Consider the following 56,764-nt stretch of genomic DNA (forward strand, 5'->3'; position numbering starts at 1 on the left):
GAGGCGACCTTCCCCACCAACGATCCTCCAACCAGCCCACCTACACGGTCAAGCCAGCCGGCATCTTGACAACCGATCCCCGATAGGGAATCAGTTGACCGCGCCGATCGAGACCGAGCCGCGGCCGACGACCGCGCCCTCGGTGGTGGTCACGGCCAGGTCGCCGTAGAGCGCGCGACCGGCGGCCGGGGCGGACTGGGCGGTCACCGTGCCGGTGAGGGCGGCGGTGGCGCCGTTGGCCAGGGCGAGCGGGGTGGCCGGGGCGGTCAGCGTGCCCAGCGACGCCGCTGAGAACGAGTCCCGGTAGTCGTATGCGGTGCTGGTGCCCGGCCCGTCGACGGCGTACCCGTCGACCAGGACGCGGTAGGTGCCGGCCGGCGGGTTGGTCAGCGTCACCGCCTCCTCCGAGTCGCCGTCGGCCGAGCGGCCGACCTCGGTGGCGCCCCGGAAGACGAACAGGTCCAGGTCGGCGCCCAGGTCGGCGGTGTTGCCGATGCGGGCCGTGAAGCTGGCCGCGCCGGCCGGCACCTCGACCAGGTACTCCTGCTGCGCGCCCTCGGCGATCGTCGGCCGCTCGGCGTGCACGCTGGCCAGCGGGCCACCCTGGCCGGTCACGGAGACCGGGCCGAAGGTGTTGGCCAGGCTCCAGGTGACCTCGGTCGGGGCGCCGGCGGTGACCGAGGGCAGCTCGACCACGGCCGGCGAGACGGTGACGCCCTGGACCCGCACCTGGAGCTGGTACGGGTTGTCCAGCGCGGGCGAGGTGCGCCGCGACTCCACCTCGAACTCCCAGACCCCGGCGATCGGCTTCTGGTAGTCCCGCTCCTGCGGCTTGCAGGCGGCGGCGTTGGAGAAGTTGGTGTAGCAGGCGGTGCTGGCGGTGCTGTCCACCGGCACGCCGTACGGGTTGATCGCGATGAACCGGGTCTGCGAGCCGGTGGCGATGCCGGACAGGTTGACCTGGATCGCGCCCGCGCCCGGCGGCACCGTCACGAAGTACGAGGTGGAGCTGTTCCGCTCGACCGAGCCCTCGGCCGAGAAGGAGTACGCCGGCTTCGCCACGTCGGCGGCGGTCACCACGACGGTGGAGACCTCGAAGTCGACCACCGAGGTGGCCGGGTCGTCGATCACCAGGAGCGCGCCGTGCGCCCCGGGCGTCGTCGGCTTGGCCTTCACGGGGATGGTCATGGTCTGGTTCAGCGGCAGCCGCACCTGCTTCTGCGCGCTGAAGGTGCCGTCGTTGCCGCGCAGCGTCACGGTGTGCAGCAGGCTCTTGTCGGGGCCGCTGGTGCGGGTGACCTTCACCTCGTACGTCTTGGTCTTCTTCAGCGGCTGCCCGCCCTGCGCGAGGGCACAGCGGTTGTAGACGCCGGCGCCCCGGTGCGGGTTCGGCACGAACGTCCCGGTGGCCTTGTCGTAGCGGGTCAGGTTCGCCGACAGCTCGGTGCACACGGGCGCGTCGGAGACGTACGACCGGGTCTGCACGCCCTTGTCCAGCAGCGCCCACGCGCCCGGCACGTCGAACATGCCGTAACCCTGGGCGTACGTCTCGACGCCCGCGATGGGCTTGGCCGAGGTGTAGACGGCCCGGCGCAGCGCGGCCGGGGTGACCCCCTTGTCGGTCGCCTTGGCGGCCGACAGCAGCAGCGCGGCGGCGCCGGCGGCCTGCGGGGCGGCCATCGAGGTGCCGTTGAGCATCTGGTAGCCCGGCGGCAGCGGGTAGCCGGCCTCGGGGACGGGGTTGCCGGCCTGCCAGGTCGGCGCGGTGGAGATCGCCGAGCCGGGTGCCGCGATGTTCGGCTTGAAGCCGCCGTCCTCACGCGGGCCGCGCGAGGAGAAGTTGAACAGGGCGTTGTCCTTGCGCACGACCGAGCCGTAGTTGGCCAGCCAGGTGTCCTTGCTGATGCTCGCCGCGACGCTGACCACGTTGTCGGCCACCGACGGGTCGCCGACGGTGTTCAGCCCCGGGCCGGAGTTGCCGGCCGAGATGAACAGCTGCACGCCGTACGTGTTGATCAGCTCGTTGTAGAGCTGCGAGCGGGCGTTCGAGCCGTCGTTGAGCGCCGGCAGGCCGCCGATCGACATGTTGACCACGTCGACCCGGCGGTTGATCACCAGGTCGGCCATGCCGGTGGTGAGCGCCGCGGCGGTGCAGCCGCCGCCCCAGGAGCAGGCCCGGGCCGAGACCAGCTTCGCGCCTGGGGCCGCGCCGTCGAACGCGCTGTTGCCCAGCATGTCGTTGGCGGCGGTGATGCCGGCGACGTGCGTGCCGTGGGTCGACTCGACGATGCCGATGTTGACGTAGTCGACCAGGCCGGGGCCGCCGACCGGGGTCGTGTCGACGTCCTCGCGGTATTCGACGACGAACGGGATCTGCTCGCGGACCGGGGTGGCCGGGTTGTCCGTGCCGAAGCGCCCGACCTGGAACTTCTCCTTGTACGGGCGCATCACCGGGTCGTCGGTGAAGTCCCGGTTCTGGTTGGCGTCGACCCGGATGTCGTGGGTCGTGGCGTCGTAGAGGATGCCGAAGGTGTCGGTGGTGTCGCCGTCGCGGTTGACGTCACCGGCCGGGTCGCTGGCGGCCGTGATCGACTCGCGGAACGTGTTGAACCGGTAGCTGCCGGCCGGGGCCGTCCACGTCGCGCCGCCCGCGGTGAAGCTCGGACCGGAGACCTCGGTGATCATCGCGCGCCAGGTGGCGTCCTCCAGCGGGTCCGTGGCGGTCACCCAGTCCACGATCTTGCGCTCGCCGGTGGTGGTGGTCTGGAGCGCCGGGTGGTCGAGGTCCACACCGGAGTCCATGATGCCGATGGTGACGCCGCGGCCGTCCCACGCCGGGTGCGCGGCCTTGAAGGTCTCCGCCCCGGTCTCGTTGGTCGGCATGTACGGGTTCACCGCGCCGGTGTCGACGCCCGGCCCGGCCAGGGTCTCGCCCTGCGCGGCGACCTTCGCGCCGGCCGGCGCGGCCTCCGGGGCCGGGTCGGGGAGCTGGATGGTCTCGTCGAGGTCGACCGCGGCGACGCCCGGGAGCGTGGCGGCCTTGAGCACCATCGCGGTGGGGACCTTGGCCAGGACGTAGCCGATGGAGTCGAAGCGCCGGCTCACCGTGCCGCCGAGCTGCCTCACCGCGTCCGCGACGTCCTTCGCCTCGCCCTTGTCGGTGGCGACGATCAGGGTGACGGTCTTGGCGTGCTTCGCCTCGGCCTCGCTCAGCAGCTTGGCGTCGTGTGCGCCCAGCGTCTCCACGGCGGTGGCCTGCGGAGCCTCGGTGTCGGTGGCGGGGGCGGCGTTCGCGGTCGCGGCGCCACCGACGCCGGTCATGGCACCGGCGGCCACGACCGACGCGAAAAGCCCGGCGGAGGTGCGCCGGCTCAGGTTTCGAGGTCTGCTCACGTTCTCTTCTTCCTCCAGAGAACAGGGCCCTGAGGTCACAGGGCGCGCGTGAGCGAATCCTTTGTGCTGGCTGTGTGTGGTGTCACTACCGGCCGGTACGTTGTGACCACTTCGTGACATGCATAGGCGCGCATTGTCACATGTGTGCGGCTATCCGGATCGGGTCGAGGGGTCCACCGCGGACGGTCGGGCCTGGCGGTCGAGCCCCTGGTCAGGCCCGTCGGCCCCGCCGAGCAGCTCGGGGGCCTGCGGCTGCCGAGGTGCCACCTCCACCTGCGGCGGCGCGGCCAGCTCCCGGTCCGACACGCCCAGCTCGGCGAGCTTGCGGGCACTGACCAGCACCCGCGCCTCCAGCGAGCCGACCGCCCTGTTGTACGCGGTCACCGCCCCGCCCAGCGACGCCCCCAGCCTGCCGACGTGGTCGCCCAGCGTGGACAGCCGCCCGTGCAGCTCGCGGGCCAGCGAATGCACCGCCACCGCGTTGCGGGCCAGCGCCTCCTGCCGCCACGAGTACGCCACCGTGCGCAGCAGCGCCACCAGGGTCGCCGGGGTGGCCAGCACCACGTTGCGGGCGAACGCGTGCTCCAGCAGCGTCGGGTCGCGCTGCAACGCCACGTCGAGGAACGGGTCGGCCGGCACGAACAGCACCACGAACTCCGGGGTCTGGTCGAACGCCGCCCAGTACGTCTTCGCCGCCAGCGCGTCAACGTGCGCCCGCAGGTGCCGCGCGTGCGCGTCGAGGTGGGTGTCCCGGCCCCGCTCGTCGCGGGCCTCCATCGCCGTCAGGTACGCGTCGAAGGGCGCCTTCGCGTCCACCACCACCGAGCGACCGCCGTGCAGCCGGACCACCAGGTCGGGGCGTACCCCCTGGTGGTCCGTCGCGGCGGTGACCTGCTCGTCGAAGTCGCAGTGCTCCAGCAGGCCGGCGGCCTCGACGATGCGGCGCAGCTGGTGCTCGCCCCAGCGCCCCCGCACCTGGGGCGCGCGCAGCGCCGCCACGAGCTGCTTGGTCTCGGTGCGCAGCTCGCCGGAGACCGCGCCCATCGCCCGGACCTGCTCGCGCAGCTCGGCGTACGCGTCGACGCGGGCGTGCTCCAGCTCGGCCACCCGGGACTCGTAGCGGCGCAGCGTCTCGTGCAGCGGCGCCACCGCCCGGGCCACCGCCTCCTGTGACTGCGCGGTCGCCTCGTAGCTGAGCGCGCGCATCGACTGCTCCAGCCGCCCCTCGCCCTCCCGGGTCGCGGCCAGGGTCGCCTCCAGCCGGGCGATCTGCGTCGCCGACCGGGAGCGGGCCGCGAACCAGCCCAGCGCGCCGCCCGCGCCGAGGCAGAGCACCACCACGGCCAGCGTCGAGAAGCTCATCACCAGAGCTTGCCAAACGCGTACGACGGGCGCGCCCCGGGTACTTTTCAGGGTATGGAATTTCTGCTCGCGGTCATCCTCGTGGCGCTGCTCGTCGGCGGTCTCGTCTGGTGGCGTCGGGAGAGCGCGGCCCGCGAGGCGCGCAGCCTGGCCGACGTGCGCGCCGACGCCCAGCGCTGGTACGAGCGCCTCGGTGGCCAGGTGATGAACCTGCACGGCGACTCCCCGGCCGTGCGGCAGGCCCTCGTCGACGCCGGTGAGCGGTACAACGCGGCGGGCAGCCAGCTTGAGCAGGCCCGCACCGTCCACCAGTACCGGCTGGCCCGGGAGACCGCCCTGGAGGGGCTGGCGTACGCCCGCGCGGCCCGCGTCGCGCTGGGCATCGACCCCGGCCCGGAGCTGCCGCCGCTGGCCTCCGCGCAGGGCACCGGCCAGCTCACCCGGGAACGCGAGGTCAACGTGCAGGGGCAGACGTTCCGGGCCGGCCCGCAGCCCGGCCAGGGCACGCCCTACTACTACCCCGGTGGCCGCTACCAGGGCCGCCCCGTGCCGGCCGGCTGGTACTCGACCCCGTGGTGGAAGACGGCGCTCGGCGCGGGCGCTGGCGTGCTCGGCGGCATGCTGATCGCCGACGCGCTGTTCTCCCCGGCGTTCGCCGACCCCGGCTACGAGGCCGGCTACCAGGAGGGCTTCGGTGACGGCGCGGACTTCGGGGGCGACTTCGGTGGCGGCGACTACGCCACCGCGGGCGACTTCGGCGGCGGCGACTACGGCACCGCCGGCGACTTCTCGGGCGGCGGTGACTTCGGCGGCGGCGATTTCGGTGGCGGTGACTTCGGCGGCGGCGACTTCTGACGCCGCTCCCGACTGCCCGCTCCCGACTGCCCGCTCCCGACTGCTCGCTCCCGAGGGCCCGGCCCCGCCTGCCGGGCGGGCGAGCGGGCGGGCGGGCGGGCGTTAAAAGGGGCCCCCTGCTATGCAGAATGCGTTAACAGGGGGCCCCTCCTTGCAGCTCAGCCGGTGTTGCGCATGCCGGCGGCGATGCCGTTGACCGTGGTGAGCAGCGCCCGCTCCAGCGCCGTCCCGTCGCTCGGGGCCCGCCGCCCACCCGGCGCCGTGGCCACCGCGCGGCCCGCCGCGCCGGAGTCGCGGTACTGCCGCAGCAGCGCCACCTGGAGGTGGTGCAGCGGCTCCAGGTAGGTGTCGCGCACCGCCAGGGTGCGCTGGAGCACCGGCGAGTTCTCCAGCAGGGCCGGCGAGGCGGTGACCGCCAGCACCTCCCGCTTGGTCAGCTCGTACTCCTGCTCGATCTTTTCGAAGATCGGGTGCAGCTTCTTCGGCACGAGGGTCTCCACGTACCGGCGGGCGATGCTGAGGTCGGTCTTGGTCAGCATCATCTCGACGTTCGACAGGAACGTGCGGAAGAAGTGCCAGTTGCGGTGCATCTCGGCCAGCACGTCCCCCAGCCCGGCCTCGCGCGCCGCCGCCAGCCCCGAGCCGACCCCGAACCAGCCGGGGACGATCTGCCGGGTCTGCGTCCAGCCGAACACCCACGGGATGGCCCGCAGGCCGGACAGGCCGGCCCCGGTGTTGGGCCGCTTCGCCGGGCGGGAGCCGATGTTCAGCGCGCCGAGCAGCTCGGTGGGGGTGGACGCCCAGAAGTACGCCGGCAGGTCCGGGTCCTCCACCAGCGACCGGTACGACCGGAACGCCGCGTCGGAGATCACGTCCATCGACGCGTCCCAGCGCTCCAGCTGTTCGGCCGGCTGCCGGGGCGCGGTGTGCAGCAGGGTCGCCTGGAGCACGGCGGCCATGGTCAGCTCCAGGTTCTCCCGGGCCAGCGCCGGCAGCGTGTACTTGTCGGAGATGACCTCGCCCTGCTCGGTGACCTTGATCGCGCCGTCGAGGGTGCCGTACGGCTGGGCCAGGATCGCCTCGTGGGTGGGGCCGCCGCCGCGCCCGACGGTGCCGCCCCGGCCGTGGAACAGCCGCAGGTGCACGCCGTGCCGGGCGGCCACGTCCCGCAGCGCCCGCTGGGCCCGGTGGATCGACCACTGGCTGGTGGTGATGCCCGCCTCCTTGTTGGAGTCGGAGTAGCCCAGCATCACCTCCTGCACGTCGCCCCGGGCCGCCACCAGCGACCGGTAGGCCGGCAGCGACAGCAGCTCGTCGAGCAACTCGCCGCCGGCGTTCAGCTCGGCGGGGGTCTCCAGCAGCGGCACGAAGCCGATCCGGGCCCGGCCGCTGTGCACGTCGACCAGCCCGGCCTCGCGGGCCAGCACCACCGCCGCGAGCACGTCGTCGACGCCGAGGGTCATTGAGATGATGTACGACTCGATGACCTCGGAGCCGAACCGGTCCTGCGCCTCGCGGATGGTGGAGAAAACGTCGAACGTCTTGCGCGCGCTCTCGGTCAGCGGCGTGTCCAGCGTCGACAGCGGCCGGCGGCCGGTCAGCTCGTCGGCGAGCAGCTTGGTGCGCTCCAGGCGGGTCAGCGACGGGTAGTCGGACACCTCGCCGACGGCCGCGTAGAGCTGGGTGAGCACCTCGTGGTGCTTCTCGGCGTGCTCCCGCACGTCCATCGTCGCCAGGTGCAGGCCGAACGCCGACACCGTACGGATGGTGGAGGCGAGCCGGCCCACGGCGGTGAGCTGGCCGGCGTTGCGGGCCAGCGAGGCGCGCAGCAGCTCCAGGTCGGCGATCAGCTCCGCCGCGCCCTGGTAGTCGCGCCCCGGCACGTGCGGGGTGCCGCGGCGCAGCCGCTCCCGGGTGTTGGCCAGCTTCGCCTTCACGCACCGGGCCTTGAGCCGGTAGGGCTCCTCGGCGTTGACCCGGCGGAACCGGGGGGCCACCTCGGGCAGCGCGTCCAGGTCGGCGGCGAGGCTGGCCGACAGGTCCAGCGACACCCCGCGCAGCCGGCGGGACACGGACACCTCGTTGATCAGGTGCTCCATCGCCGCCTCGGTGGCCGCGATGCCGTGCTCGTGCTGGATGCGCAGCACCTCGCCGGTGACCTGCGGGGTGACGAACGGGTTGCCGTCCCGGTCGCCGCCGATCCAGGTGCCGAACGTCAGCGGGCGGGCCGTCGGGGACGTCTCCACGCCGAGGGTGCGCAGCGTGTCGGCGAAGTCGTCGAGCACCTGCGGGGCGGCCTCGGCGTACAGGTCGCGCAGGTAGTAGATGGCGTTGCGGGCCTCGTCGGTCGGGTCCGGCCGGTCGAGCCGCAGCTCGTCGGTCTGCCACATCAGGTCCAGCAGCTCGGCCAGGCGGCGGTTGGCCGGCCCCTCGTCGCTGGCCCCGTAGAGGATCGCGTTGGCGGTCTCGGCGTCCAGCTCGTCGGCGACGGCGCGCAGCTTCGACAGGATCGACCGGCGGGCCGCCTCGGTCGGGTGGGCGGTGAAGACCGGCCGTACGGCGAGCCGCCGGGCCGCCGCCGCGATCTCCTCGGCGGCCACCCCCCGCTCGGCGATCATCTTGGCCGCCTGGTCCAGCCAGCCGCCCTGGATCGCCCGGCGGCGGCGCAGGTCGCGGGCCCGGTGCACCTGCTCGGTGATGTTGGCCAGGTGGAAGTAGGTGGAGAAGGCACGGGCGAGCTTCGTGCCGGTGGTCACATCCAGCCCGCCGAGGCGCTGCGCGGCGGCCGGCGCGTCGGAGCGGACCTGCGCCCGGATCTCCTCGACCAGGTCGAGCAGCGGGCGGCCCTCCTGCCGGGCGAGGGTCTGCCCGAGCAGCGTGCCGAGGCGGCGGATGTCGGCCCGCAGTGCGGCGTCCGGGCCGTCGTGGTCGTGCTGGTCGGTCACGGGTGCGCTCCTTACGCCGGGGACGAAGGACAGCGCTGTCCGACTCCCTGGATCGTATCCGCGCCGCCCCCTTCGGAAGGAAGGGCCCCTTGTTATCGCATTCTGTTGTACAGGGGGCCCCTGCAAACACCCCTCACCCGGCGGGGCGCGCATCGCCGCTGGTGGGAGGCGTGTCGGCCGCGTGACGGGCGGCGGCGCGCCGGCCCCGGACCAGGGTGGCCGTGAGCAATCCCACGACGCCGAGCACCACCCACACGGCGAGCCCGGCCAGCGGCCAGCCCATCGACCGGCGGTCGAAGTACACCGCCGACTTGATCAGGTCGGTGGTGAGCCCGGGCACGTTCCACCGGTGCATCCCGCGCAGCCAGGTGGGCAGGAACTCCGGCGCGTAGATGCCGCCGGAGCCCGGGTTGCCGAGCACCACGAGCAGCAGGATGACGAGCCCGGTGCCGAGCAGCCCGAGCCAGCCCTGCACGGCGGCGGCGATCATGGCGGCGGCGAAGACGGCCAGCGCGCCGACCGCCGCCACGGCCGGCACGTCGTGGTGCCAGACGTCCAAGCCCGGGCCGACGACGAGCGCGCCCGCCACGCCGAGCACCACCGCGTACGCCGCGAGCGCGGCGATCCGCAGCCCGGCGCGGGCGAGGCTGCGGGGTGCGGTGCCGGTGCGCAGGCCCAGCGCGGTGGCCGCGAGGTAGCCGCCGAGGACGTACCCGACCGCGAGGTAGAACGGGACGAGGCCGCGGGGGTCGCTCTGCTGCACCGGCACCTCGTCGGTGGCCGTCAGCGGCAGGTTCCCCCGCCGGGCGGCCTCGGCGAACACCTGGTCGACGACCTCGGTGGCGGCCGGCGCGCCGGCGCTGGCGGTGGTGAGGCGCAGCCCGCCCTCGGGCGTGGAGGTGAGCACGCCGTACACCTCGCGGCCGGTGAGCCCGTCGGTTGCGGCGGCCGGGTCGTCGTACTCGATGGGTGCGATCTTGTCGGTCTCGCGGCGCACGGCGGCCATGACCGCCTGGGCGCGCTGGTCGCCGAGGACCACCCCGACCGGCAGGTCGCGCGGGGTCGGGTGGTGCAGCGCGCCCACGTAGGCGGCGATGAACCCCGTGGCCAGGGCCAGGGTGCCGAGCAGCAGCGCGGCGGTGCGGGGCAGCCACGCGCGCACCGGGATGTCCGGCTCCTCGGTCACACGGCCAGCCTAGGGGCAATATGCGCGGATTGCGGTGGTTCGCCGCCTCAGCCGTCGCGGGGGCGAAAAGCGGTGGTGGCGGCCGGTAGCGTCCGATCATGGAGTCGCTGCGCTACCCGCCGAAGCCCCGGCCCGGCGACCGGGTCGCGGTCGTGTCACCCTCCGCCGGGCTGCCGGCGATCTTCCCCCACGTGTACGAACTGGGCCTGCGCCGGCTGCGCGAGGAGTTCGGCCTGGAACCGGTCGAGTACCCGACCACCCGCCTCCCGGACGCGGACCCGCGCGACCGCGCACGGGACGTCACCGCCGCCTTCGCCGACCCGACGGTCACCGCCGTGCTCGCCACGGTCGGCGGGGACGACCTGATCACGGTCACCCCGCACCTGGACGACGCCGTGCTGCGGGCCAACCCGAAGCCCTACTTCGGCTACTCGGACAACACCAACCTGCTCAACCACCTCTACCGGCTCGGGATCGTCGCGTACCACGGCGGGTCCGTGCTGGTGCACCTCGGCCGCCCCGGCGCGCTGCACCCGGTGACCGCCGACTCGCTGCGCGCCGCCCTGTTCACCTCCGACTGGTACGACCTCGCGCCGGCCCCCGAGTGGGGCGACCAGCCGAACGACTGGCGCGACCCGGCCACCCTCGCCGCCGAGCCGCCCATGCTTCCCGGCGGCGGATGGCACTGGCAGGGGCCGGCGCGGGTGGTGCGGGGCCGGACCTGGGGCGGCAACCTGGAGATCCTGCACTGGCTGCTGGCCGCCGACCGGGTCGGCGGGGTCGCCGACCACGCGGGCGAGGTGCTGATCGTCGAGACCTCGGAGGAGTTGCCGTCGGCCACCGAGGTGTACCGGATGCTGCGCAACCTGGGGGAGCGGGGGCTGCTCGCCGGCTTCCCGGCGGTGCTCGTCGGCCGGGCCAAGGCGTGGGACTTCGCCCGCCCGCACACGCCTGAGCAGCGCCGGGCGTACGCCGACGCGCAGCGGGCGGCGGTGACCCGGGCGCTCGCGGAGTACGCCCCGGACGCGGTGGCCGTCTTCGACGTCGACCTCGGCCACACCGACCCGCAGCAGATCGTCCCGTACGGGGGCGAGGTCGTTGTCGACGCCGTCGGGCGGCGGATCAGCGTGCGCTACTGACCGTCCGCTGGCGGGCGGCAGGGCGCGGGGTTGGGCGGACCTTGGACAGTTCCGGTTCTCACGGAGCAGCAAGTGTCCAAGGTCTCCCGTTGTCGACGCGGTGCTGCCCGGCGGCGACGGCGGGGTGGCGGCGGGGGTGGGAGAGGCGGGGTGGGTCCTCCGGTGGGGGCGACAGCTCCACGACCCCACCGGAGGACACCACGGTCAGACCGTGTCGTCGTCGAGCACCGTCAGCCAGGCGAAGCCGTCACCGATCACCGCGCCGACCGGCGCCGAGATGGTGATCTTGTAGCGCAGCGAGGCGGTGTTGGCGACCGTGTTGCCGGCCAGCGGAACCTCGATCGTCGCGCTGGTCGCGCCCTTCGGGATGGTGACCGGGAACGCCTGCGCCGGCACCTGCCCGGCCGACGCCGAGCCGCTCGCCGCCGTCTGCACCTGGACCGTCGCCGCCTGCTTGAGCTTGCCGTTCAGCGTCAGCCGCATGGTCGCGACGCCCGGCCCGTCGCCCTCCGCCGCCGTGGCGTCGGCGAGGTCGACCGCCACCGCCGACGTGGCGACGCCGCCGCCGACCCCGGGGCTGTCCAGCGCGAGGTCCGACAGGTAGACCCCGCCGGTCGCGGTCGCCGGCCGCACCGAGACGGTACGGACGCTGTGCAGGTCCACCCCCGTCAGCGTGGCCAGCGGCAGCCGGACGGTACGCAGCCAGGTCTTGCCGAGCCGGCTGATCCCGTTCGTGGTGTTGGCCGACGACGGGAACGGGGTGAGCGCCGGGCTGACGTCGCCGACCCGTACCGTCGCGGTCGCGCCCCTGCGGTCGACAACGGTGACGTCGAGGTCGACGTCGCCGGCCGCGGTCTCGTCGCGTGCCGCCCGGAAGGTGAGCGCGTCGTACTTGGTCACGTTCCCCTCGCCCGGCCCGAGGTCCACCCGCACCTCGGGCGAGACCGAGGCGGCGCTCCACTGTAGGCGCAGCACCGGGCTGATCGGCACCGACGGGGCGAAGGTGGCCGGGGTCCAGTGCGGCACCTTCGACGTGGCCGTGGTCGCCGAGCACGGGGTGTCGCCGGGGCGGACCCGGGCGGCCAGGCTGTAGCAGTACGCGCCGAGGTCGAAGCCGGTGACCGAGACGCCGTCGGCCGGGCCCTCCAGCGGGGCGAGGTCGAGCCGGCGCGAGCCCGGCTGCTGGGCCTGCGCGTACACGACGGCGCGACCGGCCGACGGCACCGTGCCGTTGGTCCCGTCGAACAGGGGCAGGAACGCCGTCTCGCCGCCCTGGGCCAGCCGGAAGAACCCGGCCATGTACGCGGTGCCGACCGCGCGCTGCTCGGCGGCGGTCAGCCGGGACGGGCTGGCGCTGCCGCACACCTCGTCGGTGGCCGGCGACCAGTCGTCGTTCGACGGGGCGATCGAGACGCCCGGGGTCCACTCGGTGTTGAAGAAGTTGTGGTTCGCGCCCATGATCATCAGCGAGGAGCGGAGCACGTTGTCCGGCACCGAGTAGCGGGTGTCGTCGTAGAAGTGCTGGCCCTGCTGGTTGGAGACGTCGCCGTCGCAGTACGGCAGCAGCACCGTCATCGGCACCTCGGGCAGCGTCGGCCGGCCGAAGTCGACCGGGGCCAGCGGCAGGACCGCGCGGATGCCGTACGGGTGCTTGTTCCCGCTGTTGAGCAGGGCGGCCTCGACCACGCCCTCGCCGCCCCGGGAGTGCCCCATCAGGCCGACGTTGGACAGGTCCAGCCGGCCGGCGAGGGGATGCCCGGCCGTGGTGTTCCACTTCTTCAGCAGGTCCAGGTGGTTCATGACCAGTTGGCCCCGGGCCAGGGCCCCGTTGTCGTCGGTGAAGCTGGCGTCCTTGGCGTTGATGCCGTTGGCGCTGACCGACACCACGACGTAGCCGTGGGTGGCCAGGGCCTCGGCGGTCTCCGTGTAGCCGAGGTAGCTGTCGATCGGGACGAACCCGGCCGCGCACGGCCAGTTGGTGTTGTTGGTCGACCGGGTCGTGGGGTTGTAGCAGGCCGAGTGGCGGCCGTGCAGGAAGATCACCACGGGCCGGGCGCCCTTGGCGGCGGCCGGGGCGTAGACCGCGGAGCGGAGCTCGACGGGCAGGTCGCTGAGGCCGGAGAGCGTGGTGGCCGTGTCGCCGAGGTCGTAGTCGAGCCGCTGCACCCCGTACGGGCCGGGCTGCGAGGGGTCGGTGTAGAGCTGCTTGCGCCGCAGGCCCTTCGGGGTGACCGGCGCGGCGGCCGACTTCGGTGGGGTGGCCGCCGCGCCCGGCACCTGGCCGTTCCAGGCGACGTCGACGCGGTCGGCCCCGGTGACGCTGGTGTCGCTGGTCTCCACGCTGAGACTCAGCCCATCGGGGGACTCCTTCGCCGGCCCGACGACGCGGCCGTCGACGGCGATCTCCGGCGCGGCGTCACGGACCGGCAGCGGCTCGGCGAGCCGCAGGGTCACCCGCGCGCCACCGTCGGGAAGCGTCTCGACGGTGAATTCTTCTGCGTTCATCGATTGGCCGGTGGGTTCGGCGGCGGAGGCGGAGACGGGGGCGAGGCCGGCGGCGACGGTGCAGCCGGTCAGCGCGGCGACCGACAGCGCGGCCGTCAGTCGGGCTCGACCCCGAAAGGGTGCGGTACGGAGCATGCGTGACTCTCCTTCGTGCGCCGAGGGCTTCGGCGCACGCGGAAGTTACGAAGAACGTGTTCCAGCAGGTCACCGGCATGAAAGCGGGCAGGTTACGAGCTGGCACGAAACGGTTTCCGAACATCGCGTCGGTCATGGAAAACGAGAATGTCCGGCTGTTCGGACTTGGGGTCGATCTTGGCAGATTCCGCCCCCGGAGAGGCCCGTTCGGCACCGGGATCTCCCGGTTCGTGCCCGATGCGGCGGGGCCGGTCGACGGCCCTTCGCGTCGAGGACGGCGGTCGGCGGCCCTTCGCGCCGGGGACGGCGGTCGGCGGCCTTCGCGCCGGGGACAACGGTCGGCGGCACTACGCGCCGAGGGTGGCGGTCGGCGGCCCTACGCGCCGAGGACGGCGAAGGCGCGGACCGGGAAGGTGCCCATGCCCGCGACCATCGGCGGGGCGGCGGTGAACCGGAAACCGGTCGGGGGCAGCGCGTCCAGGCCGGTCAGGTGCTCCACGATCGGGATGCCGGCCGCCAGCAGGCCGCTGTGCGCCGGGCGCTCGCCCCGGGCGGCGGGGCTCATGTCGTCGATGTTGATCGAGTCGATGCCGACGAGGGCCGCCCCGGCCTCGACCAGCCAGGCCGCGCCGTCCCCGGTCAGGTACGGCGCGTCCGGGGCGGCGTACCGGTCGGTGCCGAAGTGCGTGGACCAGCCGGTGTGCAGCAGCACCGCCCGCCCCGTCACCTCGTGCCCGGCGAGCAGCGGGCGATCCACCGCGCGGGTGCCGGCGGGCACCCGGACCACGAGCCCCGGCAGGTCGGCGAGGCGGTCCAGCCCCACGCCGGTGAGATCGGCCCCGTCGGCCCACCGGTGCGCGGGCGTGTCCAGGTACGTGCCGGTGTTGGCGATCATCTCGATCCGCCCGACCTGGAACTCCGTGCCCGGTGCGTAGTTCGCCCGGGACGCCTCCCGGGTCAGCCACTCGGTGACCCGGGGCGTCGGCCAGCCGGGCAGCGTGGTCATGCCGTCGCTGATCACGTGGCTCAACTCGACCAGCCGCCGTTGCGTCACGCACCGACTCGACCACGTGCCCGGGCCGCCGGTCAAGCGGAGATAGGCTGGGGTGCTGTCGACCCCCCGTCCCCGCCGGGCGCGGGGGCTCCGTCGTGTGCCGTGACCGTGCCACTGGGAAGTGATCAGATGCTCACCGGACTCTTCGCCGCCGCCCTGGCCGACCCCGGGCTGGCCCGGGCGCGTGACCTGGCCCGCTCCGGTGCCGCGCAGGTCGACGGGCTGGACCTGACCGCCCCGGCGGCGCTGCGCCCGTTCGCCGTCGCCGCCGTCGCCGCCGACCCGGGAGCCGCCGACCCCGGAGCCGCCGACGAGGCCGCCGGGGGCGCGGGGCGGCCGGTGCTGGCGGTGACCGCCACCAGCCGGGAGGCCGACGACCTGGCCGCGGCGCTGGGCAGCCTGCTCCCGGCGGAGCAGGTCGCCGTCTTCCCGTCCTGGGAGACGCTGCCGCACGAGCGGCTCTCGCCCCGCTCCGACACCGTCGGCCGGCGGCTGGCCGTGCTGCGCCGGCTCGCCCACCCCGACGCCGCCGACGCGCACGGGCGCACCGGGCCGCTGCGGGTGGTCGTCGCGCCGGTGCGGTCGCTGCTCCAACCGCAGCTCAAGGGCCTCGGCGACCTGGAGCCGGTGCGGCTGGCCGCCGGCGACGAGGCCGACCTGGAAGAGGTCGCGCGCCGGCTCACCGACATGGCGTACGCCCGGGTCGACCTGGTCACCAAGCGCGGCGAGTTCGCCGTGCGCGGCGGCATCCTGGACGTCTTCCCGCCCACCGACGAGCACCCGTCCCGGGTCGAGTTCTGGGGCGACGAGGTGGAGGAGATCCGCACCTTCGCCGTGGCCGACCAGCGCACCATCGAGGCCGCCGGGCTGCTGTGGGCCCCGCCCTGCCGGGAGCTGCTGCTCACCCCGGCCGTGCGGCGGCGGGCCGCCGCCCTGGCGGCCGAGCACCCCGAGCTGGCCGAGATCCTCGACAAGCTGGCCGAGGGCATCCCCGTGGAGGGGATGGAGTCGCTGACCCCGGCGCTGCTCGGCGGCGAGAGCCTGGAGCTGCTGCTCGACTGCATGCCGGCCGGCACCCACGTGCTGCTCTGCGACCCGGAGCGCATCCGCACCCGGGCGCACGACCTGGTGCGTACCTCCGAGGAGTTCCTCCAGGCGAGCTGGGCCGCGGCGGCCGTCGGGGGCCAGGCCCCGGTCGACCTCGGGGCCGCCGCCTTCCGGACCCTGGCCGACGTACGCGCGCACGCCCGCGCCCTGCGCCGGCCCTGGTGGACCCTCGCCCCGTTCGGGCTGGCCGAGGCCGCCGCAACGGCTCCGGCCCGGCAACCGTGGGAGGACGATCCGGCCGAGGTCGACGTCACGCCCGACGACGCGATCGCGGTGACCCTGGCCGCCCAGCCCGCCCCGCTCTACCACGGCGAGACCGCCCGGGTGGCCGAGGACCTCAAGCGCTGGGCCGGCGAGGGCTGGGTGACCGCGCTGGTCTTCGAGGGGCACGGCCCCGCCCAGCGGGCCGTCGAGGTGATCCGCGACGCCGGCCTCGGCGCCCGGTTCGTCGAGGAGGTGCCGGCCGCGCCCGCCCCCGGCGAGGTGCTGGTCACCTGCGGCGGCCTCACCGGCGGCTTCGTCGCCGAGGCGGCGAGGTTCGTGCTGCTCACCGGCAACGACGTCACCGGCGGCCGGGGCACCTCGACGCGGGACATGCGCAGGATGCCCAGCCGGCGGCGCAACACCATCGACCCGCTGGAGCTGAAGGCCGGCGACCACGTGGTGCACGAGCAGCACGGCATCGGCCGGTACGTCGAGCTGGTGCAGCGCACCGTCAACGGCGCGAGCCGGGAATACCTGGTCATCGAGTACGCCCCGAGCAAGCGCGGCCAGCCCGGCGACCGGCTGTTCGTCCCCACCGACCAGCTCGACCAGCTCTCCCGGTACGTCGGCGGCGAGCAGCCCACCCTGCACAAGATGGGCGGCGCGGACTGGCAGAAGTCCAAGGCGCGGGCCCGCAAGGCGGTGCGGGAGATCGCCGCCCAGCTCATCCAGCTCTACGCCGCCCGCAAGGCGTCCAAGGGGCACGCGTTCGCCCCGGACTCCCCGTGGCAGCGGGAGCTGGAGGACGCCTTCCCCTGGCAGGAGACCCCGGACCAGCTGGCCGCCATCGAGGAGGTCAAGCGGGACATGGAGCAGACCGTCCCGATGGACCGGCTGATCTGCGGCGACGTCGGGTACGGCAAGACCGAGATCGCGGTGCGGGCGGCGTTCAAGGCGGTGCAGGACGGCAAGCAGGTGGCGGTGCTCGTGCCCACCACCCTGCTCGTGCAGCAGCACTACAACACGTTCGCCGAGCGGATGAGCCAGTTCCCCGTGCAGATCCGGCAGCTCTCCCGCTTCCAGACCCCGAAGGAGTCCGAGCGGACGCTGGAGATGGTCGCCGACGGCACCGTCGACATCGTCATCGGCACCCACCGGCTGCTCCAGACGGCGACCCGGTTCAAGGCCCTCGGCCTGGTCATCGTCGATGAGGAGCAGCGCTTCGGCGTCGAGCACAAGGAACACCTGAAGACGCTGCGTGCCTCGGTGGACGTGCTGAGCATGTCGGCCACCCCGATCCCGCGCACGCTGGAGATGGCGATCACCGGCATCCGGGAGATGTCGACGATCGCCACCCCGCCGGAGGAGCGGCACCCGGTGCTCACCTTCGTCGGCGCGCACGACGAGCGGCAGGTGGCCGCGTCCATCCACCGCGAGCTGCTCCGCGACGGGCAGGTGTTCTACCTGCACAACCGGGTCGAGTCGATCGAGAAGGCGGCGCGCAGGATCCGGGAGCTGGTGCCGGAGGCCCGGGTCGCGGTGGCGCACGGCCAGATGGGCGAGGAGGCCCTGGAAAAGGTCATGGTCGGCTTCTGGGAGAAGGAGTTCGACGTCCTGGTCTGCACCACGATCGTGGAGTCGGGCATCGACATCCCCAACGCCAACACCCTGATCGTGGAGCGGGCCGATCTGCTCGGCCTGGCCCAGCTGCACCAGATTCGGGGCCGGGTGGGCCGGGGCCGCGAGCGGGCGTACGCGTACTTCCTCTATCCGCCGGAGAAGCCGCTCACCGAGCACGCCCACGAGCGGCTGGCCACCATCGCCCAGCACACCGAGCTGGGCGCGGGCATGTACGTGGCGATGAAGGACCTGGAGATCCGGGGCGCGGGCAACCTGCTCGGCGGCGAGCAGTCCGGCCACATCGAGGGCGTCGGCTTCGACCTGTACGTCCGGATGGTCGGCGAGGCGGTGCAGGCGTTCAAGGGCGAGCGCCCCGAGGAGGAGACCGACGTCAAGATCGACCTCCCGGTGGACGCGCACCTGCCGCACGACTACGTCGGCGTGGAGCGGCTGCGCCTGGAGATGTACCGCAAGCTCGCCGAGGCCCGCGACGCCGACCGGCTGCGCGAGGTCGTCGCCGAGATGACCGACCGCTACGGCGAGCCGCCCGCCCCGGTGCAGAACCTGGTGGCGGTGGCGCGGTTCCGGCTGCTGGCCCGCCGCTACGGCCTCACCGACGTGAGCATGCAGGGCAAGCACCTGCGGTTCGGCCCGCTGCCGCTGCCCGACTCCAAGCAGCTCCGGCTCAAGCGCTACCACCCCGACTCGGCCTACAAGTCGGCGCTCGACCAGGTCAGCGTGCCCCGGCCGAGCACCCGCCGGGTCGGCGGCGAGCCGCTGCGCGACCAGGCGCTGCTGGACTGGTGCGCCCAGCTCCTGAAGGACGTGCTGGGCGACCCGGCCCCGGCGGCCCAGCCGGCCGGGGCGGGCGCCCGGTGAGCGGTGGCGTGGGCAGGAGCGGGCGGCGGGGCCGGGGCGGCACCGCGTGGTGGGCGGCGTCACGGCCGGTGGGGGCGCATGAGAGAGTGACGGTCATGCGTGCTCGCCGTCTCCTCGCCGCCGCCACCGTCGCGGCCCTCGGTGTCCTCTCCCTCGCCGCGTGCGGGAAGGCCGCGCCGGACGTCGCCGCGTACGTCGGCGACGCGAAATACTCCGTCGACCGGGTGGACGACATCTACGACGAAGCCCAGGCCAAGTACGCCGACGCGATCCGGGCGCAGGCCGGGCAGGGCGGGGCCACCCCGTCGCCGGAGCAGCTGCGCTCCACGGTCACCCGGCAGGACGTGCTCAACCTGCTGGTCAGCATCGAGCTGGGCAAGCGGGTGGTGGCCGAGAAGCGCGTCACGGTGGCCGACGAGGTCAAGCCGGAGCAGCTGGAGCAGCAGCTCCAGATGCCGGCCTCCACCGAGTACGTCCAGCTCTGGGGCGAGTGGGTGGACATCTCCGGCGCGCTCGGCGCGCAGCTGCCCACGGCCGAGGTGAGCGACGAGGCGGTCATGGCGGTCTACCACGCCATCGCCAAGACCGGGGCGATCCAGCCCGGGCTGACCGTGGCGCAGGTGCGGCAGGCGTTCGGGGAGAGCGGCGGCCCCGGCAGCCAGGGCGGCTTCGTGCGGGCCGCCACCGCGCTCAGCAACGCCCTCCAGCAGGAGGCCGAGAAGGCCGGCGCGTCGATCAACCCGCGGTTCCGGCCGGTCGGCGTGCCGTCGGTGGTCAGCACCGGCCAGTCGCTGGTCTTCTACTCGCTGCCGTACATCGACCAGAACGGCCCGGTGACCGACATCTCCACCCCGCAGGCCCCGGCGGCGGAGCCGAGCGCACCGGCCGCGCCCGGGGCATGACCGCCCGGGTCGTCCTGCTGGTCACCTCGCCCCGGCTCCCGGTCGGGCTGCTGACGGCGGCGGCCTGGGACGTCGTACGCGGCAACCCGGTGCTGGCCGGCGCGGAGAGCGAGCTGACGGCGGCCGTGCGCGCGGCGGGCGCGGAGGTGACCGTGCCCGACGGACCGCCGGTGCCGGCGCTGCTGCACGCGGCGGCGGCGCACGGCGCGGTCGTCTGGCTGGCCGGGCCCGCCGGCGACGAGGCGCTGGCCCGGGAGCTGGGCCTGCGGCTGGCCCGCGAGCCGGGCCTGGCCGAGCTGGAGCTGATGTACGGCTCGTGGGACCCGCCGGGCGCGCGGCTGCTCGACGCCGTCGAGGTGATGGACCGGCTGGCCTCGCCGGGCGGCGACCCGTGGAAGCGGGCGCAGACGCACCGCAGCCTCGCCGGCTACCTGATCGAGGAGTGCTACGAGGCGTACGACGCGATCGGCGCGGACGACACCGACGCGCTGCGCGAGGAGCTGGGTGACGTGCTGCTCCAGGTGCTGCTGCACGCGCGGATGGCCGAGGAGCTGCCCGACGGCGCGCGGTGGACCGTCGACGACGTGGCCGGCGGCCTGGTGGACAAGATGATCCGGCGCAACCCGCACGTCTTCGCCGACGACCGGGCCACGACGGTCGACGAGATCACCGCCAACTGGGAGCGGATCAAGCGGGCGGAGAAGGCCCGCGACTCCGTGCTCGACGGCATCGCGCCGAGCCTGCCCGCCCTCGCCCTGGCCGCCAAGATCCTCGACCGCGCCGGCCGGGCCGGCCTGACGGTCCCGCTGCCGGCCGCCGAAGCGCAGCCCGAGCCGTCGACAGACGCGCAGGTCGCCCCGTCGGCCGGCGCGCAAGTCGACCCGTCGGCCGGCGCGCAGGTCGCTCCGTCCACGAATGCGCGAGTCGCCCCGTCAGCCGGCGCGCAGGTCGACCCGGAGGACCGGCTCGGCACGGAGCTGCTGGCCGCGGTGGCGGCGGCCCGCGCCGCCGGCCTGGACCCGGAGGCGGCGCTGCGCCGCGCCGCCCTGGCCTACGCCGAGGCCGTCCGCGCCGCCGAGCGCACCGCCCCGCGCCCCTGACCCGCCGCCGCCGTTCCCACCGCCCGGCCCGCCCGGCCCGCTTCGCGGACCCGCCCGGCCTGCCCGCCCCGCGTGCCGAGATCTTGGCACGAAAGTGCCCCTGGAGGGGCCGTTCCGTACCAAGATCTCACCGGGGAGCGGGTGTCGGGGGCGGTCGGTAGGGTTCGGGCCATGGAAGCGTTCGTGCCGCTCGCCGAGCGGATTGTGGAGGCGTTGCTGGAGAGCCGGCCCGGGCTGGCCGGCTCCGCCGGGGACCACCGCTGCGACGACCGCCTGCCCGACCTCTCCGCCGAGGCGGTCGCCGCCGACCAGGCGATGCTGAGGGACGCGGCCGACGCGCTCTCCGAGATCGACCCCGACTCCCTCGACACGGACGAGGGCGTCGACCACGCGCTGCTCACCGCCCTGGTCGACCGGGAGCTGTTCGAGTCCGACGAGATCCGCAGCCACGAGTGGGACCCGCTGCGGCACAACCCGGGCCCGCTCCTGCACGCCCTGCTCGCCCGGCCGTTCGCCCCGGCCGACGTGCGGCTGACCAGCCTGGCCGGGCGGCTCGCCGCCGTACCGGACGCGCTGGCGACCGCGCGCGCGACGCTGCGGGACGTGCCCCGGGTGCACGCCGAGACGGCGGTGGGGCAGTTCACCGGCGCGGCGGCGCTGATCCGCGACGAGGTGCCCCGGCTGCTCGCCGAGGAGCCGGGGCTGCACGACCGGGTGGAGCCCGCCGCCACGGCCGCGATCGCCGCGCTGGAGGAGTTCGTGGCGTGGCTGCGCGTCGGGCTGGCCGCCGACGCCGGCCCGGGGCGGGACCCGAGGCTGGGCCGGCGGCGCTGGGAGGCCCGGCTGTGGCACACCCTCGACACCGAGCTGGGGGCCGCCGAGGTGCAGCGCCGGGCCTGGGCCAACCTCGACCGGGTCACCGCCGAGCTGCGCGAGGCGGCCGTCGAGCTGGTCGGCGGCCCGGCCGACGACGAGACCGTGCGCCGGGCGCTCGACCTGCTGGCCGCCGAGCACCCCGACGACGGCACGATCGTCGGCCTCGCCTCGGTCACCCTCGACGAGGCGACGGACTTCGTCCGGGCGCACGACCTGGTGACGCTGGTCGACGACCCGTGCGTGATCCAGGAGATGCCGGAGTTCGCCCGGGGCGTGGCGGTGGCCTACTGCGACTCGCCCGGCCCGCTGGAGATCGCGCCCGTGCCGACGTTCTACTGCATCGCGCCGACCCCGGCCGACTGGCCGGCGGCCCGGGTCGAGTCGTTCTACCGGGAATACAACGACCACATGATCCGCAACCTGACGGTGCACGAGGCGATGCCGGGGCACTTCCTCCAGCTCGCCCACGCCCGCCGGCACGTCGGCCCCACCCGGGTCCGGGCGCTCGCCAGGTCCGGCCCGTTCGTCGAGGGTTGGGCGGTCTACACCGAGGAGCTGATGGCCGGTCTCGGCTACGGCGGGCTGCCGGTGCGGTTGCAGCAGCTCAAGATGCAGCTTCGGATGACGATCAACGCACTGCTCGACCAGCTCGTGCACTGCGACGACCTGCCCGAGGCCGAGGCGATGGCGCTGATGACGGGCCGGGGCTTCCAGGAGGAGGGCGAGGCGGCCGGCAAGTGGCGACGGGCGCTGCTCACCTCGACGCAGCTCTCCACCTACTTCGTGGGCTACAGCGAGATCGCCGAGATCGCCGCCCTGCGCCCGGCCGGGGTGTCGGTGCGCGAGTGGCACGACGCGATGCTCGCCCACGACTGCCCACCCCCACGCCACCTCCGCACCCTGCTCGGCGGGGGGTGAGGCGGTCAGCCCGCCGGGCGGGCGGCGACGTGGTCGACCAGCCAGCGGGAGATCGAGTACGCCGGCGGCAGCTCCGCCGGCAGCCGGTCGAGCGGGAACCAGCGGGCCTCGGTCAGCTCCCGACCGTCGACGGCCGGCTCGGCGGTGGTGTCGGCGACGGCCGCGGTGAACCCGGCCAGCAGCACGCCGGGCCCGGACAGCGCCCACGGCTGGCTGCCGAAGTAGGTGAGCCGCCCGAGGGTCAGCCCCACCTCCTCGCCCACCTCCCGGCGCGCGGCGTCCTCCAGCGACTCGCCGGCCTCCACGAACCCGGCGACCAGCGCCCACAGCGCCGCCGGCCCGGACGCGTGCCGGACCAGCAGCAGCTCGTCGGGGCCGCCGGCCGGCCCGGGGCGGGTGATGGCGACCAGGACGGCGGCGGAGAGCCGGATCGGCACGTACAGGTCGCAGCCGGGGCAGCGGCGGGACTGCTCGCCCGGCACGTCGGCCAGCTCGGCCCGGCACGCCCCGCACCAGCGGTGGGTGCGTCGGAAGGTGAGCACGGCCAGCGCCCGGCCGGCCAGGTCGGCCAGCGGGGCGGGCAGCGCGGCGGCGAGCGACCGCCAACTGCGCCACCCGCCCTCCGGCGGCTGGTCGTCGGTGGCGTCCGCGCCCCAGGCGGGCACGCCGTCGAGCGTGCCGAGCGGCACCCAGCCGGTGTCGGCGCTCAGCTCGCCGACGCGGGGGAAGCGGCCGTCGGGGCCGGTGAGCAGCTTCCGCCCGGCGACCACGAGGGCGAGGTCACCGGGCTGCGGCGGGCCGCCGCGCTGCGCCCCCGCCACGAACGCGCCCGCGGGTTGCTCCGTCACGAGCTGGCGGTGCGGCGGTCCACGACGCCCGCGCCGGCCGGCAGCTCGAAGCTCGCCCCGTCGACCGTGTCGGTGTAGCGGTCGAGCGCCAGCTCCATCGGCGTGCCGTCCACCTCGCCGGTGAAGCTGCCGAGCACGCCCTCGGTGGTCATGCAGGCGGTGAAGTCGCCGGCCGAGCGCTCGACCTGCACGCAGGCGGCGTGGTGCCCGGCGAGGGTGGTGTCGGTCTCCTTGATCACGGCCTGCGGGTCGAGCGCGGCCTCGGTGAGCAGCCCGACCACCACCGGCGGGGTGACCAGGCCCCGCCGCTTCGCCTCGGCGAACAGCTCGACCGACGGCCGCGCGTTCGGCGGGGGCGGGGCGAGCAGCGTGCAGACGGCCTTCCCCGCGCCGGTCTCGCAGCGGACGGTGGCGTCGGCGGTGACGGTCAGCTTCCCGCCCGGCCAGGTGTACGCCGACCGGGCCGGGTCCTGCGCCTGGGCGATGGTGGCGGTCCGGCCGCCGGGGAGCTGGTATTCGGCCGAGTAGGTGAGTTCGAGCGCCCGGTCGAGCCGGGCGGCGAAGTCGTTGACCAGGTCCGACCGGCCGACCGCCTGACCGGCGTCGTCGAGGGCCTGACAGCCGGTGACCGAGAGTGACGCGATGACCGACAGAGCGAGCGCGCGGAACGTGGTCGAGGCGGCGGGCATGGCTACCAGCCTTGTCGATCGGGTCCACGTCGCGCAAACCCGTTGCCGGTTGAGGGCCGAGAATCCGGGAATGTCCGACCCGCACCGTCCCGCCGGAAGCGCCGGGCGACGCGGTGCGCCGCGCCGTCGCCCGATACGCTGCGTTCAACACCTGCCTCAGCCGCACCGTCGCGGCCCATACCGGACCGGAACCACACAAACGAGGAGCGACTCAGTGGCAACCATCGAGGGAATCGTCGCCCGGGAGATTCTCGACTCGCGGGGCAACCCCACGGTCGAGGTCGAGGTCGGGCTCGACGACGGCACGATCGCCCGCGCCGCGGTGCCGTCCGGCGCCTCCACCGGCGCGTTCGAGGCGGTCGAGCTGCGCGACGGTGACAAGGACCGCTACCTGGGCAAGGGTGTCGAGAAGGCTGTCGCCAACATCGAGGACAAGATCGTCGACCAGCTCATCGGCTACGAGGCCAGCGAGCAGCGGCTGATCGACCAAAAGATGATCGACATCGACGGCTCGGACAACAAGGGCGAGCTGGGCGCGAACGCCATCCTCGGCGTGTCCCTGGCCGTGGCCAAGGCCGCCGCCGGCAGCGCCGAGCTGAGCCTGTTCCGCTACCTGGGCGGCCCCAACGCGCACCTGCTCCCGGTGCCGATGATGAACATCCTCAACGGTGGGGCGCACGCCGACTCCAACGTCGACGTCCAGGAGTTCATGATCGCGCCGATCGGCGCGCCCACCTTCCGCGACGCGCTGCGCTCCGGCGCGGAGGTCTACCACGCGCTCAAGTCGGTGCTGAAGAAGAAGGGCCTCTCCACCGGCCTCGGCGACGAGGGCGGCTTCGCCCCCAACCTGCCCACCAACGCCGCCGCGCTGGACCTGATCGCCGAGGCGGTCGACAAGGCCGGCTACCGGCTCGGCACCGACATCGTCTTCGCCCTGGACGTGGCCGCCACCGAGTTCTTCGACAACGGCACCTACACGTTCGAGGGCGCGGCGAAGTCCGCCGAGGAGATGAGCAACTACTACACCAAGCTCGCGGGCGACTACCCGATCGTGTCCATCGAGGACCCGCTGGCCGAGGACGACTGGAGCGGCTGGGCCACCCTGACGGCGGCGATCGGCGACCGGGTGCAGATCGTCGGCGACGACCTGTTCGTCACCAACCCGCAGCGCATCGCCCGGGGCATCGCCGAGAAGGCCGCCAACGCCGTGCTGGTGAAGGTCAACCAGATCGGCTCGCTGACCGAGACCCTCGACGCGGTCGAGCTGGCCCACCGGGCCGGCTTCAGGTGCATGATGAGCCACCGCTCGGGCGAGACGGAGGACACCACCATCGCCGACCTGGCGGTGGCCACCGGCTGCGGCCAGATCAAGACCGGCGCCCCGGCCCGCTCGGACCGGGTGGCCAAGTACAACCAGCTCCTGCGCATCGAGGAGGAGCTGGCCGACGCGGCGCGGTACGCCGGTGCGGGCGCGTTCCCGCGTTACCGTTCGGCCTGAGACACCCAGTGGGCCTCGGGGGAGGGGTGTGACGATGCAGCAGCGCCGCACACCGGGTGGCCAGCGTCCCGTCCGCCGGCCGGGTCAGTCCGGCCGGCCGGGCGGGGCCCGCGCCCGGGCGTCGGTCCGCGACGGCGTCCGCGCGGAGGCACGCGCCGCCGGCCGGTCACCCGGCGCGGCACGCGCCACCGAGCCGGTACGGTCGGCGAACCGTCCCGCCGCCGCCCGGCGTACCGCCGCCGGTGGCACGGTCAAGCGGCTCTCCGCACCCCACCCCCGACGCTTCACCGGCCGGGCCACCGTGCTGTTCGCGGTGCTGATCGCGCTCGCCCTCGCGTACACCTATCCGGTCCGGGTCTACCTGGACCAGCAGGCGGACATCGAGCGGATGGAGGCGGCCCAGGCCGCCCAGCGGCAGCTCATCGCCGAGCGTGCCGCCGAGGCGGCCAAGTGGCGCGACGACGAGTACATCCGCATCCAGGCCCGGGAGCGGTTCTACATGGTCTACCCGGGCGAGGTCCCGGTGATCGTGCTCAACGACCCGGCGGGCGCGGCCCGGGACGCGGGCGGCGGCAAGCCCCCCGCCCGGCCGGAGACCCCCGACCCCTGGTACGACACCCTGTGGTCGAGCGTGCGGGCCGCGAACGCCGACCGCCCCGGCCAGTGAGCGCGCGACCCGCGACCCGCAGACTCCAGCGCACCGACGAAAGATGGGCACCGTGACTGTCGTAGCCCCGCCCGACCCGGCGGCGGACTCCGTACCCCCGCCGAAGCGGGAGCCGGCCACCGAGGCCGACCTGGCGGCGGTGGCCGCCCAGCTCGGCCGCACGCCGCGCGGCACCCGGGCGGTGGCCCACCGCTGCCCCTGCGGCCTGCCCGACGTGGTGGAGACGACGCCGCGCCTGGCCGACGGCACGCCCTTCCCGACGTTGTTCTACCTGACCTGCCCCCGGGCGACGGCCGCGTGCAGCCGGCTGGAGTCGGCCGGGCTGATGAAGGAGATGGCCGAGCGGCTGGCCGCCGACCCGGAGCTGGCCGCCCGCTACCGGGCGGCGCACGAGGACTACCTGGCCCGCCGGGAGGCCATCGGGCACGTGCCGGAAATCGACGGCGTGTCGGCCGGCGGCATGCCCGGCCGGGTCAAGTGCCTGCACGTCCACCTCGGCCACGCGCTCGGCGCGGGCCCGGGGGTCAACCCGTTCGGCGACGAGACCCTCGCGCTGGTGGAGAAGTGGTGGGCGGCCGGGCCGTGCGTGGACGTCCCGGCGGCGGGGTGAGATGACCACCGACACGATCCTCGTGCGCCGCGCCCGCACCTCCGACGTGCGGGGCATCCGGCGGCTGGTGGACACCTACACCGACGACCGGCGGCTGCTCAGCAAGGCCACCGTCACCCTCTACGAGGACGTGCAGGAGTTCCGGGTCGCGGCCGACGCCGACACCGTCGTCGGCTGCGGCGCGCTGCACGTGATGTGGGAGGACCTGGCCGAGATCCGCACGGTGGCCGTCGACCCGGCATACCGGGGGCGGCGGATCGGGCACCGCATCGTCGGCGAGCTGATCGACGCGGCCCGGGAGATCGGGGTGGCCCGCATCTTCGTGCTGACCTTCGAGACCCGGTTCTTCGGCTCGTTCGGCTTCCGCGAGATCGACGGCGCGCCGGTGCCGCAGCCCGTGTACGAGCAGCTCCTGCGCTCGTACGACGAGGGCGTCGCCGAGTTCCTGGACCTGGAACGGGTCAAGCCCAACACCCTCGGCAACACCCGCATGCTGCTGCGCCTCTGACTCTTTGTTGATCACGTCGGGTTGGCCGGCGGTCTTGATCACGTCGGGCACGCTGGCGGGATGGGGACCCTCCGCCGCGTCTGCGCGGTGCTGCTGACCGCCGCCGCCCTCCTCGGGGTCGTGCGCCTCGTGGCCCCGGCCACCGCCGGCCCGGACGGCGAGCCGCCCGGGGTGGCCCGGCAGCTCGCCTTCCTGCGCGCCGCCCTCGACGACGGCGCGGGCGAGGACGCCCAGGCGCTGTTCCCGGAGGGCTACTTCTTCGCCCACGCCCTGTACGGGCTGGCCCGCGTCGAGCTGGGCCTGCGGAAGCCGGCCGGGCGGCGGGCCGGCGAGCTGCGGGAGGCGCGCTGGGCGCTGGCCCGGCTGGAGTCGCCGGCCGGCACCGCGCCGTTCGACCCCGGCCTCACCCCCGCGTACGGGATCTTCTGGCAGGGCTGGACGAACTGGCTGCGCGGCGGCATTCTCGCCCTGCAACCGGCCGACCGGCGGGACCCGGCGGAGGCGGCCCGGTTCACCGAGGCGTCCGCCGCGATCGGGGCGGCGTTCGACGCGTCCGGCACGCCGTACCTGGCCGCGTACCCGGGGCAGGCGTGGCCCGTCGACTCGACCGTGGCGGTGGCCTCGCTGCGGCTGCACGACGCGCTGCTGCCCGCCGCCCTGCCGCCCGCCGCGCCGTCCACCGAGGTCCCGCCTGGCGCGCCGTCCACCGAGGTCCCGCCTGGCGCGCCGTCCACCGAGGTCCCGCCCGGCGCGCCGCCGCCGCGGTTCGCCGGCACCGTGGCCCGCTGGCTGGACGGCGTGCGGCAGCGCCTCGACCCGCGCACCGGCCTGCTGCCGCACCGCGTCGATGCGGCCACCGGGGCGCCGGCCGAGGTCGCCCGCGCCACCTCGCAGAGCGTCATCCAGCGGTTCCTGGTGGACGTCGACCCCGCGTTCGCCCGCGCGCAGTACCTCACCTTCCGGGACCGGTTCGTCGCGTCCCCGCTTGGGCTCGGCCCGGCCGTGCGGGAATACCCGGACGGCATGGCCGGGCCGGGCGACGTGGACTCCGGGCCGCTGCTGCTCGGGGTGAGCCTGTCGGCGACGGTGGTCACCCTCGGCGCGGCCCAGTCCCAGGGCGACGCCGCGCTGGCCGGCGCGCTGGCCAACTACGGCGACCTCGCCGGCCTGCCCGTCGACACCCCGGCCACCCGCCGGTACGCGTTCGGCGTCCTGCCGGTCGGCGACGCGTTCCTCGCCTGGTCGAAGACCGCCCGCCCGTGGGTGGCCGACCAGCCGGACCCGCCCCCGGCCACCGTGCGCTGGTGGTGGCGGCTGCCCCTGCTGGCGGCGTTGCTGCTGGTCGGCGCGCTCGGCTGGCTGCCCGAGCTGATCCGCCGTCCCCGACGCGGCTCCGCCCCGGTGCGGCCCGCCGAGCCCGCCGGCGCGGGCGACCCGCGTGGCCCCGTCGCCGCCGGTGGGGCGGGGCCGCTGCCGTAGGGTTGCTGCCGTGACGACGCGTGTGGCCGCCATCGACTGCGGGACGAACTCGATCCGACTGCTGGTCGCCGACCTGCCCGACCCGGCCGCCGGGCCGGACGCGCCGCTGGTCGACCTGAGCCGCCGGATGGAGATCGTCCGCCTCGGCCAGGGCGTCGACAAGACGGGCCGGCTCGCCCCCGAGGCGATCGAGCGGACCCGGGTGGCCCTCGCCTCGTACGCCGCCGAGATCGACACGCTCGGCGTCGACCGGGTGCGGATGTGCGCCACCTCGGCGTCCCGGGACGCCTCCAACGCCGGGGACTTCCGGGCGATGGTGGAGCGCACCCTCGGCGTCGCGCCCGAGGTGGTCACCGGCGACGAGGAGGCCCGGCTCTCCTTCACCGGCGCGGTGCGCGGCCTGCCCGCCGACGCCCTGGAGCCGTACCTGGTCATCGACATCGGCGGCGGGTCCACCGAGTTCGTGGTCGGCACCCGGGCCGGCGGCGTCGAGGCCGCGATCTCGATGGACGTCGGCTGCGTCCGGATGACCGAGCGGCACCTGCTCGGCGACCCGCCCGGCCTCGACCAGATCGCCGCCGCGCAGGCCGACATCACCGTCGCGGTGGACCGCGCGCTGGAGGCCGTGCCGGGCCGGCAGGCCGCCACGCTGGTCGGGCTCGCCGGGTCGGTCACCACCGTCGTGGCCATCGCCGAGGGCCTCACGGAGTACGAGCCGGAGCGCATCCACCACGCCCGGGTGTCGTACGGCGCGGTGGCGGAGGTGACCGCCGGCCTGCTGGCGAAGACCCGCGAGCAGCGGCTGGCGATCCCGGTGATGCACCCGGGCCGGGCCGACGTGATCGGCGCGGGCGCCCTGGTGCTCCGCACGATCATGGAGCGGGCCGGCATGTCGACGGTGGTGGCGAGCGAGCACGACATCCTCGACGGCATCGCCTGGTCCCTCGCCTGACCAACGTCCGCCCGGAGGCGCTGCTGGCTTCCGTCCGGGGTGCTGCTGGCTTCCGCCCGGAGGCGCCGCTGGCTTCCGCCCGGAGGTGCTGCTGGCGTGCTAGACCGTGACGACGATCTTCCTTCCGGCGTGACGCCCCTCTTCGAGGTGGCGGTGCGCCGCGACGACGTCGTCGAGGGCGAACGTCCTGTCGATGGCGGGGCGCAGCGCGCCGAGGCGTACGCCGGCGTTCAGGAAGGCCGCCATGCGCTTCACCACGACGGTGTCGAGGGTGTGCTCGAAGCTGCGGTAGCTGAAGATCGTGAGCGGCGTGTTTCTCGGGAAGGGCGTGGGCTGGGGACTGAGGAAGCCTGCGGCGACCAGTGTTCCGCCGGGGCGGGCCGCCTGCGCGAGGTCCTGCTGGCCGGGGCCCATGACAAGGTCGAGGACGATGTCGACGCCAGTTCCGCCGGTGTGGTGGCGCACGGCTTCGGCGATGTCCTGATGGTCGGTCGCGATGACCGCGGCGGCACCGGCGGCGAGCAGGTCGTCCCGCTTCGCAGCGTGCCGGGTGACAGCGATGGGCACGGCGCCGATCTGATTGGCGATCTGCACCGCCGCCCGGCCGACGCCGCCGGACGCGGCAGTGATCAGAACGTGGTCGCCGGGCCGCATCCGGGCCTTCTCGACGAGCGCGCCGTAGGCAGTGGAGTACGCGACCCAGAACGCCGCCGCCTCCGCGACCGTGAGCCCGGCAGGCCGGGCGACGACCCGGCTCGCGGGGACCGTGGTGTATTCGGCGTAGCTGCCCCTGACGCTCGCGTCCGGAACGGCGGTGAGGATGACCGGATCGCCGATCTCCAAGCCGGTGACCTCGGAGCCCAGCGCGTCGACCACGCCGGTTCCCTCGACGCCGATGCGGGCGTGTGGCAGGGGGACGGCTGCGGGAAACGCGCCGGAACGCATCATCTGGTCGAGCGGGTTGACGGCGAACGCCTCGATCCTGATCCGTACCTCGCCGGCTGCGGGCTCGACGACCGGTTCCTCGACGACGTGCATGACGTCCGGCCCACCGAACTCGTCGAAGACTACGACTCGTGGCATGGTGACTCCTCTGCATCCGGTGCCGGCGTCTGATCTGGCGCTGGCGGCGTTGCTCACGAAAGACCGTACGGAGCCGTGGGTTACCTCCTGGTACCTTCGGGTTTCATGCAGAACGCGGCTGGACCTGCCTTCCTCGCCGACTGTCCGACGCGCCTGGCGGTCGAGATCATCTCCGACAAGTGGGCCGTACTCGTGATCTTCGGGCTCAGCCAGCAGCCTCGCAGGCACGGTGAGCTCGTGGGCCTCATCGGCGGCGTCTCGCGCAAGGTCCTCACCCAGACGCTGCGCCGGCTCCAGCAGTACGGCTTGGTCGAACGTCACGCCGCGGCACCACGGCGGGTCGAGTATGGTCTCACCGACCTCGGCCGGACCCTCGTCGAGCCCATCGAGGTCCTGACGAGGTGGGCGAGGGACTACGGCGGGGCCATCGCCGACTTCCAGGAGATGGCGGAAGCCGCCGTCGTGCCGGACACCTCGCCGTGAAGTGCCGCGCGATCGACAGGTAGGAAGAGGCTCAAGATCGTGCTCGATCCGGGATCGAGTGGTCACGTGCACGCCCGGATGCCACTCGATCCGTGTTCGAGCGTGAGCTTGGGTGCGGCGGACGTCGCCGCGCCGGGGATCGTTCAGTCCGACGCGAGGTCGGGCCGGTGCTGCTTGATCCCGACCGTGACGCCGGGCGGAGCAGAGGGCTACGCGATGGCGGCGATGTCGCCGTCGTCGAAATAGATCGCCTGGTGCAGCCTTCCGCCGAGGGCGGCGGCGTAGCGCGCGACGACGTCTTGGCCGGAGATCTTGCCTTGTTCGATCTGGGAAACGCGGCCCTTGGTGACGCCCATGCGGTCGGCAACCTGCTGCTGGGTGAGGTTGCGGGCCCGACGCACCTCGGCGAGGCGGTGCCCAACCACGCTGGCGAGCAGCTCCTGTTTGCCGGCCTCGACCGCCTGTTCGCCGCCGGCCCGTTCGACGTGGGCAGCGCGGATGTCCTTCCATCGGACGTAGTTGCTGCTCATGACTGGCGGCCCTCCTCTTCGGCGCGTTCCTTCAGATAGATCTCGTAGCGGTGCTCGGCCAGGGGGATGGCTTCGGCGTACCACTGATTCCATCGCCCGGCTTTGTCTCCGGCGACCAGGAGGATGCTGGAGCGCCACGGGTCGAAGGCGAACAGGATCCGTACGCTGCCAGGTCGTAGCTCCTTGAGGTTGGCGATCGTCGAACCGTGGATCGTGTCGACCAGTGGTCGGCCCAGCCCTGGCCCGCTCTCGGCGAGCAGGTCGATGGCCTGCACGACGCGAGCGTAGGTGGCCGGATCGAGGCTGTCGATCCAGTCGTGTACCTCGTCGACGAGGTAGAACTGCCACTCCACCACCACCCGGTGAGTATAGCGATTGGTAAACATGTTCGGACAAGTTCGAGACTGTCGAGGCCCAGGGTGTCGTTTGACGGTACTTCGCACTGCGCAGTAGTGTGCGATGCGTGGATACCACGCAGCTCCTGAAGGGCGTACTGGATCTCGCGGTCCTCGCCGTGCTCCGGGAGGAGGACGGCTACGGCTACGACATCCTGCGCCGCCTCCGCGAAGCCGGCCTGGACGAGGTCGGCGACGCCTCCGTCTACGGCACGCTGCGGCGACTCTTCGCCGCCGGCCTGCTGACCACGTACGTCGTGCCGAGCGAGTCCGGCCCGCACCGCAAGTACTACTCGCTCAACGCCGCCGGCCGGGACCAGTTGACCCGCTCCGGCAAGCTCTGGCGCTCGTTCGCCACCACCATGGACACTCTGCTCGACGATCGGGGGATGGCAGCGTGACTGTCATGGAGCAGGAGATCGCGGACTACGTGACCCGGGTCCGGGCCGCCCTGGCGGACCTGCCGCCCCACGTTCGCGACGAGTTGACCGAGGACCTGCCGGAGCACCTCGCCGAGGTCGCCGCCGAGGCCGACGGCTCGCTGGTCGACCGGCTGGGCGCTCCCGAGGCGTACGCCGCGGAGCTGCGCGCGGCGGCCGGCGCGGGGGGTCCGGCCGCCGCCCGCAACCTGGACCAGCGGGCCGCCGCCGCCCTGGCCGGGGTCCGCGCCCGGCTGCGCGCGGCCGACGTCCGGGTCGGCCCGATCCTCGGGTACGCCTCGGCGAGCGAGTACCTGCGCCTGCTCCGCCCCGCCTGGTGGGTGCTGCGCGGCTACCTGGCGGCCATGCTGATCACCGTCGTCACCACGGGTGTGCCGTTCGGGCTGCTGCCGAGGCTGGGCGGGAGCCTGCTCGCGGCGCTGCTGCTGCTCGGCGTCTGCGTGGTCGCCTCGGTGTGGCTGGGCAGGCGCACCGCCGCGCTGACCCGCTGGCCCCGCATCGCGCTGCGGGCCGGCACGGCGATCCTCGCCGTCTTCGCGTTCGTCGGCTTCGTCGACGCGGACGACCGGCTCGGCTGGAACGAGTCCGGCTACGAGTCCACCTCGGTGGAGTCGCCGTACGTCGGCGACATCTTCGTCTACGACAGCGAGGGCCGCCTCGTCGAGGATGCCCGGCTGTTCGACCAGAACGGCAACCCGATCCGGATCGGCTACCCGATGTGCGAGCGCGCCGAGCTGCCCGAGCCGGGGAGGGCACCCGTCTACCCGTACTGCCCGGAGAACGCGCCGTTCCAGGCCGGACCGGTCGGGGCGCGCCCGGCCCCCGCAGTGCCGCCGGGCACCCCGCCGCTGACCGACAGCGCGACGCCGACGCCGTCCGATGGCGCGGTGCCGGGGCCGCCCGCTCCGACGCCGACCGATGGCACGCCCCCCGTGCCGCCTGCCCCGACGCCGACCGGCGAGCCGGCGTCCGGTCGGGCACCGGCCCCGGCACCGCCCGGCGAGCCGGCGTCCGGTCCGGCACCGGCACCGGCACCGCCCGGCGAGCCGGCGTCCGGTCCGGCACCGGCACCGGCCCCGCCCGGCGAGGCCACGCTCGGGCCGCTGCCGACCGGCACGCCCACCCGCTGACCGCCTGCCGCTGGGCCCACCCCCGGGGCTGCCCGTCGTCGACAGCTCCGATTCTTGGACACTTTCCGTTCACGACGAACGCCAACCGTCCAAGATTCGCTGGTTCCCCCCGCGCAGCGGGCGCGGGGGGAACCAGCGCGCCCGCGCGTGTGCGTGTGCGGGCCTGCGGTGGGTGCTGCGCGGCGAGCGGGGCGTTAGGAAGGGGCCCTTCCTATACAGAATGCGTTAACAGGGTGCCCTTCCTTACAAATGGCTGAACGGACGAGTCGTGCGGGACCACGTTCCCCGATCTTGGTCGCTACGGTGTCGTCTGCTCGTCCATCCCCTCGGAAGGAACTCCCGTGCCAGAGCCGGTCGCCCCGCACCCCGCCGCGCCGCCCGAGGACGCGCCACGCTCCGAGGATGCGCCACGCTCTGAGGACGCGCCACGGCCCGAGGACGCGCGACGGCCCGCTGACCCGCCCGCGGCCCGGCAGCCCGAGCAGCCGGAGCCCGGACAGCCCGAGCCCGAGCAGCCCGAGCCCGAGCAGTCCGAGCCCGAGCAGCCGGAGTCCGGACAGGAGGGCAAGCCCGGACAGGGGAGCGAGCCCGGACGGGAGGGCGAGCCCGGGCGGGAGGGCGAGCCGGAGGGCAAGCAGGTCGCGGGCGAGGACCGGGAGGCGGAGCCGAGGCGGTCCGTGGCCCGCAAGGTGGTCGGCGTGGTCGCCGCGCTGCTCGCCGTCGGGGTGGTGGCGGCGCTGAAGTTCGGCCTCGGCAGCGCGGTGGCCGCCGCCCTGGACGAGGACGCGACCGCGAAGGCGAAGGCCGGCGACTGCCTCGCCGAGCTGCCGGACGTGGCCGAGGGCGAGCGCAAGGACGCCCGTGGCGCGGAGGTGGTGGCCTGCACCTCGACGGAGGCCGTGTACACGGTGGTCGGTCGCCTCGACGGGCAGACCGAGGCGCAGGCGCGCACGGGCGAGGCGTGCGAGCCGTTCCTCCAGCCCGGGCAGGCGGGCTACTTCTTCTACAACATCAAGCCGGGCAGCACCGGCTACCTGCTCTGCCTCACCCGCAAGGCGGCCTGACCGGGCCGGTACGACGTGCCGCCGGTGGACGAACATCGGCACACCAGGAGTCACCGGCAGCGAAACAGGAGGTGAACGCCACTGCTCGGGCGTCTTCCGGCGGCGGTCGTGGCGTGGCAGGCTCACGGCACGTAGGAACACCCTGCGACCAGCCAACGATGACTGACCGCGAGGAGGACGGGCCGATGGGCGAGATGGTGAGCTTCGCCAGCAACGGCGGGACGAGCGAGGGGTATCTCGCGATACCCTCCGGCGGTGCGGCCAACCCGGCGGTCATCGTCATCCAGGAGTGGTGGGGCCTCGTGCCGCACATCCGGTCGGTGGTGGACCGCTTCGCCGAGGCCGGGTTCGTGGCGCTCGCCCCGGACTTCTACCACGGCGAGTCGACCGGCGAGCCGGACGAGGCCCGGCGGCTGCTGATGGGCCTTCAGATGGACGAGGCGGCGAAGGACATCGCCGGCGCGGCGGAATACCTGGCGGCGCGGCCCGAGGTGGCGGGCAAGGTCGGCTGCGTCGGCTTCTGCGCGGGCGGCAGCCTGGCCCTGTGGTCGGCGACGCTGTCGGAGCGGATCGTCGCCACGGCCGGCTTCTACCCGATGCTGCCGTGGGAGAAGATGCGCCCCGAGTGGGCCGACTACGCGGGCAAGTCGGCGATCATCCACTGCTCGGAGGAGGATGGCACCTCGGCCGCGCCGGGCGTGCAGACGGCCCGTGCCGCGATCGAGGCGGCCGGTGGCGCCTGCACCCTCTACGACTACCCGGGCAGCCGGCACGCGTTCTTCAACGACGACCGGCCGGAGGCGTTCGACCAGCGTGCCTCGGCCAGCGCCTGGGCCCGCACCCTCGAACTGTTCCGGGCGAAGCTTGGCTGAGGCGCGTATCCCCGGCGCGGAGGCCCGTGCCCCCGACGCGGAGGCGCGCATCCCCGGCGCTGAGGCCCGTACCCCCGACGAGGTGGTCGCCCGCGCCGCGCGGGCGACCGACCTGGTCGACCTCGACGGCGCGGTCAGCGACTGCTTCGCCTGCCCGCGCCTCGTCGCCTGGCGGGAGGAGGTCGCCCGCACGCGGCGGGCGGCCTTCCGCGACCAGACCTACTGGGGGCGGCCGGTGCCCGGCTTCGGCGTCGCCGACGCGCGGATCGGCATCCTCGGCCTGGCCCCCGCAGCGCACGGCGGCAACCGCACCGGGCGCATCTTCACCGGCGACCGCTCCGGCGACGTGCTCTTCGCCGCCCTGCACCGCGCCGGCCTGGCCAACCAGCCGACGAGCGTCGCCGCCGACGACGGCCTCGCGCTGCGCGACACCCGGATCTTCGCCGCCGTGCGCTGCGCGCCGCCGGACAACAAGCCCACCCCGGCAGAGCGGGACACCTGCGCGCCGTGGCTGCGCCGGGAGGTCGCGCTGATCCGGCCCACCCTGCGCGTCGTGGTCGCGCTGGGCGCGTTCGCGTGGGCCGCGTGGTGGCCGGCGCTGCGCGAGGTGTACGGCGTGCGCCCGCCCAGCCCGCGACCGGTGTTCGGCCATGGGGCACACTGGTCCGGCACGGCCGCACCGGCGCTGCTGGGGTGTTACCACGTCAGCCAGCAGAACACGTTCACCGGGCGGCTGACACCGGGGATGCTGGACGACGTGTTCGCCCGGGCGAAGCAACTGGCCGGAGTGGACTGACGGGCGTGGGGCGGTGCCGATGGACCTCAGCGTGCTGCGCAGGTGGTGGCCGATCGTCGCGGTGACGGCCCTGCTCGCCGCCGCCGCGGTGGCCGCCGGCCACTCGTCGCTCGGCGCGAGCCGCATCCCGCCCGCCGCCGACAACATCCCGTACGTGCCGGAGTACCCGACGGCGCAGCCGCCGCCCTCGATCCCGGTGGAGCCGCGCGACGCCGGGGAGGCCACCCGCGCGCACATCCCCGAGTGGCTGGGCACCGTCGCGGTGGCGCTGCTCGGCCTGGCGGTCGCCGTAGCCCTCGGCTACGTGGGCTGGACGCTGCTGCGCGGGGTGGCCCGCCGCACCACCCGGGCGCTGCCGGCCGACCGGGCACGGCGCACCGCCGAGGGCACCGCCCGCGAGGTGGTGGCCGCGCTCGACGCCGGCCTGGTCGAGCTGGACGACGCCGACGTCGACCCGCGCACCGCCGTGATCGCCTGCTGGGTGCGCCTGGAGGAGGCCGCCGAGGCGGCCGGGGTGGCCCAGCACACCGGCGACACCCCCACCGACCTGGTGACCCGCCTGCTGCGCGGCGACCCCGACGCGGGGGTGCCGGCGATCGTCAGCGCCGACGTGCTGGCCGAGTTCGCCCACGTCTACCGGGAGGCCCGGTACGCTACCCGGCCGGTCGGCGAGCGCACCCGCGACCAGGCGCGCGCCGCGCTGCGCCGGCTGCGCGGCGAGCTGACCGCCGTGGCGGCCGGAGCTGCCGGTGCGGCCGGAGCAGCTGCTGCGGCCGGGGGTCCGGCGTGAGCACCAGCATCGACGACCTGCTCGGCTCCGCCGAGGAGGAGCATCCCGCGCAGGAAGCCGCCCGGGGCGGCCGGGTCGGCGGCGCGCTGAAGGCCCTCGCGGTGGCCGGGGCGCTGACCGCCGTCGTGGTGGCCGGGCTGCGGGCCGTCGGGTTGCAGCTCTCGCTGTGGGTGGTCGTCGCCGGGGTCCTCGCCCTGCTCGCCGTGCGCCGGGTCACCGCCGCGCTCGCCCCGCCGCCCCCGCCCCGGTCGGGGTCCCGCATCCCGGCGGGCGAGGAGGACGGCCACTACCACTGGGCCTCGCGGGACGCGCTGCGCGCCGCGATCAACGGCTGGGAACGCCCGCTGGACTGGTCGTCGGACAACCCGCAGCGGTTCGCCGAACGGATCCTGCCCCGCCTCGGTGAGCTGGCCGACGAGCGGCTGCGCCAGCGGCACGGCGTGACCCGCGAGTCCGACCCGGCCCGCGCCCGCGCCCTGCTGGGCGACCGGCTCTCGACGTTCCTGGACACCCCGCCCCGCCGCACCCCGTCGCCGCGCGACCTCGTGGCGATCGTCGCCGAACTGGAGAAGATCTGATGAAGGACGTGGACCGGACCGTGCCCGCCGCCGAGGTCGGCCGCCTGGCCCGGGCGGTGCTGGACGCGGTCGGCTCGGTCGTCGTCGGCAAGCGGGACGCCCTGGAACTCGTCCTCGCCGGCATCCTGGCCGGCGGCCACGTGCTGCTGGAGGACCTGCCCGGCCTGGGCAAGACGCTGACCGCCCGCTCCTTCGCCCAGGCCCTCGGGCTGGACTTCCGCCGGCTCCAGTTCACCCCCGACCTGCTGCCCGCCGACGTCACCGGCTCCTTCCTCTACGACCAGCGCAGCGGCGACTTCGCGTTCCGCGCCGGCCCGGTCTTCACCAACCTGCTGCTCGCCGACGAGATCAACCGGACGCCGCCGAAGACCCAGTCGGCGCTGCTGGAGGCGATGCAGGAGAAGCAGGTCTCGGTGGAGGGCGTGACGTACCGGCTCGACGAGCCGTTCCACGTCCTGGCCACCGCGAACCCGATCGAGTACGAGGGGACGTACCCGCTGCCGGAGGCGCAGCTCGACCGGTTCCTGCTGCGGGTGTCGTTCGGCTACCCGGACGGCGAGGAGGAGTGGGAGGTGCTGCGTCGGCGGATGGGCCGCCGCCGCGAGGAGGCCGAGATCACCCCGGTCGTCGACGCCGCCACCCTGCGGGCCATGCAGGTCGCGCTGGAGGACGTGGTGGTGGAGGACTCCATCGGCCGCTACATCGTGGCGCTCACCGCGGCCACCCGGGAGCACCCGTCGGTGCTGGTCGGGGCGTCGCCGCGCGGTTCGCTGGCGCTGCTGCTGCTGGCCCGCGCCCGGGCGGTCTTCGCCGGCCGGGACTACGTGGTGCCCGAGGACGTCAAGGAGGTGGCCGCGCCGGCCCTGGCGCACCGGATCACGCTGCGGCCGGAGATGTGGCTGCGCCGCGTCGACCCGTCCTTCGTGGTCGGGGAGGTGCTCGACCAGACCCCGGCTCCGGCCAGCGGGGCGCTGCCGAGCTACGCCGCCGGCCGGCCGGGGCGCTGACGGCCGTGTCCACCCCCGAGGGGCCGCAGGCGGCGGGCTGGGCGCCCACCCGGGCGCTGGGCCGGGCGGTGCTGCTGGCGGGCCTGCTGCTGATCGCCGGGGTGCTGCTCGGCCGGGTCGACCTGGTCGCGCTGGCCGCGCCGTTCGCGCTCGGCACCGCGTACGCGCTGCGCCGCCGGCCCACGGCGGGCCCGCAGTTGTGGATCACCGCCGACGACGGGCATCTCGTCGAGGGCGGCGAGTTCACCGGCACGGTCAGCGTCGGCAATCCGGACACGGTCGGCTACGACGTGGCGGTGGTGCGCACCCGCGTCTCGCCGTGGCTGCTGGTGGAGCGGGCCGGCGTCGGCGGGGCCCGGGTGGACCTGTCCCGCAGCGGCGTGGACCGGCCCTTCGTGACCGTCGTCGACACGGGCACGGCCGTCGACCTGGAGCTGGCCGGGAAGGCCCGGCGCTGGGGCCGGCACCCGATCGGCCCGGCCGGGGCGCGGGTCGCCGCCGCCGGGGGGATGCTGGTCTCCCGGGCGGCGATCACCGAGCCGGTGCGGTTCCGGGTGTACCCGAAGACGGAGCCGTTCGACGCGGTGGAGGCGATGCCCCGCGCCGCCGGCCTGGTCGGCGCGCACCATTCCCGCCGCCCGGGCGAGGGCGGCGAGCTGGCCGGGGTGCGGGTCTTCGGCCCCGGCGACCGGCTGCGCCGCGTCGACTGGCGGGTGTCGCTGCGGGCCCGGCAGCTGCACGTGGCCGCCACCCTGTCGGACCGGGACGCCGAGGTGGTCGTCCTGCTCGACGTGCTCGCCGAGGCGGGCCGCTCCGGCGGCGTCGGCGGGGCGGCGTCGGTGCTGGACACCACCGTGCGGGCCGCCGCCGCGATCGGCGAGCACTACCTGCACCGGGGCGACCGGGTGGCGCTGCTGGAGTACGGCCCGGCGGCCCGCCGGCTGCGCCCCGCCACCGGCCGCCGGCAATACCTCACGCTGCTGGAGTGGCTGCTCGACGTGCGGGCCGAGGCGTCGCCGCACGAGCCGTACGACCAGGTCTTCGGGCCGCAGATCCTCTCCTCGGACGCGCTGGTGGTGGTGCTCACCCCGCTGCTGGACGAGCGGTCCGCCCAGATGTTGGCCCGGATGGCCCGCTCCGGGCGGTTCGTGGTGGCGGTGGACACGCTCCCGGACGACCTGCCGCCGCCGGGCCGGCAGGGCTGGTCCGAGGTGGCGTTCCGGCTGTGGCGGCTCGACCGGGACACCATGATCGGCCAGCTCCGCGAGCACGGCGTGCCGGTGGTCCGCTGGGCGGGCGCGGGCAGCCTCGACCAGGTGCTGCGCGACGTGGCCCGGCTCGCCACCGCCCCGAGGGTGGGCGGCCGGTGAGCGCGGCGGCGTCGCCGACGGGTGACGGAGGGCGGTGCCGGTGAACCCGGTCGAGGCGGTGACCGAACGCGCCCGGGCGGCACGCTCGGCGGTCAACCGGGTCAGCGCGGCCCCGCTGCTGGTGCGCGCCGGGATCTTCGGCGCGACGCTGGCGGGGCTGCTGCTGGCGTACCCGGCGCAGGTCCTCACCGGCCGCCCGCTGGCGGCCCTCGCGCTGGTGGCGCTGCTGCCGGCGATCGGGCCGCGCCGGATCTGGCCGACGTTCGCCGCCCTCGTCGTGGTCGGCGGCTGGCTGCTGGCCACCGAGGGATACGACCGCCCGGTCGCGTTGTGGCGGCTGCTCGCCGTGGCGGCGGCCCTCTACCTGGCCCACTCGCTGGCGGCGCTGGCGGCGCTGCTGCCGTACGACGCGGTGGTGGACCCGGAGCTGGTGGTGCGCTGGCTCACCCGGGCCGGCGGGGTGCTGCTCGGCTCGGCGGTGCTGGGGGTGCTCCTCGTCCGGGTCGCCGACGCCGGGCCCGACCGGGGCCACCTCGGCGTGACGGTCGCCGGGCTGCTGGTGGCGGTGGCGGTGAGCGCGTTGCTGGGGTGGCTGCTGCGTCGCAAATGACGGAACGGCAATGCACGTCGTGCAGCTCACAGGTGTTGTGCTCCGTCACAAAGGGGGGTCTCGAAAGGGGTTAGCGGAGCCGGCAGGGGAAAGATGGTAGGCGTGAATCCGAAGCGGATCCTTGTCGTCGGTGCCGGGCACGTCGGTCTCTACGCCGCCCTTCGCCTGTCGAAGAAGCTCTCCTCGCGTGAGGCGGAGGTCGTCGTCGTCGACCCGCAGCCGCACATGACGTACCAGCCGTTCCTTCCGGAGGCGGCGGCCGGCAACATCTCCCCCCGGCACTCCGTGGTGCCGCTGCGGCGGGAGTTGCGGCGGTGCAAGGTGGTGGCCGGCACGGTCACCCGGATCGAGCACGACCGCAAGGTCGCCACCGTACAGCCGATCAGCGGCCCGACCCGGGAGATCCCCTACGACCACGTCGTGGTGGCCCCCGGCTCGGTGTCCCGCACGCTGCCGATCCCCGGCCTGCACGAGCACGGCATCGGGTTCAAGACCATCGGCGAGGCCATCTACCTGCGCAACCACGTGCTGGACCGGCTCGACGTGGCGGCGGCCACCCAGGACGCGCAGGTGCGCCGCAGCGCCCTGACGTTCACTTTCGTCGGCGGCGGGTACGCGGGCATCGAGGCGCTGGCCGAGATGGAGGACATGGCCCGCGACGCGCTGCGCTACTACCCGGAGCTGGAGCCGGAGGACATGCGCTGGGTGCTCGTCGAGGCGACCCAGCGGGTGCTGCCCGAGGTCGACCGGGACATGGGCGCGTACACGGTGCAGCAGCTGCTGAAGCGGAACATGGACATCCGGCTGGACACCCGCCTGGAGTCCTGCGTCGACGGGGTGGTGAAGCTCTCCGACGGCGACAGCTTCCGCTCCGACACGATCGTCTGGACGGCCGGCGTCAAGCCGTCGCCGATGCTGGACGCCACCGACTTCCCGCGCGACGAGCGCCGCCGGGTCACCTGTCTGCCGACGCTCCAGGTCGTCGACGGCGACCGGGTGGTCGAGGGCGCGTGGAGCGCCGGCGACTGTGCGGCGGTGCCGGACCTGACCAAGGAGCCGGGCAACTTCTGCTCGCCCAGCGCCCAGCACGCGGTGCGTCAGGCCGCCCGGATGGCCGACAACATCGCCAACGTGATCCGGGGCCGTCAGCCGGTGGACTACCGGCACAAGCACGCGGGCAGCGTGGCCAGCCTCGGCCTGCACAAGGGCGTGGCCCAGGTCTACGGCATCAAGATGACGGGCTGGCCGGCGTGGTTCATGCACCGGACGTACCACATGTCGCGGATCCCGTCGTTCAACCGCAAGGTCCGGGTCGTGGTCGACTGGTCGCTGGCGTTCTTCCTCAAGCGCGAGGTGGTCGCGCTCGGCCAGCTGCACGACCCGCGCGAGGAGTTCGCCGAGGCATCCCAGCCCCGGTAAGGAAGGGCCCCCTGTTAACGCATTCGGTATAGCAGGGGCCCCTTCTTAACACCGGGGGGCGGCGTCAGGTGCGCCAGATCCAGGCGTCGGCGACCCGCTCGGCCGGGCCGTAGAGCTGGTCCAGGGTGGCGCGCAGGTCGTCGGCGTGGCGGGTGCCGTCGGCCACCGCGAAGCAGGACGCGCCCCAGCGTTCGGCGTCCTGGGCCGCCTGCCGTCGCTCCCGGTCGCCGATCACCGGCCGGCCGCCCCGCTGCGCCACCTCGCTGAGCAGGTACGACGTGGGGCGCTTCCAGGTGCCCATGGCGGCCGTGCCGCCCTTGCCGTACGGGGCGATGAAGAAGCCCTCGGGCATGCCGAACGCGGCGTCGGCGGCCGTCGCCCAGCGCATCGGCCACGGCTCCTTCGGTGTGGGCAGCGGCACCGGCACCAGCACCCCGCCGGGGCGGACGCACTCCCGCCAGTGGCCGGCGGAGATGAACTCCGGCAGCGCCGGCCGCTCGGCGGTGGGCAGCGGCGCAGGCAGGACCGGCAGCAGCGCGAGCCCGACCGCCGCCGGGACCAGCCGGCGGGCCCGCCCGGTGCCGCGCAGCGCCCGGTCCACGGCCAGCACCAGCAGCGTGGCGACCAGCGGCAGCACCGCTAGGGCGAACCGCATCGGCAGCGCCCCGTCGATCACGGGCAGGTCCTCGAGCAGGGCGTACGGGCCGGGGACGCTGGTCCGGTCGCCGCCGACGATCACCCTCGGGCCGAGCGACAGGGCGCCCATGACCAGCGCACCGGCCGCGCAGGCGAGCACCAGCGGGCGGCGGCCCAGCCAGAGGGCGCAGCCGAGGGCGACCACGAGCAGGGGCCAGCCGAGAAAGGTGTTGTATTCGGCCGGGCCGGTGGTGAGCCGGGCCGCGTCGTCGCTGCCGGCCGCCGACAGCGGGGAGAGCGTCCACCAGCTGGTCAGGTCGGCCGAGAAGTAGTGCGGGCTGAACATGCCGTCGGCGACGCCCTGCGGGCCGGCGAACTGGAACCACAGCGGGTAGCCCAGCACGAGCAGGGCCAGCCCGGCGGCGACCAGCATCCCCCCGGCGAAGCCGGGCAACGCCCGACGCACCAGCGCTCGGTCGGCCAGCGCGTACGCGACGGCCATCACCAGCAGCGTCAGCGCGCTGAGGAAGAGCACCTCCTCGCCGACGAAGACCTGGACGCTGATCACGGCGGCGAGGCCGACGGCCGAGGTGAGCATGCGGCGGCGGTCCGGCCCGTTCAGCGGGTCGGCCGCGCGCAGCAGCCGGACCACCAGCCAGACGATCACCGGCACCAGCCACTGGGCGGTCATGTGCAGGTGGCTGTTGGTCTGCGAGACGATGCCCGGCCCGAAGCCGCACAGCCCGGCGCCGAGCGCGGCGGCGAGCCGGCGGGCTCCCAGGACGCGGGTGAACAGCAGGTGCCAGGCGAGGGCGGTGCCGGCGAGGTTGAGCCCGGCGAGCAGGGCGAAGGTGACCGGCGCGCCGAACAGCAGGGTGACCGGGGCGAAGGCCACGCCGAGCGCGATGACCGTGGTGTTGGCCATCAGGTTCACCCCGTCCGGGGCGTTGAGCCGGTCGGTGAGCAGCCCGAAGTCGCCGAGCAGGGCGCGCGAGTCGACGGCGAGGAACCACTCGTACAGCGTCTGGTCCTCGGGGTTGAGCGCCAGCACCCGGCCGGACGGGTCGGGCCAGAGCCCGTGGGTGAGCCAGCCCGCCAGGGCCGTGAACAGCAGCCCGACGAGCAGGTCGCCCCGGTGCCGCCCGACGGCGGCCCGCAGCCGGACCCACCGGCCCGCGGCCCGGGCGGGGACGTCGTCGGATCGGACCGCCCGGTCGGGGGCGGCGTCGGGAGCCGTGGGGGCTGCGCTGCTCACGGGTCGACCCTAGTGCGGGAGTGCCGGCGGGGTACGCCGGGTCGTGGCGGACCCGCTACGGTGACAACTGCACTGGCGCGTGGCGACGCGCGGGGCCGCCCAGCCCGGGTGGTGGAACGGCAGACACGGCCGCCTTAAAAGCGGCTGCCGCAAGGCGTGCGGGTTCGACCCCCGCCCCGGGCACGCGCAGCACGGTGACGGCGACCGCGCCGGTGACGGCGAGGCGTCACGGCGGGTCTCTCAGCTTCTTCACAGCTCCTGCGCCGCTCCGTGATCTCCACGGCGTCGAGCGGGGCGTCTACCCTGGAAGGGCACGTTCACGTGCGACGACCCCCTGAGGGAGGCCAGACAGTGAAGACTTCGAACCCGGTGCTCGCCCGACTCGGCCAGGCGGCCGAGCGGGAACGGGCCACCGGGTACGCCCCGACCGGGCCCTACGGGCAGCCCGGCTACCCGCAGCAATATCCGGGCGCGACCGGCTACCCGGCCGCGCCGCCCACCGTGACGCCGATGTCGATCGACGACGTGGTGGTCAAGACCGTCGTGTTGCTGGGCATCCTCGGCGCGTCCGCCGCGGCGGCCTGGGTGCTCGTCCCGGACGCGCTGCTCGGCGTGGCCTGGATCGGCGCGGCGGTCGTGGGCCTGGTCCTCGGCCTGATCATCTCGTTCTCCCGGATGGCCAACCCGGCGCTGGTCATCGCGTACGCCGTCGTCGAGGGCGTCTTCGTCGGCATGGTGAGCAAGGCGTTCAACTCGCTCTACGACGGCATCGTGCTCCAGGCCGTGGTGGCCAGCTTCGGCGTGTTCTTCCTGATGGCCATGCTCTACAAGGCACGGGTCATCCGGGCCACCCCGAAGTTCGTCCGGGGCATGGTCGCGGCGATGGTCGGCCTGTTCGCGGTCATGTTGATCAACCTGGTGCTGGCGCTGTTCGGCGTCAACACCGGCCTGCGCGATGGCAGCCCGCTGGCCATCGGCTTCAGCCTGGTCTGCATCGTGGTCGCCTCGCTGAGCTTCGTGCTCAGCTTCGCGGAGGTCGAGGAGGGCGTCCGGATGGGGCTGCCCCAGCGCTACTCCTGGACGGCGGCGTTCGGCATCCTGGTCAGCCTGGTCTGGCTCTACATCGAGATCCTGCGCCTGCTCAGCTACTTCCAGGGCGACGACTGATCCTCGTCGCTCGACGGCGCCCGCCCCGCGATCTCCCGCGGCGGCGGGCGCCGTCGTGTTCCGGGCCCGACGGACCCGCCCCGGGCGTCCGCCGGCCACCGCCGGCCGCGCCGGGCGGGCGGCGACCGCACGGGGTACGCCGGCCCCGGCGGCGTCCGTAGACTCGGCGCGGTGAGCGCAGCGGAACTGGGCCGGGCGGTGGAGCTGCTGGTCCGTCAGGTCGGGCACTGGCAGCAGCCGCGCTGGGCGGCCTCGGCCGGCGGCGGCAACGTGTCCCGGGCCGACCTGGTGCACCGGCTGGTGCAGGAGATCGCGAACCTCGCGGCCGACGCCGAGGGGCAGCCCCGCCGGGCGGTGCCCCGGCTCGACAACGACCTCGCCCTGCCCGACCAGCTCCGGGTGGTCGCCGCCGACCTGCTGGCGGCGAACCCGCCGGAGGCGGCGCTGACCCGGGCCGCCGCCGAGGTGACGGCGACCCGGTCCGCGCTTTGACGCTCGTGCTCGGACGCCCCTGCTCGGACGCCCGTGCTCTGACGCTCGCGCTCGGCCGCCCGGGCCGCTGACGCGAGCGCCGGGAGGCGTCGCGGCGGCTCAGCTCAGGCGTTCGAGGACCATGGCCATGCCCTGCCCGCCGCCGACGCACATCGTCTCCAGGCCGATGCTCTTGTCGTGCCACTCGAGGGCGTTGAGCAGCGTGCCGGTGATCCGGGCACCGGTCATGCCGAACGGGTGGCCGACGGCGATCGCCCCGCCCATCACGTTCAGCTTCTCCTCGTCGATGCCGAGCTGCCGGTAGGAGGGGATGACCTGGGCGGCGAACGCCTCGTTGATCTCGACCAGGTCGACGTCGCCGATGGTCATCCCGGCGCGGCGCAGGGCCTGCTTCGACGCCTCCACCGGCCCGAGGCCCATGATCTCGGGGGAGAGCGCGGTGACGCCGGTGGAGACGATCCGCGCCAGCGGGGTGAGGCCGAGGTCCCGGGCCCGCTGGGCGCTCATGATCACCACGGCGGCGGCCCCGTCGTTGAGCGGGCAGCAGTTGCCGGCGGTGATTCGGCCGTCGGGGCGGAACACCGGCTTGAGCCCGGCGACGCCCTCCAGGGTCACCCCCGGACGGGGGCCGTCGTCGGTGTCGACCACGGTGCCGTCGGGGGTGGTGACCGGGGTGATCTCCCGGGCCCAGAAGCCGTCGGCGATCGCCTTCTCGGCCAGGTTCTGGCTGCGCACGCCGAAGGCGTCCATCTCGGCGCGGCTCACGTCGTACGCCTGGGCCAGGTTCTCGGCGGTCTGCCCCATGGCCAGGTAGACGTCGGGCAGCTCCCCGGCGGAGCGGGGGTCGGTCCAGACCTCCGCGCCGCCCTCGGCCCGCCGCGCCGAGCGCTCCCGCGCGGCGGCGAAGCGCGGGTTCTCCCAGCCGCCCCCGACCAGCGCCTGCGCCTGCGGCGGGAGCGCGTCGGAGTTGCCGCGCGCGTACCGGGAGACGGTCTCCACCCCGGCGGAGACGAACACGTCGCCCTCGCCGGCCCGGATCGCGTGCATCGCCATCCGGGTGGTCTGGAGCGACGAGGCGCAGTAGCGGGTGAGCGTGGCGCCGGGCAGGCCGTCGAGGCCCAGCAGGGTGGCGACGACGCGGGCCATGTTGAAGCCCTGCTCGCCGCCGGGCAGGCCGCACCCGAGGTAGAGGTCGTCGATCTCGGTGGGGTCGAGCTGGGGGATCTTGTCCAGGGCGGCCCGGACGATGGTGGCGGCGAGGTCGTCGGGGCGGACGTCGCGTAGGGAACCCTTGTGCGCCCGACCGATGGGGGAGCGGGCGGTGGCGACGATGACGGCGTCGCGGGACGACTCAGTCGGCATGAACCAACGTTAACTTGGCGGTAATCTACCGGGAAGCGGAGCGACCGGCGGGAAATGTCACCCCGGCCCGCCGGGCGCGGGCCGACTAGCGGCAGGCTGGGCCGATCAGTGGCGGGCCGGCCCGATCAGTGGCGGGGCGCGACGTTCGCGGCGGCGGCGACGGCCGGAAGCAGGGCGTGCGCCCAGATCCGGTACCCGTCGGCGGACGGGTGGAAGCCGTCGTGACAGAACGTGCCGGCGTCGGCCCGGAACACCGGGCCGGTCTCCGTGCCCAGGTCGACCACCGTGCCGCCCGCGTCGAGCACGGCGGCCGTCTGCGCGCGGGCGATCCGCCGGCCGGACCAGCCGACCACCTGCCGCAGCGGCGGCGCGATCGCGCGGGCCGCGCCGAGATCCGGGCAGGTGCCGACCACCACCTCGACCTGTGCCTCGCGCAGCCGCCGCACCGCCGAACCGAGGTATGCCCCGGCCTCGGCCGGGCTGCGCAGCGCGGTGGCGTCGTTGGCGCCGATCAGGACCACCGCCACGTCGGGGCGCGGGCCGAGCAGGGCCCGGGCCACCTGGGTGGCCAGGTCGGTGGAGCGGGAGCCGGACACCCCGACGCTGGACAGGTGCACCCGCCGGCCGGTCGGCCCCTCGGCGAGCAGGTTGGCCAACTGCCCGCCGACGGTGTCGCCGAGCCGGGCCACCCCGACCCCCAGCGCGGACGAGTCGCCGAGCAGGACCAGCCGCAGCGGCGGCGCGCCGGCCCGGCCGACCGTCGCGCGCAGGGCCAGGCCCAGCTCCGGCTGGGCGTACGGGCGGTTGCGGGCCAGGAACGCCTCGCCGGCCAGGACGGCCGCGCCGCCGATCGTCCCGGCGACCAGGGACACCGCCGCCGCCCGCCCCAGCCGGACGGCGAGCCCCGCGCCGAGCCCCCGGTCACCACCGCCGCGCCTGCCGCCCTGCTCGGTCATGGCCGTCCTTCCAGTGTGGGTGAGTCGGCGGCCGGGCCGGCCTGCGGCACCACGCCGACGCCGAAGAAGGCCCGCCGGCGCAACTGCGCCCACCGCCCGCCCGGCCCGCGGTCGCGGCCCCGGACCTGGGTGGCGCTGACCTCCGTGCCGGCGTGCCGGGCCGCCTCCTGGGCCGCCTCCGGCAGCGACCGTACGCCTTCGCCGCGGGTGAGGCCGGGGCGGCGCTCCTGCACCCCGCCGAGCGCGGAGAGCACCGTCGGCAGCAGCGCGGCGGCGGCCACCGCGTAGCCCTCCGCGGAGGGGTGGAACCGGTCCCAGGCGAACATCCGGGTCGGCTCGGCGACGAACCGGGGGCCGAGCAGGTCGCCGAGGGAGACCGTCCAGCCGCCCGCCTCGACCACCGCCACCGTCTGGGCGGCGGCGAGCTGGCGGCTCCACCGCCGGGCCAGCCAGCGCAGCGGCGGCTGGATCGGCTGGATGGCCCCGAGGTCGGGACAGGTGCCCACCACCACCTCGCAGCCGACCCCGCGCAGCGCGCGGACCGCGTCGACCAGGTAGCGCACCGCCAGGGCCGGCGGGGTGCGGTTGGTGACGTCGTTGCCGCCGATCAGGATCACCGCGACGTCGGGCGAGACCTCCAGCGCGGCCTCCACCTGCGGCTTCAGGCCCGACGAGATGGCACCCACCACGGCGAACCGGTGCAGCCGGACCGGCCGGTGCAGCCGGCGGGACAGCCCGGTGGCCAGCAGCGAGCCGGGCGTCTCCCGGCGGCGGTGCACGCCGTAGCCGGCGGCGGAGGAGTCGCCGAGGACGACCATGGTCAGCGGCGGGCCGGAAAGCTTCGCGCCGTAGACGCCGTCGCAGCGGGGCGGGGGCGCCTCGGCCATCGGGATGGTGCGCCGGGCCTGCCGGGCCTGGCCGAGCAGGACCCCCGTCGTCGCCGCGGCGGCTGCGGCGGTGGCGCCCGTGCCGATCGCCGCCACGCGGGCCACCCGCCGCGCACGCTGCCAGCGCGGGCCGAGCTGCCACCGCGGGGCGGACTGCCCGCGCGGACCGGCCGGTGCGACGGAAACCCCAGCGACCCCCATACACCGACATTATCGCGCCGGTACGACACGCCGCTGTCGTCGTACTGCCCGGTTTCTGGCTGGGAGGCGACGGTTGCGGGTACCACTTGCGTGGACACCGCACGCTGTGGAGTCGGAAGGGGCGTGGAGATGGGGAAGACACTGAAGCGCGGCGCGGCGTTCGCGGCGCTGGCCCGGGCGCTGACCGCCGGGGCGCGGGGCGGCCCGTCGCTGGGGGCCCGGCTGGCGGCGCTGCCCCGGATGATCCGGGCCACCACCCGCGGCGAGTACGACGGCGGCCTGCGGCTGGCCCTGATGACCGCGGCGACGGCGTACATCGTCTCGCCGATCGACCTGCTCCCGGAGATCCCGCTGGCGGTCTTCGGCCTGGCCGACGACGCGGTGATGGTGACCTGGCTGGCCGGCGCGGTGCTCGCCGAGACCGAGCGGTTCCTGGAGTGGGAGGTCCGCCGGGCCTCCGTCATCCCGGGCCATGTGGTGCCCTGACGGGACGTACGCTGGGCGTCGAATCAACGTCTGCCCGGCCGCCGTCGCCGGCGCCGCAACGAAGGGCACAACGAGGTGCACTACTACGACAACGTCGTCGAGATGATCGGCAACACCCCGCTGGTGCGGCTGCGCAGCGTGACCGAGGGCATCCGGGCCACCGTGTTGGCGAAGGTGGAATACCTCAACCCGGGCGGCTCGGTGAAGGATCGCATCGCGCTGCGCATGGTCGAGGACGCCGAGGCCGCCGGCATCCTCAAGCCCGGCGGCACGATCGTCGAGCCGACCAGCGGCAACACCGGCGTCGGCCTGGCCCTCGTGGCGCAGCTCAAGGGCTACCGGTGCGTGTTCGTCTGCCCCGACAAGGTCAGCCAGGACAAGCAGGACGTGCTGCGGGCGTACGGTGCGGAGGTGGTGGTCTGCCCGACCGCCGTCGCGCCGGAGGACCCGCGCTCCTACTACAACGTCTCCGACCGGCTGGCCCGGGAGATCCCCGGCGCGTGGAAGCCCGACCAGTACAGCAACCCGGCCAACCCGCGCTCGCACTACGAGACCACCGGCCCGGAGCTGTGGAAGCAGACCGACGGCCGGCTGACCCACTTCGTGGCCGGCGTGGGCACGGGCGGCACCATCTCCGGCATCGGTCGCTACCTCAAGGAGGTCTCCGACGGGCGGGTGAAGATCGTCGGGGCGGACCCGGAGGGCTCCGTCTACTCCGGCGGCACCGGCCGGCCCTACCTCGTGGAGGGCGTCGGCGAGGACTTCTGGCCCACCACGTACGACCGGGGCGTCGCCGACCGGATCGTGGAGGTCTCCGACAAGGCGTCGTTCGAGATGACCCGGCGGCTGGCCCGCGAGGAGGGGCTGCTGGTCGGCGGGTCCTGCGGGATGGCCGTGGTCGCCGCGCTGGAGGTGGCCCGCGACGCCGGCCCGGACGACGTGATCGTGGTGCTGCTGCCCGACAGCGGCAAGGGCTACCTGTCGAAGATCTTCAACGACTCGTGGATGGCCCGGTACGGCTTCCTCGACAACTCCGGCACCGAGCCGACCGTGGCCGACGCCCTCGCCGGCAAGCCCGGCGGGCTGCCCGAGCTGGTGCACGTGCACCCCACCGAGACGGTCCGCGACGCCATCGACTATATGCGCGAGTACGGCGTCTCCCAGCTCCCGGTGCTCAAGGCCGAGCCGCCCGTGGTCACCGGCGAGGTGGCCGGCTCGGTCGCCGAGAAGGACCTGCTCGACGCCCTGTTCACCGGCCAGGCGCACCTGCACGACACCATCGAGCGGCACACCTCCGACCCGCTGCCGATGATCGGCGGCGGCCAGCCGGTGAGCGAGGCGGTCGCCCTGCTGGAGAAGTCGGACGCGGCGCTGGTGCTGGTCGACGGCAAGCCCAAGGGCGTGCTCACCCGGCAGGACCTGCTCGCCCACCTCGGCGCCCGCTGAAGCTGTAAGGAAGGGCACCTTATTAACGCTTTCGGTAGAGGAGGGGCCCCTTCTTAACACCGGCCTTGGCAGCGGCAGCCGCCGGTCACGCGCGACGCCTCGGCTGAGCCGAAGTCCGCGTGACCGGTGGGCGGGGCGGGGCCGGTGCCCTTGCGGCGTGGTTCAGCCACCGCAGTCCCGCCGGCCGGACATAGATCGAGCGACGGTCCACGGCATGCCCTTTGGAGTCCACCTGGTAGCCGTCGAGCCAAAGCCAGCCGTGGTAGGTGTGCCAGTCGTCGTGAACGCGGATGACGCGGAAGAAGATGGGCCGGACGAACTGGACGCTGGCGGCACGGGTGACGTGCAGAAGGTCGCCCGGCACCGGCCTTCCGGGCGGCGCGGCCTCAGACATCACCGCTGCGCTGATCGCCCTGCGCGGGCAGGACCATGTCGAGCCACCCCAGGTGCCGCAGCTCCATGTCCGGGTCGGGTGGCAGGCCGCGCCGCCGGCGCTCCTCGACCCCCAGGCGGTACCAATCCCCCATGTACGCCACGAGCAGCTCGCCCCGGCCGGCGAACTCCACGAGAGTCGACAACTGCCGCTCGAAGCACGGCCACGGCTCGCCGCAGACGAAGCACGGGCCGCCCGCGTACCTCGGTGGGTGTGCGGCCATCACCGCTCCCGCGCCTCGGGCCCCGGGCGGACCGTCGGGGCGTCGATGATGGCCTGCACCCGGACCATCACGACGCGCTCGCGCCACGGCGTTCCGTCGGGGCGCAACTCCAGCCCTTCGAGCCGCACCCACCGCGACGCCAGGAAGTTCGCGTACCGAGGAACGTAGGTGACCTGCAACGACAGCACCGTCTGCCCGATGCAGTAGTCGCACGGTTGGAGGGTGAGCACGTCGCCGGCGGTGACCAGCGGGTTCACTCTCGACGCCTGTCCCCGTTCAGGGCTCATTCCCTTCCCCTCCTCGCGGCGTAGGTGGGGGTCGCCGGCTCGCGGAAGGACCGGGCGACCCCCGGCGCAGAACTCGCCTCCGCCTCCGGGCCGAAAGCGAATCCGCGTGGTGACAGTCTGGTGAGAGCGCCGTTACTCTCGATACGCGCTCGCCCGGTCCGCGCAGGTCAGCGGCGCGACCGGGCGGGCGTGCGGGACACGCCGACGAGGACGAGCCGAAACTGGGGGATGGATGGGCACTGCCACGAACTACGTGCTCGGGGAGCTGCGACTGTTCCGAGCGTCACTCGGGACCAGCCAGGAAGAGTTCGGCCGATCCATCGGCTACTCCGGCTCGCATGTCAGCTCCGTCGAGACGGGGGGACGCCCGCCGACGAAGGAGTACATGAAGGCGGTCGATGAGCACTACCAGCTCGGTGACCGGTTCGGTCGGATGCTCCGCGAACTGGCCAAACTGGACGCCGAACCGGTCTGGCTGCGCGAATGGATCGAGTTCGAGCGCGAGGCGACCACGCTGCGGTGGTTCGAGCTGTCGTACCTCCCGGGTTTGCTCCAAACCGAGCGGTACGCGCGGGCGACGCTGGCGGGTGGGCGGTTCACCGCCGACGAGGTGGAGCGGATCGTCGCGTCCAGGCTCAACCGGCAGGAGATCCTGGAGCGCGAGCGTCCGCCGCAGTTCATCGCAGTGGTGGACGAGAGCGTGCTGCGCCGACCCGTGCTCGATCAGCCGGGGCTCATGGCGGAGCAGCTCGACCACCTTGCCGAACAGTCGATGCGGGAACACGTCCAGGTGCACGTCGTGCCCGTCGACGCCGGCATGTACCTGGGGCTGGCCGGCCAGTTCATCATCGCCGAGCTGCCCGACGGTGCGCGGGTGGCGCACGCGGACAACCAGCTCAACGCGCAGATCGTCGATGCGCCCGCCGACGTTGCTAGGCTCGCGAAGACGTGGGAGATCGTGCGGAACGAGGCGCTTTCCCGCCGGCAGTCCATCGAACTGATCAAGGAGGTGGCCAAGTCATGGAGTCGATGACGACCCCGCAGTGGCGGAAGTCGACCAGGTCCGGCGGCAACGGCGGGTCCTGCGTCGAGGTCGCGGACAACATGCCGGGCGTCGTGCTGGTGCGCGACACCAAGGACCGCGACGGCGGCACCCTCCGCTTCACCCCCGACACCTGGCAGTCCTTCGTCGACCTGGCGAAGAAGAGCAGCCCGCTGGGCTGATTCCCCTTCCCCGAATGCCGACGAAGGTCCCCAGCGTGTGAAGCTGGGGACCTTCGTCGATCGGGGGTACGGCTCGTCGCCTGCGCGGCCGTCCGGTTGTCGGCCGTCCGGGCTGGTTCGGGTGCGCCCCTGAACAGGTTCGGCGGACCGCCGCGTCTGGAATCGGCCCACGTGCGCGGGAAGCAGTCCAGGTCGAAGACCTGCGGCGGCCTCTGCGCGGGATCACCCCCACGTACGCGGGGAGCAGCCCATCGGTGCGGCGTGCGTCTGCGCCGCGCGCGGATCACCCCCGCATGCGCGGGGAGCAGGCATTGGGGACGGCGACGACGACGCCATCGAGCGGATCACCCCCGCGTGCGCGGGGAGCAGGAGCGGTCTCAGGCTCATCGACCTGCACGCAGGGGATCACCCCCGCGTGCGCGGGGAGCAGGGGACTGAGCCCCTTCCCTCTTCCTTCCCTCTGGGATCACCCCCGCGTGCGCGGGGAGCAGGCGCTCCCGTCCTCGCGCCGGGTCTTGCAGCCGGGATCACCCCCGCGTGCGCGGGGAGCAGTTCCGATCACTCGGACTGACGAAGGCGAACGGAGGATCACCCCCGCGTGCGCGGGGAGCAGGCCGCCGAGACCGGCACCGCTGCACACGACATCGGATCACCCCCGCGTGCGCGGGGAGCAGTCGATGCTGTCCAGCAGGCGCGTGGTGTTGCCGGGATCACCCCCGCGTGCGCGGGGAGCAGCCGTCACCGGAGCGGCGCGGCCGGGCCGGACTCGGATCACCCCCGCGTGCGCGGGGAGCAGACTTCTTGGCCTGCGGCTCTAAAGATCAACTTCCTGGTTTTCCTTCACTTTGCTGCACAAGATCATCAGTCACATGCCCCTTCCTCCGGCGCGTTCCGCGAGGGCGAGCACAGCCTAGTGTCGGCAGGCGCTGATTTGAAGAAGGCGATCGGTGATCCGACGAACTCCAAGGTGCTGCGCTCCGGATACGGAAGGGGCGGCTGGACCGGCGCACCGGGGTCCGTCGGCGGCCCGCTCGCCGTCACCACGTACGCCTCTCGCTTGGCCGCCTGTCGGCGCGCCCGGGGCGAGGGTGAGAGGGGAACCCTTCTATACCGTAGGCGTTAATAGGGGGCCCTTCCTTACACAAAGCGCGCGTAGCGGAGCTGGGGGACGCCGACGCGCCCAATTTGTTCCTCGCGGTGCTCGCCGGTCGCCTGCCAGCCGCTCCGCTCGTAGAAGCGCCGGGCCGGCGCGTTGTCCGCCAGCACCCACAGCGCCGCCCGGGTCCAGCCCCGGTCGCGCATGGTGGCCAGCGCGTCGTCCATCAGCGCCCGGCCCGTGCCCCGCCCCCGCTCGCCGGGTTCGAGGTGGATGGCGTTGAGCAGCCCGGTCGCCGGGTCGCCCGCGTCGTCCGGGCCCACGTAGCTGAAGCCGACCAGCCGGCCGTCGCGCTCGGCGACGGTCATCAGGTGGTCGTCGCGCTCCCAGGTCCACCGCTCCACCCAGTACGACCCCATCGCCTCCGCCGTCGGCTCGGCGAGGGCCTCCGCCGGCAGGAACGACGAGTACGCCGCCACCCGGGAGCGCTGGTGCAGCGCCCCCACGGCATGCAGGTCGTCGACGGTGGCGTGGCGGAGGGTGATCGTCACCCGGCCGAGGGTACCCGCCGGGGCGGGACCGGCACGGTGGTCAGGTCCTCGGCGACGACCAGGTCACCGGCGAAGTGCTCCCGGGCCTCGTCGGCGAAGCGCCGCGCGTCGCCGTAGCGCTGGGAGAAGTGGGTGAGCACCAGCGTGCGTACCCCCGACTCGGCCGCCACCCGCGCGGCCTGGCCCGCCGTGAGGTGCCCGACCTCGGCGGCGAGCGCGGCCTCGCTCGCCAGGAACGTCGACTCGATGACCAGCAGGTCGGCGTGCTCGGCGAGGGCGTACACGTTGTCGCAGAGGCCGGTGTCCATCACGAAGGCGAACCGCTGCCCCGGCCGGGTCACGCTCACCTCGTCGCGGGTGACGCGACGCCCGCCGACGTCGAGGTGCCCGGCGCGCAGCAGCTCGCCGACGGCGGGCCCGGCGATCCCGTACGCGGCGAGCTTCTGCGGCAGCATCCGGCAGCCGTCCGGCTCGACGAGCCGGTAGCCGTACGTCTCGATGGGGTGCCGCAGCCGGCGGGCCTCCAGGATGCCGCCGCCGCGCAGGGCGACCCGCTGCCCGTCTGCGGCGATCGGCTCGACGGCCAGTTCGGCGGTCTCGTGGAAGGAGCTGGCGTGCCGCAGCCGGGCGAAGTAGTCGGCCCCGCCGGCCGGGAAGTGCACCGCCACCGGGCGCGGGACCCGGTCCAGGGAGAGCCGCTGGATGGTGCCGGGCAGCCCGAGGCAGTGGTCGCCGTGGAAGTGGGTGACGCAGATCCGGGTCAGGTCGGTGGCGGTGACGCCGGTGTGCAGGAGCTGCCGCTGGCTGCCCTCGCCCGGGTCGAAGAGGATCACCTCGTCGTCCCAGCGCAGCACGTACCCGTTGTGGTTGCGCGCCCGGGTCGGGGCCTGGCTGGCCGTCCCGAGCACCACCAGTTCACGCATGGACACGGCGCTCTCCCCGGCGGATACATGAAGCGACCCCCGGGGCTTCCGTGCTCGCGCACGGGCCGGCTGGACTTGGCCGGCACCCCGGGGGTCGGGTGGCTGTCGTGGTTTCGCCGCACCGCTGCCACACGGTCTCGACGATTGTGCACCCGCCTCGCGGCGGGCAGTTGTCACTGTCGAGGACAGCGGCTAGCGGACAGCCACCTCACGAGTCCGATTGCTATACAAGTCTGGACCACCTCCTTTCCCGTGTACCGCCACGCTACCCACTGGATCCCCGGTGCCGGTAGTGATTTTTGAGGAACTCTCGACGGGGCGAGTACGCCCGGGGCGTCGCCGCCGACGGGGCGGAGCAGGCGGACTTTCGCTTGAATCATCGAAAGTTCGTGCATGTCTGGCCTATCTTTCGCCTCAACTGGGCATTACTGTCTGTTCCACGCAGTCTGAGCAGCCCGATCTCGACCAGCCACACCCCGACCAGCAACACCTCGACCAGCCGCATCTCGCCACCGCCCGAGTCGTCCCCTCGGTCGCTCCCCAGTGAGGTGAACTGTGCCCGTCCTCCCCTCCACCACCACCCGAACACCCGCCCGGCGATCACTGATCGCGTTCGGCCTGGCCGGCGCGTTGGCCGTGACCGCCGGCCCGATCGCCCCGGCAGCCGCAGCCGGCCGACCGGCCGGTCCGACCCCGCCCCGACCGTCCACCGCCACCGGCGCGAACGTGGCGAATCCGGTGGTCGCCGGCCCGATCGCCCGGACCACCCCGATCGGCGACTCCCGGCACGGCTACCCGTTCCTCGCCACCGACGTCGACCTCGCCGCCACCGGCTACGTCGAGGAGGAGTTCTTTCTCTTCGGCACCGCCACCCGGTACGCGCCGCAGGGCACCCAGAACGCGACGGTGCTCGGCACCGACCAGCCCTACGGCACCCGGCTGGTCGTCCGCCGGCCCGCCAGCACCAAGAAGTTCAACGGCGTCGTGATCGCCGAGTGGAACAACGTCAGCAACCAGTGGGACCAGGAGGTCGACTGGTTCCAGTCGCACGAGCACCTGATCCGGGAGGGATACGCCTGGGTCGGGGTCTCCGCCCAGCGGGCCGGGCTGCACTCGGCCACCGGGCTCAAGGCGTGGAGCC

Annotated in this window: 50 protein-coding genes, 1 tRNA gene, 2 pseudogenes and 1 CRISPR repeat array (1 of these 54 cut by a window edge); of the genes and pseudogenes, 33 read left to right on the plus strand and 20 right to left on the minus strand. The window is 74.1% G+C overall.

Annotated features, from left to right (window positions below; all coding sequences use genetic code 11):
* Positions 1–90: 90 nt before the first annotated feature.
* Positions 91–3,393: a S8 family serine peptidase gene (locus ACFYWL_RS24545; protein WP_386976831.1), complete on the minus strand. Its 3,303-nt coding sequence runs from the start codon at positions 3,391–3,393 to the stop codon at positions 91–93.
* Positions 3,394–3,543: 150 nt separating this feature from the next.
* A complete protein-coding gene (locus ACFYWL_RS24550; protein WP_386976834.1) occupies positions 3,544–4,755 on the minus strand; it encodes a DNA recombination protein RmuC in 1,212 nt (403 codons plus the stop codon).
* Positions 4,756–4,809: 54 nt separating this feature from the next.
* On the opposite strand from ACFYWL_RS24550, the gene ACFYWL_RS24555 reads away from it, so the two are divergent.
* Entirely contained in the window at positions 4,810–5,610 is an 801-nt protein-coding gene (locus tag ACFYWL_RS24555; RefSeq protein WP_282324132.1) for a hypothetical protein, read from the plus strand.
* A gap of 158 nt (positions 5,611–5,768) precedes the next feature.
* Here the strand turns inward: ACFYWL_RS24555 and ppc are convergent, their stop codons facing one another.
* Positions 5,769–8,555 (minus strand): phosphoenolpyruvate carboxylase, encoded by a 2,787-nt coding sequence (gene ppc, locus ACFYWL_RS24560; protein ID WP_386976837.1) that lies wholly within the window; start codon positions 8,553–8,555, stop codon positions 5,769–5,771.
* 133 nt (positions 8,556–8,688) lie between these two features.
* Complete coding sequence (locus ACFYWL_RS24565) at positions 8,689–9,741, minus strand: hypothetical protein (RefSeq protein ID WP_386976840.1); 1,053 nt, start codon at positions 9,739–9,741, stop codon at positions 8,689–8,691.
* A gap of 98 nt (positions 9,742–9,839) precedes the next feature.
* Between ACFYWL_RS24565 and ACFYWL_RS24570 the strand changes: the two genes are divergently transcribed.
* Positions 9,840–10,880, plus strand: a complete 1,041-nt coding sequence (locus ACFYWL_RS24570; RefSeq protein WP_386976843.1) for a S66 peptidase family protein — start codon at positions 9,840–9,842, stop codon at positions 10,878–10,880.
* Between the two features lie 204 nt (positions 10,881–11,084).
* On the opposite strand, the gene ACFYWL_RS24575 is transcribed toward ACFYWL_RS24570, so the two are convergent.
* A complete protein-coding gene (locus ACFYWL_RS24575; protein ID WP_386976846.1) occupies positions 11,085–13,520 on the minus strand; it encodes an alpha/beta hydrolase family protein in 2,436 nt (811 codons plus the stop codon).
* A gap of 376 nt (positions 13,521–13,896) precedes the next feature.
* A complete protein-coding gene (locus ACFYWL_RS24580) occupies positions 13,897–14,610 on the minus strand; it encodes a cyclase family protein (protein WP_386976849.1) in 714 nt (237 codons plus the stop codon).
* Positions 14,611–14,703: 93 nt separating this feature from the next.
* On the opposite strand from ACFYWL_RS24580, the gene mfd reads away from it, so the two are divergent.
* From mfd to ACFYWL_RS24605, 5 genes and pseudogenes are all read left to right on the plus strand, one after another.
* Complete coding sequence (gene mfd / locus ACFYWL_RS24585) at positions 14,704–18,384, plus strand: transcription-repair coupling factor (protein WP_386976852.1); 3,681 nt, start codon at positions 14,704–14,706, stop codon at positions 18,382–18,384.
* Between the two features lie 95 nt (positions 18,385–18,479).
* The gene (locus ACFYWL_RS24590) at positions 18,480–19,286 is read left to right on the plus strand and encodes a hypothetical protein (protein ID WP_386976855.1); all 807 of its coding nucleotides are present in this window, start codon (positions 18,480–18,482) and stop codon (positions 19,284–19,286) included.
* Positions 19,283–20,092, plus strand: a pseudogene (locus ACFYWL_RS24595) (nucleoside triphosphate pyrophosphohydrolase); the annotation flags it as partial. The gene ACFYWL_RS24590 and the pseudogene ACFYWL_RS24595, both read left to right, overlap by 4 nt.
* A gap of 120 nt (positions 20,093–20,212) precedes the next feature.
* Positions 20,213–20,386: pseudogene (locus ACFYWL_RS24600) on the plus strand (nucleoside triphosphate pyrophosphohydrolase); the annotation flags it as partial.
* Positions 20,387–20,557: 171 nt separating this feature from the next.
* Positions 20,558–22,180, plus strand: coding sequence for a DUF885 domain-containing protein (locus tag ACFYWL_RS24605; RefSeq protein ID WP_386976858.1), 1,623 nt, complete (start codon positions 20,558–20,560; stop codon positions 22,178–22,180).
* A 5-nt stretch (positions 22,181–22,185) separates the two neighbouring features.
* On the opposite strand, the gene ACFYWL_RS24610 is transcribed toward ACFYWL_RS24605, so the two are convergent.
* Complete coding sequence (locus ACFYWL_RS24610; RefSeq protein WP_386976861.1) at positions 22,186–23,028, minus strand: NAD(+) diphosphatase; 843 nt, start codon at positions 23,026–23,028, stop codon at positions 22,186–22,188.
* Positions 23,025–23,717 (minus strand): hypothetical protein, encoded by a 693-nt coding sequence (locus ACFYWL_RS24615; RefSeq protein ID WP_386976864.1) that lies wholly within the window; start codon positions 23,715–23,717, stop codon positions 23,025–23,027. The genes ACFYWL_RS24610 and ACFYWL_RS24615 overlap by 4 nt, the downstream gene beginning before the upstream one ends.
* Before the next feature lie 214 nt (positions 23,718–23,931).
* Here ACFYWL_RS24615 and eno point away from each other — a divergent pair, with 214 nt between their 5' ends.
* From eno to ACFYWL_RS24645, 6 genes are read left to right on the plus strand one after another with little or no spacing between them, the layout of a single operon-like run.
* The gene (eno, locus tag ACFYWL_RS24620) at positions 23,932–25,215 is read left to right on the plus strand and encodes a phosphopyruvate hydratase (RefSeq protein WP_278132079.1); all 1,284 of its coding nucleotides are present in this window, start codon (positions 23,932–23,934) and stop codon (positions 25,213–25,215) included.
* A 34-nt stretch (positions 25,216–25,249) separates the two neighbouring features.
* The gene (locus tag ACFYWL_RS24625; RefSeq protein ID WP_386976868.1) at positions 25,250–25,882 is read left to right on the plus strand and encodes a septum formation initiator family protein; all 633 of its coding nucleotides are present in this window, start codon (positions 25,250–25,252) and stop codon (positions 25,880–25,882) included.
* Between the two features lie 52 nt (positions 25,883–25,934).
* The gene (locus tag ACFYWL_RS24630) at positions 25,935–26,492 is read left to right on the plus strand and encodes a DUF501 domain-containing protein (RefSeq protein WP_386976871.1); all 558 of its coding nucleotides are present in this window, start codon (positions 25,935–25,937) and stop codon (positions 26,490–26,492) included.
* Between the two features lies 1 nt (position 26,493).
* Entirely contained in the window at positions 26,494–27,000 is a 507-nt protein-coding gene (locus ACFYWL_RS24635; RefSeq protein WP_386976874.1) for an amino-acid N-acetyltransferase, read from the plus strand.
* 60 nt (positions 27,001–27,060) lie between these two features.
* Positions 27,061–28,479 (plus strand): hypothetical protein, encoded by a 1,419-nt coding sequence (locus ACFYWL_RS24640; protein WP_386976878.1) that lies wholly within the window; start codon positions 27,061–27,063, stop codon positions 28,477–28,479.
* 22 nt (positions 28,480–28,501) lie between these two features.
* The gene (locus ACFYWL_RS24645; RefSeq protein ID WP_386977099.1) at positions 28,502–29,431 is read left to right on the plus strand and encodes an exopolyphosphatase; all 930 of its coding nucleotides are present in this window, start codon (positions 28,502–28,504) and stop codon (positions 29,429–29,431) included.
* Between the two features lie 99 nt (positions 29,432–29,530).
* Here the strand turns inward: ACFYWL_RS24645 and ACFYWL_RS24650 are convergent, their stop codons facing one another.
* A complete protein-coding gene (locus ACFYWL_RS24650) occupies positions 29,531–30,514 on the minus strand; it encodes a zinc-dependent alcohol dehydrogenase family protein (protein ID WP_386976881.1) in 984 nt (327 codons plus the stop codon).
* A gap of 105 nt (positions 30,515–30,619) precedes the next feature.
* Between ACFYWL_RS24650 and ACFYWL_RS24655 the strand changes: the two genes are divergently transcribed.
* Entirely contained in the window at positions 30,620–30,997 is a 378-nt protein-coding gene (locus tag ACFYWL_RS24655; RefSeq protein WP_386976884.1) for a winged helix-turn-helix transcriptional regulator, read from the plus strand.
* 209 nt (positions 30,998–31,206) lie between these two features.
* Here ACFYWL_RS24655 and ACFYWL_RS24660 read toward each other — a convergent pair whose 3' ends face one another.
* Complete coding sequence (locus ACFYWL_RS24660) at positions 31,207–31,527, minus strand: helix-turn-helix domain-containing protein (RefSeq protein WP_377582523.1); 321 nt, start codon at positions 31,525–31,527, stop codon at positions 31,207–31,209.
* Positions 31,524–31,913: a type II toxin-antitoxin system RelE/ParE family toxin gene (locus ACFYWL_RS24665; protein ID WP_386976888.1), complete on the minus strand. Its 390-nt coding sequence runs from the start codon at positions 31,911–31,913 to the stop codon at positions 31,524–31,526. The genes ACFYWL_RS24660 and ACFYWL_RS24665 overlap by 4 nt, the downstream gene beginning before the upstream one ends.
* A gap of 77 nt (positions 31,914–31,990) precedes the next feature.
* Between ACFYWL_RS24665 and ACFYWL_RS24670 the strand changes: the two genes are divergently transcribed.
* The 11 genes from ACFYWL_RS24670 to ACFYWL_RS24720 all read left to right on the plus strand — a co-directional run bounded on the left by ACFYWL_RS24670 (position 31,991) and on the right by ACFYWL_RS24720 (position 41,998).
* Positions 31,991–32,323: a PadR family transcriptional regulator gene (locus ACFYWL_RS24670; RefSeq protein ID WP_036374274.1), complete on the plus strand. Its 333-nt coding sequence runs from the start codon at positions 31,991–31,993 to the stop codon at positions 32,321–32,323.
* The gene (locus ACFYWL_RS24675; RefSeq protein WP_386976892.1) at positions 32,320–33,492 is read left to right on the plus strand and encodes an HAAS signaling domain-containing protein; all 1,173 of its coding nucleotides are present in this window, start codon (positions 32,320–32,322) and stop codon (positions 33,490–33,492) included. Before ACFYWL_RS24670 ends, ACFYWL_RS24675 begins: the two co-directional genes overlap by 4 nt.
* 341 nt (positions 33,493–33,833) lie before the next feature.
* Positions 33,834–34,556, plus strand: a complete 723-nt coding sequence (locus ACFYWL_RS24680; RefSeq protein WP_386976895.1) for a hypothetical protein — start codon at positions 33,834–33,836, stop codon at positions 34,554–34,556.
* A gap of 185 nt (positions 34,557–34,741) precedes the next feature.
* A complete protein-coding gene (locus ACFYWL_RS24685) occupies positions 34,742–35,428 on the plus strand; it encodes a dienelactone hydrolase family protein (protein ID WP_386977102.1) in 687 nt (228 codons plus the stop codon).
* Between the two features lie 82 nt (positions 35,429–35,510).
* Positions 35,511–36,224 (plus strand): uracil-DNA glycosylase, encoded by a 714-nt coding sequence (locus tag ACFYWL_RS24690; protein ID WP_386977105.1) that lies wholly within the window; start codon positions 35,511–35,513, stop codon positions 36,222–36,224.
* Between the two features lie 19 nt (positions 36,225–36,243).
* Positions 36,244–37,014: a DUF4129 domain-containing protein gene (locus tag ACFYWL_RS24695; protein WP_386976898.1), complete on the plus strand. Its 771-nt coding sequence runs from the start codon at positions 36,244–36,246 to the stop codon at positions 37,012–37,014.
* Entirely contained in the window at positions 37,011–37,592 is a 582-nt protein-coding gene (locus tag ACFYWL_RS24700) for a hypothetical protein (protein ID WP_386976901.1), read from the plus strand. The genes ACFYWL_RS24695 and ACFYWL_RS24700 overlap by 4 nt, the downstream gene beginning before the upstream one ends.
* Positions 37,592–38,599, plus strand: a complete 1,008-nt coding sequence (locus tag ACFYWL_RS24705; protein WP_386976904.1) for an AAA family ATPase — start codon at positions 37,592–37,594, stop codon at positions 38,597–38,599. Before ACFYWL_RS24700 ends, ACFYWL_RS24705 begins: the two co-directional genes overlap by 1 nt.
* Positions 38,596–39,969, plus strand: a complete 1,374-nt coding sequence (locus tag ACFYWL_RS24710; RefSeq protein ID WP_386977108.1) for a DUF58 domain-containing protein — start codon at positions 38,596–38,598, stop codon at positions 39,967–39,969. The genes ACFYWL_RS24705 and ACFYWL_RS24710 overlap by 4 nt, the downstream gene beginning before the upstream one ends.
* Before the next feature lie 40 nt (positions 39,970–40,009).
* The gene (locus tag ACFYWL_RS24715) at positions 40,010–40,579 is read left to right on the plus strand and encodes a hypothetical protein (protein WP_386977111.1); all 570 of its coding nucleotides are present in this window, start codon (positions 40,010–40,012) and stop codon (positions 40,577–40,579) included.
* A 102-nt stretch (positions 40,580–40,681) separates the two neighbouring features.
* Positions 40,682–41,998 (plus strand): NAD(P)/FAD-dependent oxidoreductase, encoded by a 1,317-nt coding sequence (locus ACFYWL_RS24720; RefSeq protein ID WP_386976907.1) that lies wholly within the window; start codon positions 40,682–40,684, stop codon positions 41,996–41,998.
* A 64-nt stretch (positions 41,999–42,062) separates the two neighbouring features.
* Here ACFYWL_RS24720 and ACFYWL_RS24725 read toward each other — a convergent pair whose 3' ends face one another.
* Complete coding sequence (locus tag ACFYWL_RS24725; protein WP_386976909.1) at positions 42,063–43,889, minus strand: hypothetical protein; 1,827 nt, start codon at positions 43,887–43,889, stop codon at positions 42,063–42,065.
* A gap of 102 nt (positions 43,890–43,991) precedes the next feature.
* Between ACFYWL_RS24725 and ACFYWL_RS24730 the strand changes: the two genes are divergently transcribed.
* The 3 genes from ACFYWL_RS24730 (at position 43,992) to ACFYWL_RS24740 (ending at position 45,548) form a co-directional block, all read left to right on the plus strand.
* A tRNA-Leu gene (locus ACFYWL_RS24730) sits at positions 43,992–44,072 on the plus strand.
* A gap of 168 nt (positions 44,073–44,240) precedes the next feature.
* On the plus strand, positions 44,241–45,056 hold the full coding sequence (locus ACFYWL_RS24735) for a Bax inhibitor-1/YccA family protein (RefSeq protein WP_043961937.1): 816 nt from the start codon (positions 44,241–44,243) through the stop codon (positions 45,054–45,056).
* Between the two features lie 171 nt (positions 45,057–45,227).
* Complete coding sequence (locus tag ACFYWL_RS24740; RefSeq protein ID WP_386976912.1) at positions 45,228–45,548, plus strand: hypothetical protein; 321 nt, start codon at positions 45,228–45,230, stop codon at positions 45,546–45,548.
* Between the two features lie 99 nt (positions 45,549–45,647).
* On the opposite strand, the gene ACFYWL_RS24745 is transcribed toward ACFYWL_RS24740, so the two are convergent.
* From ACFYWL_RS24745 to ACFYWL_RS24755, 3 genes are all read right to left on the minus strand, one after another.
* Positions 45,648–46,910: an acetyl-CoA C-acetyltransferase gene (locus ACFYWL_RS24745; RefSeq protein ID WP_386976915.1), complete on the minus strand. Its 1,263-nt coding sequence runs from the start codon at positions 46,908–46,910 to the stop codon at positions 45,648–45,650.
* 125 nt (positions 46,911–47,035) lie between these two features.
* Complete coding sequence (locus tag ACFYWL_RS24750) at positions 47,036–47,866, minus strand: SGNH/GDSL hydrolase family protein (protein WP_386976918.1); 831 nt, start codon at positions 47,864–47,866, stop codon at positions 47,036–47,038.
* Positions 47,863–48,954, minus strand: a complete 1,092-nt coding sequence (locus ACFYWL_RS24755) for an SGNH/GDSL hydrolase family protein (protein ID WP_386976921.1) — start codon at positions 48,952–48,954, stop codon at positions 47,863–47,865. Before ACFYWL_RS24755 ends, ACFYWL_RS24750 begins: the two co-directional genes overlap by 4 nt.
* Positions 48,955–49,083: 129 nt before the next feature.
* On the opposite strand from ACFYWL_RS24755, the gene ACFYWL_RS24760 reads away from it, so the two are divergent.
* Entirely contained in the window at positions 49,084–49,440 is a 357-nt protein-coding gene (locus ACFYWL_RS24760) for a YkvA family protein (RefSeq protein WP_043963969.1), read from the plus strand.
* 75 nt (positions 49,441–49,515) lie between these two features.
* The gene (locus tag ACFYWL_RS24765) at positions 49,516–50,886 is read left to right on the plus strand and encodes a cystathionine beta-synthase (RefSeq protein ID WP_386976924.1); all 1,371 of its coding nucleotides are present in this window, start codon (positions 49,516–49,518) and stop codon (positions 50,884–50,886) included.
* 85 nt (positions 50,887–50,971) lie between these two features.
* On the opposite strand, the gene ACFYWL_RS24770 is transcribed toward ACFYWL_RS24765, so the two are convergent.
* Genes ACFYWL_RS24770 through ACFYWL_RS24780 form a run of 3 tightly spaced genes read right to left on the minus strand, consistent with a single transcriptional unit; the run spans position 50,972 to position 51,829 of the window.
* Positions 50,972–51,280 (minus strand): hypothetical protein, encoded by a 309-nt coding sequence (locus ACFYWL_RS24770; protein WP_386976927.1) that lies wholly within the window; start codon positions 51,278–51,280, stop codon positions 50,972–50,974.
* Positions 51,273–51,542 carry a hypothetical protein gene (locus ACFYWL_RS24775; RefSeq protein ID WP_386976928.1) on the minus strand — a complete coding sequence of 90 codons (270 nt, stop codon included), beginning with the start codon at positions 51,540–51,542 and terminating at the stop codon, positions 51,273–51,275. Before ACFYWL_RS24775 ends, ACFYWL_RS24770 begins: the two co-directional genes overlap by 8 nt.
* Entirely contained in the window at positions 51,542–51,829 is a 288-nt protein-coding gene (locus ACFYWL_RS24780) for a hypothetical protein (RefSeq protein WP_386976931.1), read from the minus strand. Before ACFYWL_RS24780 ends, ACFYWL_RS24775 begins: the two co-directional genes overlap by 1 nt.
* Before the next feature lie 232 nt (positions 51,830–52,061).
* Here ACFYWL_RS24780 and ACFYWL_RS24785 point away from each other — a divergent pair, with 232 nt between their 5' ends.
* Together ACFYWL_RS24785 and ACFYWL_RS24790 are read left to right on the plus strand one after the other, a co-directional pair.
* Positions 52,062–52,862 carry a helix-turn-helix transcriptional regulator gene (locus ACFYWL_RS24785; RefSeq protein ID WP_386976934.1) on the plus strand — a complete coding sequence of 267 codons (801 nt, stop codon included), beginning with the start codon at positions 52,062–52,064 and terminating at the stop codon, positions 52,860–52,862.
* Positions 52,859–53,053: a DUF397 domain-containing protein gene (locus ACFYWL_RS24790; protein WP_386977114.1), complete on the plus strand. Its 195-nt coding sequence runs from the start codon at positions 52,859–52,861 to the stop codon at positions 53,051–53,053. The genes ACFYWL_RS24785 and ACFYWL_RS24790 overlap by 4 nt, the downstream gene beginning before the upstream one ends.
* 158 nt (positions 53,054–53,211) lie before the next feature.
* Positions 53,212–53,849: direct repeats of the CRISPR family, unit length 28 nt; unit sequence GGATCACCCCCGCGTGCGCGGGGAGCAG.
* A gap of 341 nt (positions 53,850–54,190) precedes the next feature.
* Here the strand turns inward: ACFYWL_RS24790 and ACFYWL_RS24795 are convergent.
* Positions 54,191–54,700 (minus strand): GNAT family N-acetyltransferase, encoded by a 510-nt coding sequence (locus ACFYWL_RS24795; RefSeq protein WP_386976937.1) that lies wholly within the window; start codon positions 54,698–54,700, stop codon positions 54,191–54,193.
* Complete coding sequence (locus tag ACFYWL_RS24800) at positions 54,697–55,629, minus strand: ribonuclease Z (RefSeq protein ID WP_386976940.1); 933 nt, start codon at positions 55,627–55,629, stop codon at positions 54,697–54,699. The genes ACFYWL_RS24795 and ACFYWL_RS24800 overlap by 4 nt, the downstream gene beginning before the upstream one ends.
* A gap of 549 nt (positions 55,630–56,178) precedes the next feature.
* Between ACFYWL_RS24800 and ACFYWL_RS24805 the strand changes: the two genes are divergently transcribed.
* Positions 56,179–56,764: the beginning of an alpha/beta hydrolase domain-containing protein gene (locus tag ACFYWL_RS24805; RefSeq protein ID WP_386976943.1), read on the plus strand. The gene runs 1,154 nt beyond the window's last position; only the first 586 of its 1,740 coding nucleotides appear in the window; the start codon lies at positions 56,179–56,181; the stop codon falls past the right edge of the window.

This window comes from Micromonospora sp. NPDC002575, assembly GCF_042889525.1.
Lineage (GTDB): Bacteria > Actinomycetota > Actinomycetes > Mycobacteriales > Micromonosporaceae > Micromonospora > Micromonospora carbonacea.

Coding starts and splice junctions, on each gene's coding strand:
- ACFYWL_RS24550 (WP_386976834.1), bottom strand. CDS start 4,755: ATGAGCTTCTCGACGCTGGCCGTGGTGGTGCTCTGCCTCGGCGCGGGC.
- ACFYWL_RS24555 (WP_282324132.1), top strand. CDS start 4,810: ATGGAATTTCTGCTCGCGGTCATCCTCGTGGCGCTGCTCGTCGGCGGT.
- ACFYWL_RS24570 (WP_386976843.1), top strand. CDS start 9,840: ATGGAGTCGCTGCGCTACCCGCCGAAGCCCCGGCCCGGCGACCGGGTC.
- ACFYWL_RS24575 (WP_386976846.1), bottom strand. CDS start 13,520: ATGCTCCGTACCGCACCCTTTCGGGGTCGAGCCCGACTGACGGCCGCG.
- mfd (WP_386976852.1), top strand. CDS start 14,704: ATGCTCACCGGACTCTTCGCCGCCGCCCTGGCCGACCCCGGGCTGGCC.
- ACFYWL_RS24590 (WP_386976855.1), top strand. CDS start 18,480: ATGCGTGCTCGCCGTCTCCTCGCCGCCGCCACCGTCGCGGCCCTCGGT.
- ACFYWL_RS24605 (WP_386976858.1), top strand. CDS start 20,558: ATGGAAGCGTTCGTGCCGCTCGCCGAGCGGATTGTGGAGGCGTTGCTG.
- ACFYWL_RS24615 (WP_386976864.1), bottom strand. CDS start 23,717: ATGCCCGCCGCCTCGACCACGTTCCGCGCGCTCGCTCTGTCGGTCATC.
- ACFYWL_RS24625 (WP_386976868.1), top strand. CDS start 25,250: ATGCAGCAGCGCCGCACACCGGGTGGCCAGCGTCCCGTCCGCCGGCCG.
- ACFYWL_RS24635 (WP_386976874.1), top strand. CDS start 26,494: ATGACCACCGACACGATCCTCGTGCGCCGCGCCCGCACCTCCGACGTG.
- ACFYWL_RS24640 (WP_386976878.1), top strand. CDS start 27,061: ATGGGGACCCTCCGCCGCGTCTGCGCGGTGCTGCTGACCGCCGCCGCC.
- ACFYWL_RS24650 (WP_386976881.1), bottom strand. CDS start 30,514: ATGCCACGAGTCGTAGTCTTCGACGAGTTCGGTGGGCCGGACGTCATG.
- ACFYWL_RS24655 (WP_386976884.1), top strand. CDS start 30,620: ATGCAGAACGCGGCTGGACCTGCCTTCCTCGCCGACTGTCCGACGCGC.
- ACFYWL_RS24660 (WP_377582523.1), bottom strand. CDS start 31,527: ATGAGCAGCAACTACGTCCGATGGAAGGACATCCGCGCTGCCCACGTC.
- ACFYWL_RS24665 (WP_386976888.1), bottom strand. CDS start 31,913: ATGTTTACCAATCGCTATACTCACCGGGTGGTGGTGGAGTGGCAGTTC.
- ACFYWL_RS24685 (WP_386977102.1), top strand. CDS start 34,742: ATGGGCGAGATGGTGAGCTTCGCCAGCAACGGCGGGACGAGCGAGGGG.
- ACFYWL_RS24695 (WP_386976898.1), top strand. CDS start 36,244: ATGGACCTCAGCGTGCTGCGCAGGTGGTGGCCGATCGTCGCGGTGACG.
- ACFYWL_RS24705 (WP_386976904.1), top strand. CDS start 37,592: ATGAAGGACGTGGACCGGACCGTGCCCGCCGCCGAGGTCGGCCGCCTG.
- ACFYWL_RS24745 (WP_386976915.1), bottom strand. CDS start 46,910: ATGCCGACTGAGTCGTCCCGCGACGCCGTCATCGTCGCCACCGCCCGC.
- ACFYWL_RS24750 (WP_386976918.1), bottom strand. CDS start 47,866: ATGACCGAGCAGGGCGGCAGGCGCGGCGGTGGTGACCGGGGGCTCGGC.
- ACFYWL_RS24755 (WP_386976921.1), bottom strand. CDS start 48,954: ATGGGGGTCGCTGGGGTTTCCGTCGCACCGGCCGGTCCGCGCGGGCAG.
- ACFYWL_RS24760 (WP_043963969.1), top strand. CDS start 49,084: ATGGGGAAGACACTGAAGCGCGGCGCGGCGTTCGCGGCGCTGGCCCGG.
- ACFYWL_RS24770 (WP_386976927.1), bottom strand. CDS start 51,280: ATGTCTGAGGCCGCGCCGCCCGGAAGGCCGGTGCCGGGCGACCTTCTG.
- ACFYWL_RS24775 (WP_386976928.1), bottom strand. CDS start 51,542: ATGGCCGCACACCCACCGAGGTACGCGGGCGGCCCGTGCTTCGTCTGC.
- ACFYWL_RS24780 (WP_386976931.1), bottom strand. CDS start 51,829: ATGAGCCCTGAACGGGGACAGGCGTCGAGAGTGAACCCGCTGGTCACC.
- ACFYWL_RS24785 (WP_386976934.1), top strand. CDS start 52,062: ATGGGCACTGCCACGAACTACGTGCTCGGGGAGCTGCGACTGTTCCGA.
- ACFYWL_RS24790 (WP_386977114.1), top strand. CDS start 52,859: ATGACGACCCCGCAGTGGCGGAAGTCGACCAGGTCCGGCGGCAACGGC.